This is a genomic window from Methanobrevibacter intestini, assembly GCF_047402955.1.
GTDB lineage: Archaea > Methanobacteriota > Methanobacteria > Methanobacteriales > Methanobacteriaceae > Methanocatella > Methanocatella intestini.
Genome location: NZ_CP187956.1, coordinates 1210463 through 1268133 on the forward strand (window position 1 = coordinate 1210463; position 57671 = coordinate 1268133).

Sequence of the window (57671 nt, forward strand, 5' to 3'; positions counted from 1 at the left end):
TCAGCAGCATCTGCTCAAAGTTCTGCATCTGCAAGTGAATCTAGTGCTAGTGACAGTGCTTCTGCTTCCACATCTGCAAGTTCATCTCAGTCTGTTGCAAAAGTTATAGATATTGATGAAGAAGTCGTAAAGATTGCAGGAATAGGTATTTTAATATTACTGATAATAGCTGTCATTGCGTTGTATTATAGAAATGATATAAAATCAATGATTGAAAAGAAAAATGGCAAATAATCATTTTTCTTCTTTTTACTTTTTTTAAAAAACTTAACGATATGTTTATATATTCAGGTAGTAAATATTATTACTCATAATAAAGAGTTAATGAGCTGTTGAAATGTTAAGTTTGTTTGAGGGATATTTATTAATATTTGTTGCATTATTTGCAGTGAATATGGGTCTTTTTTTAGGAAATTTTAAAATTAATAATTCAAAGGCAATTCTTATTTCACTTTTATCAGGAATTTTAGTGATTGGTGTTAACAGTATTTCAGGCTATTTTAAAGATAGTTTATCTTTTTTAGCAGGTAATTTCGGATATCTGTTTGTGGTAATGGCTGCTGTTTTATTTGTTTTAACATGGATTTATTTAAAAAAGGAGAATAATCTAAAAGAAGTTACTTTGATAACTGCTGTGTTATTTTACATATCTATATTATGTATCGATGCTCATATTGATGGATTTTCAATGTTTAATAGCTTATTATTAACTTTATTTTTAGTTATAATAATGTTTGTAGTTTATCAGCTTTCTAAATTATTGTTTTATGCAAAAAGAGAGTATTCCCTTATTGTTGGGGAGTTTATGATTTTAGAATCAATTTTAATTTTTATTTTAGGATTAACTTACTGGTCTGTCAAAGGATTGGACTATAATATGTTTAGTGCTTATCTGATTTTGACTCCTACTTATCAGCTGGTATATGTTATTATTTTAATGATTTTTATTTTGATTGTGGGATTGTATTATAATGATAAACAATTGAAAAAAAGATAGTGAGGTAATTTATGATAATTCAAGGAACTGAAACATTATCTTCATTTATTCATATAGTGTCTGAAAGCTTACTGACTCCGGTAATGATTTTGATTGTGGTCTTTTTAGTTGTTGTTATATTATGTATTGGCGGGCTTATTAATGAACGTATTTCAAGAAAACCAATCAGCTCTGAAGAATTGGAATGTTTAATAAGGAATGTTTCATTTTCACAGTCTCATAGCGAAATTGAAAAACATATAGAAGAAAGCAATTTATTCGATTTTCAAAAAAATGTACTTATTAAAATAGCTAATAATCATGATATCGGATGTGAAGCCAGAAAAGCATTAGCTAGTGAATTGATTTCAGCAGAAGAAACTAAATTAATTAAAAGTACTAATAAGACAGATGTTCTTGTAAGAGTAGGTCCTATTTTAGGTCTTTTAGGTACTTTAATTCCGTTAGGTCCTGGTTTGGCAGCATTAGGTTCCGGTGATATTGTTACATTAGCTGAAGCATTAACTGTTGCATTTGATACTACTGTTACTGGTCTGGTTATTGGAGCACTTGCTTATTTAGTATCTAAATTTAAAAAACAATGGTATGAATCAGATTTAATAGTTCTTGAAACTATTGCTGAAGCAGAATTGGAAACTTTAAATAAAAAGTGAGTATTATGCTTAGAAAAAGACGTAGAATTAGTGAATCTTTAGATGACGATCCGATGAGTGGTTTATCTAACTTGTCTGATGCAATGCTGGTTCTGGCACTTGGATTTTTAATTTTTGCTATTATGGCATTGTCTGCAAATCCGGAATTAATATCTCAAACACCTGCTACTCAGGATGTTTCCAGTGCTGATACTTTTGAACAGAATTACACTGATTCCGGGGGTATGGAAGATAGCGGATACAGTGAAGTGGGTAAAGTGTATGAAGATCCAACTACTGGTAAGTTAGTATTAGTATCGGGTTAAAATCACCTTTTTTTAATTTTTCTTTTTTATATTTGTTTTTTATTGTCGTAGTTTGATAAATATTTTTTATTTTTGTTTTCTTTTAATTTATTTTTTCTAAAGATTTATTTGATGTTTATCATATGATTTTAGGCTTTACAAAAATTGTTAGATATAACGAAGTTTATTTTTTTAGAATATTTTTATGAATCTTATGATATATTTTGTATAAATACTAAAAAGGATGTATTTTTCATTATTTTTAATAAATAACTTTTATAAAATTTAATGTAATGTTTATAAGTATTTTAATGTATAATTTTGTAAAAAAAGAGATTTTTCACGATGTGAAATTAGTTTATCATGATTTATCATTATATATACATTTTGTCGGTAGATATATTTAAAGATTACTTTTTAAGCTAGATAACAAATCCTTTTTATATTAATTTACATACTTATAGTCATAATACTATGAATTAGAATTTAAGGGAGATTTTCATATGTATTATAAATTTTTTCCCCTTTGGAAAAATTAAATATGAGGTTGATATTGATGAGTTCTTTTAAAAGTCCTGTAGATACAGCAAAAACTGTGTCTTCAATAGGTGGAACAAAAAGTTCCGCAAATGTTCTTAATGTAATATTGTTATCCTTCTTAGCAGGTGCATATATTGCATTTGGTGGATTGTTAGCTGAAGTTGCAAATGCAGGAATGCTTGCAGCAGGTTGTCCTCTCGGATTATCTAAATTTGTCTTTGGTGCAGTGTTCCCTGTTGGTTTGATGCTTGTTGTACTTGCAGGATCTGAATTGTTCACCGGTAATGTAATGTACATGGTTATGGGTGTTTTAGATGGTAAAGCATCTGTTGGTGGTCTTTGTAAAAACTGGGTTATCAGTTGGATTTTCAACTTTGTTGGTGCTTTATTTGTTGCTTATGTATTAGCATATATGAGCGGTATTGCTACTGATCCGGTAATTGCTGCAGGAGCTACTAAAGTTGCCGTTACAAAAGTCGGATTATCATGGGATGTAGCACTCATTAGAGGTATCGGTTGTAACTGGCTTGTTTGTTTAGCTGTATACTTGGCATTAGCATCTGATGATATCATCGGTAAAATCTTTGGTATATGGTTCCCAATTATGGCGTTCGTAACCATTGGATTCGAGCACAGTGTTGCAAACATGTTCTTTATTCCATTAGGTATGTTCTTAGGTGCTGAAGGTGTAAACTGGGCAACTATCTTTGGAAATCTTATTCCAGTAACTATTGGAAACATAATTGGTGCAGCAATATTTGTAGGTTGTATTTATTATATAACTTACCTTAAAGATGCAAGTTAGAGGTAGAACTTAAAATAAATAAGAAGCTTCATGCTTCTTATTATTTATATTATTTAAATAAATTATTTGGAGATTATAAAATGGTTGAGATAAAATATGTCCCAACAATTTGTCCATACTGTGGTACTGGATGTGGACTTAACTTCGTTGTAAAGGATGATAAAATTGTAGGTGTTGAACCATATAAAAGACACCCAGTAAATGAAGGAAAAGTATGTCCAAAAGGTAACTTCGGGTATGAATTTATTAATAGGGAAGATAGGTTAACAACTCCATTAATCAAAGAGAATGGAGAATTTAGGGAAGCTTCTTGGGATGAAGCTTTAGATTTAGTTGCTAATAAACTTAAAGAAGTATCTGATGAAGATCCAAATAAAGTTGGATTCTATGCATGTGCTCGTTCACCAAACGAAAACATTTACATTACTCAAAAATTAGCTAGGGTAGCTTGTGGTACTCAAAACGTTGATCACTGTGCACGTATTTGTCACGGACCTACTGTAGCTGGGCTTGCTACTACCTTTGGTTCAGGTGCTATGACCAACGGATTTGACAGTATTAAAGAAGCAGACTACATATTCTGTATTGGTTCAAACAACATGGAAGCACACCCATTGTTTGGCCGTAAATTGATTCAAGCTCAAAAAAATGGTGCTAAATTGGTTGTTTTAGATCCAAGATACACTCCAACTGCTAAAATAGCTGATGAATATGTACAATTCAAAACAGGTACTGACGTAGCATTAATGAATGCTATGATTAAAGTTATTATTGATAATGACTTGCAGGATGACGAATTTATTAAAAACAGAACAAAAGGTTTCGATGAACTTAAAGAAACAGTACAAAAATACGACCTTGAAACTGTATCTGAAATCACTCATATTTCACCTGAAACCATTGAAGAATTAGCTATTGAATATGCTAAAGCTGATAAAGCAGCTATTGTTTACTCATTAGGTATTACTGAACACTCTCACGGTGCAGATAATGTAATGTCTACTGCTAACTTGGCTATGTTAACCGGTAATATTGGAAGACAAGGTACTGGTGTAAACCCATTAAGGGGACAAAACAACGTACAAGGTGCTTGTGATATGGGTGCATTGCCTTCTGATTATGTAGGTTACAGAAAAGTAGCAGATCAAGAAACTACTGACTGGTTCAACGAATACTATGGAACAAACCTTCCTGCAAAACCAGGTTTAACATTAGTTGAAATGATGAATGCAGCTCACTCCGGTGACTTAAAAGTATTATACATCCATGGTGAAGATCCGGTACTTTCTGATGCAGATATTAAACATACTAAAGAAGCATTAGCTAATTTAGATATGTTAATTGTTCAGGAATTATTCATGACTGATACTGCACAATGTGCTGATGTTGTTTTACCTGCAGCAGGTTGGGGTGAACAGGAAGGAACATTTACCAATGGTGAAAGAAGAGTACAATGTTTACACAAAGCTCAAGAACCACCTGAAGGTGCAATGTTAGATTGGAAAATTATGGAGGAAATTGCAGTTAGAATGGGAGTTCCAAGAGAAAAATTCCATTACGAATCTGCTGAAGAAATCTTTGAAGAAATCAGAGAATGTGCTCCAATCTTCGCTGGTATGAACCGTGAAAGATTAGACACTCCTGAAGCTCTTCACTGGCCATGCCCATCTGTTGACGACCCATGTCAACCATTAATGCACAAAGATAAATTTGCACATCCTGACGGATTAGGTATTTTCCAAGCATTAGAACACAGAGGTCCTGTAGAAGTTCCTGATGAAGAGTATCCATTGTTATTAACTACTACTAGGGTTTTATTCCACTATCACGCAGCTATGACTAGAAGATGTAAAACTTTAGACAACGAAGTTAAAACAGGATTTATAGAAATCAACACAGAAGATGCTAAAGAATTAGGAATTATCAATAATGAGATAGTTAAAGCTAGCTCCAGAAGAGGAGAAATTGAAATTCCTGCAAGAGTAACTGATGACATTAAGAAAGGTATTGTAAACATACCTATGCACTTTACTGAATGTGCAGCTAACATGTTAACCAACTCTGATTCTTTCGATCCAAAATGTAAAATGGTAGAGTTAAAAGCTTGTGCTATTAAAGTAGAAAAAATTGAGGAGTAGATTTAAATGGCTGTAAAAAATAGCGACATGTATTATGCATACTCTAACAATGAAGGTATTAAAGAAAAAGGTGAATACGGAGGAGTAGTTACAACTATCATGAAACATCTTTTAGAAAATAATGTTGTTGATGGTATTGTAGCTGTAAAAGAAGGATTTGACTTATATGATGCGATTCCATGTCTTATAACTGATCCGGAAGAAGTTATTAAAACTGCAGGTTCAATTCACTGTGGTACTGTAAACTTAGCTAGTTTCATATACAAATACCTAGACGGTTGCAGAGATATGAAAATAGCAGTTACATGTAAACCTTGTGACGCAATGTCTATAAGAGAATTAATGAAAAAGGGCAAAATCATTGAAGACAACGTCATAATGATTGGAGTAAACTGTGGTGGAACATTACCTCCTGTACCAACTATGCAAATGATTAGAGATGTTTATGAGTTAGACCCTAGTGATGTAATTAAAGAAGAAATCGCAAAAGGTAAACTCATTATGGAAACTGCAGAAGGGGAAAAAGGATTCGGTATTGAAGATTTAGAAGAAGACGGTATGGGTAGAAGAGAAAACTGTCAAAGATGTGATTTAAAAATACCAAGTAATGCAGACTTAGCATTAGGTAACTGGGGAGTAATTGGTCCTTTAGCAGGAAAAGCTACTTTCGTTGAAGTATTCTCAGATAAAGGTGCAGATGTTCTTAATCAAGTGGTTGAAGCTGAATTAATTACAGTTGAAGAACCAATTGAAAAAGGAATTGCAATAAGGGACAAAATTAATAATTTCATGCTTTCAGCATCTGCAAAGAAAAAAGAAGAAGATTATGCAGGTACTTCCGGAGATATTATCGAAGTATTCAAAGAATATGAAGATGAGTTTTCTAAATGTATGAAATGTTATGGTTGTCGTGAAGCATGTCCATTATGTTTCTGTGAAGACTGCTGTCTTGAAGCTGAAGGTCCTGAATGGGTACCTGGTGGATACACTCCTGCAGCACCATTCTTCCATTTAACCCGTATGGTGCATATGGTAGATTCATGTACTAACTGTGGTCAATGTACTGAAGTTTGTCCTTGTGAAATACCTGTAGCTAAAGTATGGAGTACAGTAAACAACAAAATCCGTGACGTATATGGATACATCCCTGGATTTGACAACGGGGAACCAATTCCACTTACTGAACACAAACCAAAAAATAACTGGAAAAAATAGAGTTTTTACTCTATTTACCTCTTTTTTTTTAAAAAATAAATTTGAAGACAATAGTCTTCTGTTAAAAATAGTTTTTAACTGTTATAAGGTTCTCTTTTATTAATGCCTTTAATGAAAACTTCTTTTAATTCAGAATCTGTTTCATTATTTCGTATATGTGATATTAATTCTACCAGATTATCATTTCTAAGCAGGCAGGGTTTTATTTTTCCGTCTGGAGTTATTCTTAATCTGGTACAGTTTGCACAAAAGTCACTGTTTTCAATTGGTTTTACTACTTCAATTTCTCCGCCGTCTATGAAGTATTTTTTACGGTTTTGCATAAATTCACGTGTTTTGACTTCATCACATATGGAAAGCAGTTTTTCATTAACGGGATCTAAATTATAATGATATTCCCGGCTGAATTTTTCATCATCACAGTTTTCACTGTCCATCAGTTCAATAAGCTGAAGTATAATTCCATGTTTTTTACAAAATTCAAACATTTCATCTATTTCATTTTCATTTATTCCTTTCATTAAAACCATATTGATTTTAACTGGATAAAGACCGACTTCAACAGCTTTCAGAATTCCATTTTTAGCAGATTCAAGTAAGTTTTTAGCAGTGACTTTTTTATAGGTTTTGGGATTTAATGTGTCTAAACTGATATTTACTCTATTTAATCCTGCATCTTTTAAATCCTTAGCATACTTTCCAAGCAGTGTTCCATTTGAAGTAATAGATATGTCCTCAAAATCAAGACTGGCTATTTTACTTACAATTTCGACTATATCTTTTCTTATTAAAGGTTCTCCACCTGAAAGCCTTATTTTTCTGACACCAATATTTTTAGCTATTTTACAGATTCTGTAGATTTCATCTGCATTCATTTCATCGTGAGAATCGTTCATCCCGTCATGATGGCAGTATAAACAGTTTTCATTACATTTGTTTGTTATTGTAATTCTTAATGAAAGTATTGGCCGTTCATATTTGTCTTTGATAGCTTCTGTACTCATAAAATCATTTTTTAACAGTTATATTAATAGTTTCGATTTCACTGATGTTTATTTCTCCAAGTTTCAGTGATTTAATCATACCATATATTGTTTCTTTTAGGATGCCTTTTACAAATGCATTAATATTAACTTCTTTATTGTTTACTGTAAGGCTGGCTTCACTTTCTTCAAGATTTTCCTGATTTATTTCAGAAATATCGACCTGTGCAATTCTTGCATCTTCATCAGTGTTAAGTGAACTGATCATTCCAAATACTGAGTTTGCAACGAAGTTATTGGTATGATGATTTAAGCTAATTTCCTTATTGTTTATTAGAACATTAGCTTCCACTTTTGGGTTCAAGTCAATGTTATCTTCATTGTTTATTATTAGTTCGACTTTATTAATATCCTTTACCCCATATTCCTCGATATGCAAGGTTTTTATTATTCCAAGGACTGTTTTTTTAATAAAATCGCTAACAAATTCATTTAAACCAATAACTTTGTTGTCAATTGACATAAATGTGTCAACTTTATCCAGGTCTTCGGTTTTTATATTCCCTTTTATGATTTCTTTAGCTATTGCATCTCCATCATTAAATCCGCATTCATCTAAAAAGAGAGTATCTACAATGTCATGACCTTTTTCTTCAACAGTGTCTACTAACTCAGATACACCTTCAGAAGTTATTGAAAAGGAATCTACTTCAGCTATTGTATATTCATCAACTACATCAAGAGATGTTACTATTTTCGGATAATTGTAGCTTTTAAATCCCTCAATAACTACAAAATCAACATTATCCATAAATTTAATTAAAAACAACAATCTGTTTAATTCTAAAATATCTCTTACATTAAAAAATGATGTAGATCCGATTCCAACAACAACATTTGATCCTGCTAGCTTATGTCTCCAGGTATCAGTATGTTCCCTGTCCATTTCCATTTCATGGTGGGAATGTTTTATGGAAGCTACATTATATCCTCTTTTGGTAAGTTCTTCAATAATCTTTACAGTTAAAGAAGTTTTTCCAGTATTTTTTCTACCTACTACAGATACAATTTTCATAGTAAAACCTCACTTATTTATTATTATGTATAATCTAGTTATTATAATAGATGTGTAGTTACTCCACATTTTCCCAAATTTTAGTTTTTCCTTAATTTTTTATAGATTTTGTAATATATTTTATTATTTTTTTATTACTTTTTTAAGAAAAATAGTCGATATTACTTTTTTTCAAATCGTATTTTAAACATTATATGTTTAATTAAATTATTTTAATAATTTTTATAGCTATATAACTATTTTAATCGATTCTTTTTTAAATTAAAGTATTTTAATCTTTTTAACTAATTTTTTTGTTGTTGTATTAGCACAGTTATATATATTACTTTCGACTTGTTTCTAGTAGACAAGTATATATTAATAATAAACAAAAGTTTATATCATTACACATGGTGGTTGATATGCCAAAACATATTGCATCTGGTTTGAAATATTTAGCTGCAGTAAAGCTAAAGGAGCAAGGTGAAAGCCAACAAGCAATAGCTAATGAGTTAGGTATTGATAGGTCTACAGTATCCCATTATTTAAATGGCAGTAATTTATCCTGGAATTCTATAGACGTAGCTAAAACTATCACAGACTTAACTCCTAGAGATTTCTTAAGAATGACTAATGCAATATTTAATGAACCTGAACAAAGCCGTAAAATTGTTTCTATATGTAATGATAGGGAATTTGAAGCAGTTGTTGCAGATTCATGTATCGGTTGTGGCTTATGTGTAAGCATGTGTTCTATGAAAGCTATTAAATTAGAATCGTTAAAAGCACATGTAGACTCCATACAATGTTGCGGTTGTCAGCTATGTAAAGATGAGTGCCCAACGAATTCTATTAAAATTTTGGAGATTTAATAATGATTAAAAATAAAAAAGAAGCTATAGACAATAACTTTGCTATTACAAGGGCAGCTGAAGAAGTAAGAAAGTTGTCTTTTAATGACCAGATTTGTCTTGGATGTGGAGTTTGTGAATCTACTTGTCCTGTTGAAGCAATTACTTTAAATCCAATTGCTGTCGATGCTCGTCACAGACGTTCCAATGATATTTACTTCAGTGGTCATGAAAAAATAGCACAAAATTTCCATGCTGAATTTGATGTTCAAAAAATCAGCATTGATGAAAACAAATGTGTTTTATGTGGTATGTGTAGTGGATTATGTCCAATAGATGCATTAGTTTTAACTATTGATGATGTTCCAATTAGTGAAATTGAAGCATATCCTCATTACAACTCTTATTCTAAAATCGATGATGATAAATGTATTTACTGTAAAAGATGTGAAACTGCATGTCCTCAGGATGCAATTACTGTCATGAGAAAATTACCAGAACGTCAAAACCTTGTATCTGGTGAAATTAGTGTAAGTGATGATGATTGTGTTTACTGTGGAGTTTGTCAGGAATTATGTCCTGCAGAAGCAATTGTAGTAGATAACACTACCGGTCAAGAATCTATTGTAATTGACAAAGACAAATGTGTATACTGTCTTGTATGTAAAAGATCATGTCCTGTTGATGCTATTTCTGCAGTATGTAGAGCATGTTCCTATGGTGAATATGATTTCAAAGCTGAAAATGAAGTTACTACTGGTAGTTCAGTTATTGATGATGAACTTTGTGTATACTGTGGATGGTGTGAAGGAGTATGTCCAACTGACGCTATTGAAACCAACAAACCATTCAAAGGTACTTTAGACATTGATCAAGAAGCATGTCAAACATGTGGTGCTTGTGTAGATACCTGTCCATGTAATGCTTTAGCATTCCCTGTTTCTACTGCACCAGGTCAAAGATTAGACCACATTACCAAACATGATCAATATTGTATCCGCTGTAAAGCTTGTGCTAAAGCATGTCCAAATGGAGCTATAACTGTTACAAGAACTGAAATAGACCACACTCCTATAAAATCTGTAACATGGCTCGATGCATTCGATGCAATTAAAAATTAGGTGATTTAATGGAACTTAAAGTTAATCAAGATAATTGTTTAGGATGTGGAATTTGTGTAATTGCATGTCCTGTTAACGCATCTATCAGTCCTGAAAATGCAGGTGGTAACGGTGCAAAAACTGATGAAGTAGTTACTATGGTCGAAAATGGATTCATTAAAATTTTCTCACCAGATAAATGTGAATTATGCGGAACTTGTCAAATGTTCTGCCCTGTAAATGCTATATGGATTGAATAGGAGGAAGAATTATGCATTATGCTAATACTTATTTATCAAAACCTGTTGTTCCTGATGTAGAAATTGTTGGTGATGGAAAGACCAAAGTACTTAAATGTATGTTAAATACTGGTTCTGACATTTATCAAGGAGCTTGTAAAAAAAGAGGTTCTACATTAAAAGAAGAATATAAAAATGCTTCTGGAACTTGTTATATGGACCCAAGAGATATGGGTAAATTAGGTGTAAAAAACTGGGATACTGTCCTTGTTAAAACTGACTGGGGAGAAGTTGTAGTAAATGCTGCAGTATCCAGAGATGCACCTCACGAAGGAACTGTTTTCATTTGTAAAGGTCCTTGGGCAAATACTGTTGTAAGTCCTGATACTTACTGCTGTTCTGACCCAACTTACAAAGGTATTCACTGTACTGTTGAAAAAACAGACAGAGAAGTATTACTCATGGCTGATTTAATGAGATGGGTTTACAAAAAATATGTTGATTCCGACGACGATGATGTTGTTGAACACATGGAATCATTAGGAGAAAGGCCAGTATATAAAGGCCGTAAATGGGAGGAGTTGATTGATCATGACATATGAGCCACCTGTAACTGATTATGATTACATCGTAGAAAACTGTACTTGTGCATTTTGTGGATGTAACTGTGATGATTTAGATTACTTAGTTAAAGATAACCATGTTGTTGCTGTAAGGCATGCTTGCAGATTAGGTGCAAGTAAAGTTATGGAAGATATGGACCAAAGATTATTAGTTCCTATGATTAGGGATGAAGACGGAGAACTTATGGAAGTAGATTGGGATACTGCTTTAGATAAAGCTGCAGGATATATTGCTAACTCTATCAGGCCAGTATTCTACGGTTGGTCTGAAACTTCCACAGAATGTATGAAAGAAGGATTGGAATTAGGTGAATACATAGGAGCAGTTTTAGATAACCAAGCTACTATCTGTCACGGTCCAAGTTTACAAGCTGTGCAAAATGCAGGTTACCCTATTCAAACTTTAGGGGAAGTTCAAAATAGGGCAGATGTGGTTGTTTACTCTGGAAGTAACGCAATGAACTCTCACCCAAGACATGCAGCTCGTTATGCTATTTTCTGTAGAGGATACTTCAGACAAAGAGGTAGATTCGACAGAACTGTCGTAACTATGGATCCAAAATTCTCTGATACTGCAAAAATTTCTGATAAATGGATAGGATTCGAACAAAATGGAGATTATGGTTTTTATAATGCTATCAGAGCAGTATTAAGAGGAAAAGAAATATATCAAGATACTATTTCCGGAATTCCTAAAGAAGATATCTATGAATTAGTGGAAGAAATGAAAAATGCTGAATTTGGTGTTTTATTCTTCGGTTTAGGATTAACTCACACATTATCCAAACAAAGAAACATTGATATAGCTATTAAAATGATTCAAGACTTAAACAAATACAGTAAATGGGGTCTTACTCCAATGAGGGGTCACTTTAACGTAAATGGTTTCAACATTTTCATGGCTTTCGAAACCGGATTTGCATTTGGTGTTGACTTTGCTAGAGGTTATACCAGATACATGTTAGGAGAAACCAACACTATCGATTTATTAACAAGGGAAGAGCCTGACTGTTTCATGGTTATTGCAGCAGACCCTGGTGCTCACTTCCCTAATGGTGCTAACCAACATTTAGCTAACATTCCTGTTATTCAAGTGGATATTCACTGGGGACCATCTACTGAACTTGCTGATGTAGTATTACCTGGTTCATTTATTGCAGTAGAATGTGCTGGTACCAGTTATCGTATGGACGGAGTTCCTATTTACATGAAAAAAGCAATTGATAAACCTGAAACATGTCGTGACGACGAATGGATTATCAGAGAACTTAAAGAAAGAGTCATGAAACTCAGAGAGGAGCCAAACGTAGCTCCAAAATATGTGCCTAATCCAAACGCATTATAAGGTGATATGATGGAATTTATACTTAAAAATGGTATTGTTTATGACCCAGCTAATGGAATAAATGGTGAGAAAAAAGATATCATGGTTAAAGATGATATCATTGTTGAAGAAGTCTCAGCTGATGCAAAAGTCATAGATGTTACTAATAAAATCGTTATGCCTGCTGGGGTAGATCCTCACGCTCACGTTGCAGGTCCAAAATTAGTTGTAGGTAGATTATACAGACCTGAAGATTCAAGAAGGGGAGTTACTCAAAAAACAAAAGTTACAAGGGCGGAATCTGGTTTTTCCATTCCAAGTTGTCCATCAACTGGTTACAGATACTCCAGATTAGGTTATGGTACTGTTGTAGAAGCAGCTATGCCTCCTCTTGAAGCAAAACACACTCACGAAGAAATTGCAACTATTCCAAACATAGACATTCCAGCTTTAGCATTATTTGGTAACAACTGGTTTGTAATGGAATATGCAAGAGAAAACAATATTGAAGACTTATCTGCATTTGTATCTGCATGGTTAAAAGTCTCCAAAGGTTATGGTGTTAAAATCGTAAACCCATGTGGTAGTGAAGCATGGGGTTGGGGTATGAACGTACACGGATACAATGATAAAGCACCTTACTTTGATGTAACTTCTAGAGAAGTTGTAACTTCTTTAGCAAAAGCTAACGAAAAATTAGGTCTTCCTCACTCTATTCACATTCACCCAAATGATTTAGGACACCCTGGTAACGTACCAACTACTCTTGAAACATTAGATTCTCTTAAAAATATTAAGAAAAGTCCTAAAGCAGATATTAGGGATCAAGTTGTACATATCTGTCACCTTCAATTCCATTCATACGATGGAACCAACTGGAGAGATGCAAGTTCCGGTGCAGAAGAAGTTGCTAAATACATAAACGGTCATGACCATGTAACATGTGATATCGGACAAGTAACTTTAGATGAAACAACCACCATGACAGCAGATGCACCAATGGAATATGACTTGTTCAAATTATCCGGATTAAAATGGGCTAACAAAGATATTGAATGTGAAACTGCAGCAGGTATTATTCCATGTATCTACTCTGGTAGAAGTCCGGTTGGAGCACTTCAATGGGCTATTGGTTTAGAATTGTTCTTACATCTTAAAAACCCATGGCAAGTATGTTTAACTACTGACCACCCTAACGCAGGTCCATTCATAAGATATCCAAGAATTATCTCCTGGTTAATGAGTAACCAAAGAAGAATGGAAATGATTGAAAACGGTGAAGTTCACAAATGGGTACAAAAAAGAACTACTCTTCCAACTCTTGACAGGGAATACGACTTCAATGATATTGCAATTATTACAAGGGCAGCACCTGCAAAAATCTACGGTTTCAGAGACAGAGGTGCTCTTACTCCGGGATACAAAGCAGATATTGCTGTATATGACATAAATCCTAATGAAATTGATCCATCCAGACAATATGCAGAAATTGAAAAAGGTTTCTCTCTTGCTGATTACACAATTAAAGATGGTCAAATCTTAGTAAAAGATAAAGAAATTGTAAAAGTTAAAGAAAGTCAAAACATATGGGTTAATGTACAAGGATATGAGCATGAAGAACAAAATGTTATTAATAAAATCATGCCGTTCTTTACTCAATATTACTCCGTAAAATGGGAAAACTATCCAGTACATGATCATTATGTATCAAATCCTATAAGGGTAGATGTTAAAAGATAAAAAGGGTGTTTAATTTGAAAACAATAACATTTGATCAATTAAAAACTTCTTCAATCGCTTTAGAATTTGATGAATTAATTCCTGATGAAATTTACGGATGGAGCGAAGAAGATTTTGCAAAATATGAAGTACCTATTGGAAACTCAAGATTCCCAATTACTGATTTCTTTGATATTACTGTAGAAGGTGATGCAGAAGGACCTAATGATGTTAAAATGATCCTTAACGGTGACTTAAACAGGGTCAAATACATTGGTTGTAATATGAGTGGAGGAGAAATTATCTGTAATGGTAATGTTGACCTTCATGTAGGTGCAGAAATGAGTGGCGGATCCATCTATGTTCATGGTAATGCTGCAGCTCATGCAGGAAGAGAAATGTCTGGAGGATACCTTGAAATCGACGGCGACACTAAAGAATTTACCGGAGCTTCTTACATTGGTGAATGGAGAGGTATGACTGGCGGTAAAATCGTTGTTAAAGGTAATGCTGGTAAACAATGTGGTGAATGTTTAACTGGTGGAAGAATTCACGTTTTAGGTAACTGTGATATTTTAGCTGGTATTCACATGACTAAAGGTATTATTGAAATTGATGGTGATGTAAACCGTTGGCCTGGAGGTCAAATGAAAAACGGTAACATTGTCATTCACGGATTCCTTGGAAGATTACTTGAAGGATTCGTTCTTGAAGGTGTTGTCGACGACCCTGAAATTGACGGTGAAGTATTTGAAGGAAAATACATCCAATACAAAGGGGACATTGGTCTCAATGGTAAAGGTGCTTTATACTTAGATGCTGAAGCTAACAGGGAAAAATTAGCTCATTATAACGAGCTTGACGACGAATATACTTCAATTAGGGAATACAGGAATTTATAATTCCTCTTTTTTCTTTTTTTTAAAAAAGGATTTAATCAATAATTATTTGATTTAATCAATATGTTTAAATATTGTTTTATTATAAATTATTATTAATAGTAATAATTTTAAACCTTGTAAACTGATTTATAATTATTGTATGGTTTTATGTGTGATAATATGGTTAAAGAAATTAAGATGTCTGCTGATGAAGCTATCGAATATGTAAGAAACAATGTTCAAATAAGGGATATTTTAGAAATATCATACAATCGTATTTTTGCTCCAGGTGAAGTGTTAAATATAATTTCAGAAGATGAAGAAACTGGTGAAGGTCTTAGAGTTAGTTTACAATTAAATGGTGAAATTTTAAATCAGGCTGTTGATGTTGATTTTAATGAGATTAAAGATGATCTTTTGGAATTGCGTCATATTAAAGATGGTAAAATAACAATCGTAGAAGTTTACGAATAGATTTTCTATCTCTTTTTTTATACTTTTTATTTTTTATACAGCTGTCCTTTTTTGAAAAATTATTTTGTTTTATACATTACAAACAAAGTTTTATATTATAAGAGATATAACTAATATTTAATAATATAAAATGAGGTGTTTTCCATGAAACAATTAAGTTTATCTCCAGACGATGCTGTTGAATATTTAAAAAACAATGTGAAAATCCATGATAATTTAGAAATTTCCTATAATAGAATTTTTGGAAGTGGTGAGGTTTTAAACATGGACTTTTCTGAATATTTTGGAAAACCAGGTTTTAAAATGCTGCTTTCATTAGATGGAGATTCAATTAATCCAACTATTGAAATTGATGTTTATGAAATTAAAGACGATTTAATTGAATTTATTCATCATCCTGTTGAAGGAGATGAAGTGGAAGTTACTGTAGTTTAAAATAGCTACAGCCTATCCATTTTTTCAAATTTCATTAATTTTGCAATAGCTTTAACTTCAACATCTATGTCCTTTTCTTTAAGAGCACCAATCAGGTTAAGACCGCTGCCTGCAACAACACCAAAATTATAATTATCTACTTTAGCATTATAGGTTAATTCTCTTGGTTTGCCTATTTTATAAATTGAGAATCCAATATTCTTTAAGATGTTTAATAAATGTACTGCATAGTCTCTTGAAATGTAGGGGATTTCTTTTAAACTGGCTAATATTTTATTGGATCCTATATTTCTTGTTATTGAAGTCATGTTTTTAGCTATGAATATTTTGTGGGGATCAACAGAAGATCCGTTATATGAAATCAGGTCAATAAATAACGGAGATTCGTTTAATTCCAGTAATCCGCCATATTTCGGATTGCTCATTATTCCATTGCTTATTAAAAGTCCATCAATACTTAAACTGCATATAGTAGCTATTCCTACTTTATTATAATCTGTAGGATGTTCTACAAGCTGGTAGTAAGGATTAATGTATTTAGGATTTGATTCATAGGTTTCTTTCATAATGTCTAGTGCTTCTTCCAGATTGTCTTTTTTAATATATGAAACATTTACTATGATGTTTCCTTTTCTGGTTTCTACATTGAAATTAACTTTCTGAATCAGATTCCATGATTTTGAAAGTAAAAAGGGAGTTTTAGCATGAACCTTGTTATCAGCATGTTTTAATATTTTTTTAACATCAGCTATTGGGGACAATGTTTCAAATTCTTCAATTTCTTCAGCTATTTTTATGTCAATATCATATCCAAGTTCCTGAGCTGCGCAAAATGGAGTTACTCCTCCACTAATAGCTATTCCAACCATTCCTTCAGGTACCGGAATTCCCAGTGTGTTTTTTCCTTCTTCAGAAACAGCCATTACTCCTCCAATTCCAAATTTTTCTAATTTGTTTATTATGTTTATGGTGCGTTCCCGCCCTACACTTGGGATAAGGCGAAAATTAGCAGGTATTGTTCCGTTTCCAGTGTTTATTACATCCAATACAGAAGTCATTCCCGGAGCTACAAATGCATCAAGAGGAGTTACAGATGTTTTTTTATAGGAAATCAGTTCTGTAAATTTTGTTGGAATGTAATCTTTGATTTTAACTAATCCTCCATATAATGGAATTGTAGGTATTCCTTCATTCAATAGGATTCCATCAATTGTAGTTCCGCAAATTGTTTTTATCTGAATTTCTTCTTTATTGGTATCTGCTTTTAAATTTATGTAAGGACTAACACAAAGACCACTTTTGAAAACATCTTTGATTATATTAAATGCTTCTTCATCATAAATGGTTGAAGTGTTTACTACGACATTTCCTGTCTGGTTTATGTAGTTGAAGTTAGTTAAATAAATCATTTCTTCAAATTTTGAATAAATGAAATCAACCTGATCATAGATTAAACCTTTTTCAAGTTTTTTTCTACCTAATTCTGTAATTTGTCTGCCGGAATATCCCATTCTTTCAGTATATCCTTTTTCATCAAGAATTTGCATATGGTAACGAACAGCACGTTCACCTAAGTTAAAGCCCTTATTTTTTAGTTCCTGTGCTATTAATTTAGAACCAGTAGGTTTATTTTGTTCATTCAATATTCTTAAAATTTCAATTATTTTGTGTTCTGATTCTGACATAAAAAGCTCCCTTTTCTTAAATATAATCATGCCTAATTTTACTTAAGAATCATTATATTTAAAAAAAATAAAAAAAGTATATTTAGATTTAAATATCTAAATATTTGTTTTGTTCGTATCCGAATACTTGTACACGATATTCGTCCCATTCTTGATATTTGAGCTCTAAGAATTTTTCACTGATATGGTCTCCTAAAGCAGATAATATTAATGGGTCTTCTTCAAGTGCATGGTAAGCTTCCCATAAACTGGATGGTAAAACTTTAATTCCCATAGCTTCCCTTTCTTCTTCAGTTAATGAGTAGATGTTGATTTCAGTAGGTTCTCCAGGATCAATTTTATTTTGAATACCGTCAATACCTGCTTCTAACATTACTGCAAATGCTAAATATGGGTTACATGCTGGGTCCGGTGCTCTGTATTCAATACGTGTTGCTTTACCACGAGCTGCTGGTACTCTGATTAATGCAGATCTGTTTTTAAGACCGTATGCTCTGTATACTGGAGCTTCATAACCTGGTACTAAACGTTTGTATGAGTTTACAATCGGGTTGGTAATTGCAGTCAATGCTGGAGCGTGAGCAAGTAATCCTCCCATAAAGTGAAGTGCATCTTTGGATAATCCGGTTTCACTGTTTGGGTCAGAGAATAAGTTCCTGTCTCCTTTAAATACGGATTGGTGACAGTGCATACCACTACCGTTTACACCAAAGAATGGTTTTGGCATAAAGGTTACTCTGTAATCCATTTGGTCAAAGGTAGCCATGTTGTCTACAATAGCTTTAATAGCTTGTTTGAATGTAATTACAGCATCTGCAGTTTTTAAAGCATCTTTAAATTTAAATGCAATTTCGTTTTGACCAGGTCCTACTTCGTGGTGAGAAGCTTCTACTTCGAAATCTAATTCTTCTAAGTTTAAGGTTAATTCTCTTCTGAAATCAGGTCCTTTGTCTAAAGGTTCAACATCAAAGTATCCTGCTTCATCGTAAGGCATTGGATAACCTTCATCATCAATATCTACAATAAAGAATTCTGGTTCTGGACCAATGTTATATTGTAATCCCATTTTTCCAATTTTAGCTAAGGATTTTTTCAAGATACCTCTTGGATCTCCAGCAAATGGTGTTCCGTCAGGAGTCCAGACATCACAGATAAATCTACATACTGCAGATTCTTCAGGTCTCCAGGATAATCTTGAGTAAGTATTTATATCAGGTTTAAGAACAAGGTCACTTTCATTAATTCCTACGAATCCTGCAATTGAAGATCCGTCAAATAACATACCTTCAACAAATAAGTCTTCCATTTCTTCTTCTTTAAATGGAATCACGATATTTTTAGCAGTTCCATTTATATCAACAAATTGTAAACGGATAAATTTAATATTATCCTCTTTCATTTGTTTAATTACGCTTTCCATTAATTCTTCGTTAACTTTTTCAGTCATTAAATCATACTCCATAAATTTATGGATATTAGTTTCAAAAGGTTAGTCGGAAATTACCTTCCTCCCTTGGCAATACATTTCCTTCTCATCTTATATAAATGTTTTGAATAAATGTATTTATAATGATTGTCTGTATTTTTTAGTATATAATTACAGTGATTTTTATTTTTTAATGGTTAATTTAGTAGTTATTTTAAAAATTAATGGCTGTTTGTTCAATTTTCAATAAATAAAAAATAGGAAAAAGAGGGATTGTTTAAATTTCATTTATGCCAAATGAGCTTAAATCCAGCAAATCAAATGTTAGCATTTCTGGAGCTTTGGTAACTTTTCCAACTCCCGTCATTATTTTAAAGGCTTCCATAGCTTCAAGACATCCAATTAGATTTGGAGTAGGCCCAATAACTGGAGGCACACCTGATGTAACATTGGATAAATCATCAAGCACATCTTCAGTTAAATCCTTACCTTTTGACGGAAGATTAAACATTGTTTCATAGTTTGTGTCTTTGTCTGGTGAAAATACTGTAATCTGACCTAAAGTTCCGTGAATAGCTCCGTGAACAAATGAAATTCCTTTATTTTTGGCGGATCTGGAAACAATGACTCTTGTTTTGACATTATCCAGTGCATCAATAACAATGTCACACTCACCGATTATTTTATCAACATTTTCTTCAGTTACAGTTTCATTGAAGCAGTTAACTTTAACATAGGGATTAATTAATCTGACTTTTTCTTTAGCTACTTTGCTTTTGGAAATGCCTACTTCTTTAAGACTGGCTAATGTCTGTCTGTTTAAGTTAGACAGGTCAAATTCATCTTCATCAACTAAATTAAGCTGACCGACACCCATTCTAGCTAACATTTCAATAGTCTGACCGCCTATTCCGCCACAGCCAATAACTGCTATTTTAGCTTCTTTAAATTTTTCCTGTTGGCTTCTAGTTACAATACTCATTTGACGACTTATTATTTCCCAATATCCGTCACCTATATATCTTGTTGGCATTTTTTCACCTTAAAAATGATTAAATTCTCTACCGAAATATTCATCTACTTTTTCAAGTTCCTGTGGGATGTCGAGCATTTGTGGGCAAACAAATTCGCATTCTCCACAATTGATGCAGCTGTCTGCTCTGCAGTCATCATCGATTAGAGTAAAATACTGCAGTGCACTTCCTTTAGGATTATTTAGCATTTTACCAATGTTGTATTCCTTAAAACAATTGATAATGTCAACATCTTCTGGACATGGCATACAGTATCCGCAGCTGGTACAGTCATTTCCAGTTAATGTCTTATATGTTCTGGCAACTTCTCTAATCACATCATGGTCATGTTCATTAATTTCCTTAACATCTGAAGCTATCTGAATATTTTGTCTGACCTGTTCCAGTGAATTCATACCACTTAAAACACAGTCAACATCATCTCTGTTCCATAAGTATTCTAAAGCCCATTCAACAGGAGTTCTTTTAACTTCAGCACTGTCCCAAAGTTTTTGAACTTCCGGAGGAATATTTTGAACTAATCGACCTCCACGCAGTGGTTCCATAATCATACTTCCGATATTCAGCCTTTTCAATTCATCAAGACCCATTACTCCTGTCTGGTAGTATTCGTCAAGATAATTCATCTGTGTCAGGACAACTTCCCATTTTGGATAGGCATCAAGAATATCTACAAATGTATCAATTTCAGTATGTGATGAAAATCCCACATGCTTTATTTTACCACTGCTTAAACTGTCATCAAGAAAATCCAGAACTCTAAGTTTGCGAACTCTATCCCAGTCATCTTTTGTAAGAGCATGGAGTAAATAAATATCAATACTGTCTGTCTGGAGTTTTTCAAGTTGTTTGTCAAGATAATATTCAAAATCTCCTTTTTCTTCCATTAACCAGCATGGAGACTTTGTAGAGATTAAAACATCATCCCGATAGCTATTTTCCTTTAAAAATTTTCCAATGAAAACTTCGCTGTTTCCGTTACCGTCAATTCCGGCACTGTGATAGGGATAGGCTGTATCAATAATGTTAATTCCATTATCAATTCCATAGCTAAGGATTTCACTAGCCAAACTTTCATCTATATTGTCATTGGAACCTTTTGTAGGCAATCTCATAGCTCCGAAACCAAGAATTGAAACATTTTCTTTGGTTTTTCCAAGTTCTTTATATTGCATTTTAATAAATCCTCAAATCTTAACACATGATATATTTATTAATGATTTATAAAATAGTTTTGATTTGGCATTTTTAAAATCAGCGATAAAATCAGCTTGTAAAATTAAAAATTTCATGAAAAATAGTTTATAAAAAATATTCCTGGGATTGAAGATGCCGGGAGCGGGATTCGAACCCGCGGCCTCACGGTATCCCAGGAATTAGTCAGAGCACTGCTTAATTACCCTATGAGCCGTGCGCTCTAACCAGCTGAGCCACCCCGGCATCAGACATATATATATTAAATTCTTATTACATTTATACTTTTTGTTTTTCTTATTTATGATTATATTTTAATTTTATTTGTTGATAATTAGATATTGTTTAGTTTTATAATATTTGATTATGATGGTAATATATTTTATTTGGAATATTTTGTTGTATTTTATATTTTTAAAATCATTTTCAAATAATAATATTTAATAACTCCCAAACGATATATTATAATATTATTTAATTTTTATAGGGGATATTATGAGTAAAGTTAAAGATATGTCTCTTGCTAAAGAAGGTATAAGAAAAATTGAATGGGTTCAAAGACACATGCCAGTTCTTGAACACATTAAAAAAGAATATGAAGAAACTCAACCTTTCAAAGGAATCACTATCGGGTCCTGTTTACATTTAGAACCTAAAACTATTAATTTAGGATTGACTTTACAGGCAGGTGGAGCTGAAGTAGCTATGACTGGATGTAATCCGTTATCCACTCATGATGATGCAGTAGCTGGTGCTGCTGATTTAGGTTTAAATATTTATGGTTGGAGAGATCAGGACGATGAAGAATACTATCAAACTATCAACATGGTTCTTGATCATAAACCTGATATAATTATTGATGACGGTGCAGATATGATTATGGTTCTTCACAATGAAAGAACTGATGTTTTAAAACATATTAAAGGAGCATGTGAAGAAACTACTACTGGTGTTCACAGATTAGAAGCTATGCATAAAGATGGCGCTTTAAAATTCCCTGTTGTAGCTGTAAACGATGCTTACACTAAATATTTATTTGATAGCAGGTATGGTACTGGTCAATCCAGTTTTGATGCAATTATGGGAACTACTAATATGTTAATAGCTGGTAAATCTGTTGTTGTATGTGGATATGGCTGGTGCGGTCGTGGAATAGCTTTAAGAGCACAAGGTCTTGGAGCTAATGTTATTGTAACTGAAATTGATTCAATCAGAGCACTTGAAGCAAGAATGGATGGTTACAGAGTAATGAAAATTAGAGATGCTGTAAAAGAAGCTGATTTAATCATTACTGTAACCGGTAACATCAATATTATTCATGGTGATGACTTTAAATACATGAAAGATGGCTGTATGTTATGTAATTCAGGTCATTTTAATGTGGAAATCAACAGACAGGATTTGGAAGCTCAGTCAACTGATGTTCGTGAAGTAAGGGAAAGTATTGAAATGTTTACTATGAAAGACGGCAGAAAAATATACTTGCTTGCAGATGGAAGATTGGTAAACTTATCAGCAGCCAGAGGACAGGGACACCCTGCAGAAATTATGGATATGAGTTTTGCTGTTCAGGCATTGTCTGCCAAATACATTTTAAACAACGATTTGGAAGTTGGTGTAACAAAAGCTCCTGATGACATTGATTATGAGGTAGCTAATTTAAAATTAAAAGCTATGGATATTGAAATTGATACTTTATCTGAGCGCCAAAAAGAGTACATGTGCAGCTGGAAAGAAGGAACTTAAGTTTTCTTCTTATTTTTTTCTTTTTTTATAGATAATATGTCTTATTTCAGATATGTTGATAATGGTGAAGGTCCAACTAAGTTATTTATTGGTGGAGTTCACGGTAATGAAGGCAAAACTTCTTTAAAATTTCTTAAACGTTTGAATGCTGATGATTTTTCAGAAGGTCAGTTTTATTTTTATAATTTTGATAAAACTCCATATATTTCCACAATTAAAAAGGAATATTATAAATCAGAAATCGGATTGAAGATTTTGGATCTGATTGAGTATTTTGAACCTGATTTTTATACAGAACTTCACTGTTATGATTTAGCACATTTTGACAGGTTAACTTCTATGGAACGTTACACCAAAACAGGAATTCCTCCATTAATAGATTTGGGAAATCATGTGCTGGTAAGTTCTGTTTCTCCATTGATTCGAATGACCTATTTTTCAACAGACACTGTTTGTAAAACACTGGAATTTCCATGTGTTGAGAAGTTATCCTGTAAAAAAGAAGAAAAATATAATTTCAATAAAAAATTAGCTGTTGAAACCTATGAAAAGCTTCTTAATTTAATTATTAAGGCACCTGATAGGAAATATTTTGAAAAGGAAATGCTGAAAAATTACTATAATCAGGTTGCATTGGCTGTTGATTATGCCAAAAAAGTATTTGGTCCGGAGTTTCCTCCTTATTAGAACCAGTCTTCAAGGCTTTTTGTAATTTTGTTTTTTGTATTGTATTGTTTTTTTGTTGTTGCAATTTTTTAGTATTTTTTTTTGGTTATTTTATGGTTTGTTAGCTATTAGTAGCTATTAGTTGTTATTTTTAGCTATTTTTTAGTAGTTTTTAGTAATTATTAAGTATTGATAGCAATTATTAAGGTAAAAAAAGATAAAAAAGTGATAAAATATAAATAAAAAACAACAATAAACAACAATAAAAGAATAATAAATATAATTATTATATATCTTATATTATTATGTGTTATTGTTATGGATCTGTTTTGTTATAATATAAACATATATATTAATGCTGTTATTATGAATATTATTCCTATTGTGTTTATTATGCATATTATGTCTTGTTTTAGTGTTGTTTTATATTCTTTTGGTGTTTCTGTGTCTGTTGTTGTTTCTTGTGTGTCTTGTGTGGTTATGTATTTTCTGCTTCTGAATATTGTTATGTCGTTGTTTGGTTTAATGTTTAGTTCTGACTCTAAATATGAACAAATATAATAGTATTGGTTAAAATTCATATCATATATTTTATATGCTAATACATAATCGGATCCTTGTTGTTGTGCAATTTCTACTTCCTTAAAGTATTCACTATGTTTAAATTTGTGTGTTTTTAATGGGTGTAGATTGCTTTCTAATATTCTTTTTACTGTTGTCTGGTTTACTGTTTGGGGGTTTTTTATGTTGTATCCTTTAATTTTCATGGTGCGATGCCTTTTTTTATTATGTGTTTGTTAAAATAATATTTAATGTTTTGAATAGCAGGTAATATTATTTTATTATATTTAATACTTGTTTTTAATGATTTTGTTTTCATTAAACAATTTTTGCAGTCGTTATAATCATAGACACAATGTTGTCCTCTTATTAGAACCAGTCTTCAAGGCTTTTCTGATTTGAATTTAAATTTTTTAATTTGTCGCAGGCTTTTGAAACTCTGTCCTGTGAAAAACCGTGTTCTTCACATAAAAAGTCAATAATATCATTTTTAGCAGGCTTTTTCCATCTGATTTTATAGTCCTTATTTACATTATGATTTAGGAATATTTCTCTGACTTCAGATATGTCATGTGATGACTCTTCCTGAAGTTTGGCTAATTTATTTTCAAGTTCTCCTTTTTTAGCCAGTTTAAGAGCTGTTTTTGCACCTACTCCTTTTAAGCCTTCACTGAAATCAGTTCCAATCAGTATTCCCATATCAATAAGCTGTTCTCTATTTATGTCCAGTTCATCTAAAACTCTTTTTAAATTGTAATATTCCAGATCTCCCAAGTTGGAATTGATAGCCAGATTTCTTACAACTCTTTTGGCTCCGAATAACAGACAGTCATAATCCTGTGAAGCTACTGCCCATGCATCTCCATTTTCAACAAGGTATGCTGCCTGGGCTTCTCCTTCACCATATGCTTCAATGTAAGGTATTCCCATCATAGTCAGCAGCTTTTTGGAGGATTCTATAATGTAGGGAGATAATTTGGAAGATCTCATTGCATATTTTCTGGCTTCCTGTGTGTCCTGTTTAGCCAGTGCTTCCTTCCATTTTTTTTCAGATTCTTCTCTTGTCTGTCTTCTCTGGTCAATGGTTTCCTGTTTAAGGTAAGATGGGGTTCCGTCAAACACATAAATCGGTTTTATGTCTTTTTCAATCATTGAAGAGTTTCTATATAAAATTCCGCTTAAATGGGAAGTTATATTTCCATTGCTGTCACTTAAGGGTCTTCCGTCTCTTTGTCTGATTGTAGACAGGAACTGGTAAAGGGTATTAAATGCATCTATAGAGATTGCTCTTCCTTTCAAATCTTTAAAATTAATCGGTTCTGGCTGGATTATGTCTTTTAATTTAACACCCATTTTATCACCCGTTTAAATGTTTGTAAATTTGCTGACTGGGAATACTTCTTTAATCCACATCAATACATTGTTTTTATGGATAATTACATATTCTCTGGCAAGCATATCTTCTTTTGTGTTAAATAAATCTTTTAACCTTTCATTAGGTTTTTCAATATAGATTTTATTTACTTCTCTTCTTGATTCAATCCGGTAATTTTTTAAAATTCTGCCTATCGGTATATCTGCTCTAACCAAATCACAACAGATTTCATCAGTAAGGCGTTCCAATGGGATGTATGACAGTGCATAAATCAGGTTTTCATCGTCTTTATGCATTATAACTTCCCTGTAATTGATTTGTGCCCCTTCATTAACATTGATTAATTTGCTGATTTCACAGTCTGCCTTGTCAAAGTGCTGTTCTAAGGTACTTAATGTAATTTTACCGTACAGCACATCTAAAATAGCTGTAATTGAGCCGTCTGTTGTCAGCAGAATTTTTTGAGTATTTGAAAAGTTTTTTGTATAATTTTCTTCTACTTTGTTTATTTTTTCAATTAGGCGTTTATTTGCCTCATTTTTTTCGATAGTCATTTTTTCACTATAAATCTTTAGGATTTGTAATAACTCCTTCAATAGCTGAAGCAGCAACAACCTTTGAATTAGCCAGATATACTGAAGATTTAGGATCTCCCATTCTTCCTTTGAAATTTCTGTTTGTTGTAGATACGCAGGTTTCACCTTCAGATAAAACTCCCATATGTCCCCCAAGACAAGGTCCGCATCCTGGATTGCAGATAATGGCTCCAGCATCTATAAATGTATCAATGTATCCTTTATGTATTGCCTGTTTGTAAATTTCAGCTGATGCTGGAAGAATCAGTAATCTGGTATCATTATTAATTTCATTATCTTTTAAGATTTCATAAGCATCTTTCAAATCAGATAATCTGCCGTTTGTACAGGAACCTATTAAACATTGGTCAACAGCTGTCCCTTCAACTTTGGAGATGTCTTTAACATTATCTACATCATTAGGGCAGGCTATTTGAGGTTCCATATCATTTATATCAAAGTGCATTTCTTTTGAATACTGTGCATCTTTATCAGATTTAACAATGTTCAATTCACTTTCTTTTTTTCCAGTTCTCTGGGAAACGTATTGGATAACTTCTTTATTAGGTTCCATTATTCCGTTTTTAGCTCCCATTTCAATAGCCATATTACATATTGTAGCTCTGCCTTCCACTCCCATTTTTTCGATGGTTTCTCCGCAGAATTCTGCAGTTTTATAAGTGGCTCCTGCTATTCCCACTTCTCCTATGATTTTTAAAATAATGTCTTTTGGAGCAGTATAGGAATTCAGCTCTCCGGTAACTTCCATTTTAATAGCTTCAGGAACCATAAACCATGTTTTACCTGTAGCATAGACCATAGCTAAATCAGTAGCACCCATTCCTGTGGAAAATGCTCCATATGCACCATAAGTACATGTGTGTGAGTCTGCTCCTACAATAACTTTTCCAGGTTCTACCAGTCCTTTTTCAGGAAGTACCTGATGGCATATTCCGTCACCGTGTATGTAGTTTTTAGCAATGCCCTGTTTTTTTATAAAATCTCTGCATACTTTCTGGAATTCTGCAGATCCTATGGTATTTGCAGGAACGTTATGGTCAAATACAATTGCAATTTTTTCATTGTCCCAGACTTTGGCAGCTACTTTTTCAAAGGTTTTTATAGCTGGTGGTGATGTTCCGTCATGAGACATAGCTAAATCAACTGGAATTTCAATGATTTCTCCAGGTGTAACCTCTTTTTTTGCTTTAGCTGATAATATTTTTTCTGTAATATTCAAAACTGTCACCTATTCTTTTTTATAATTACAACTTTTTACGATCTGTTTGAATACATCATCATTAATGTAGGTTCCTTCTTCTCTGCTTTTTTTAACTTTTTTAACAATTTCAATAAGTGTATCATCACTTACATCCAGGTCACATTCATTTAATTTGGCTCTAACTGCTCTGCAGCCTGAATGTTTACCTAATACCAATTGTCTTTTTTGCCCTACTAATTCTGGAATATACGGTTCATAACATAATGGTTCTTCAATAACTGCATCAACATGGATTCCTGATTCATGTCTGAATACATTATTTCCTACAACAGGCTTGTTGTAAGGAATTGGCAGTCCGCTGGCTTTTGATACAAGTTCGGATAATTCTTTAATATGTCTGGTTTTGAATCCTAAGTCTTTACCATATAATAATTTAAGAGACATAATTAGCTCTTCAAGAGATGCATTTCCGGCACGTTCTCCAATACCGTTTACTGTTGTGGAAATTCCATTAGCTCCAGCCAATACACCGGATATGGAATTTATAACCGCCAAACCAAAATCATTGTGACAGTGTAGAGCGATATCTATGTTTACATCTTTTTTAAGTTCTTTTACTAAATAGGTAATTCCTTGTGGAGTTATAGCACCAGTAGTATCTGCTATATGTACCCTATCTGCTCCGTAGCTTTCAGCTTTGTTATATATTCTTTTTAGGAAATCCAAATCAGTTCTGGTTGCATCTTCTGCAGAAAATGCCACAAATAATCCATGATCTTTAGCATATTCAATAGCATTCATACATGTGTTCAGTGCTTCCTGACGTCCGATGTGCATTTTGTGTTCTAAATGGATGTCTGAAGTCCCCATAAATGTAATAACACCATCAACATCACAGTCAAGAGCAGCATCAATGTCTTCTTTTTTGGTTCTAGCTAAAGAAAGAATCTGTGCATTAAGGCCTTCAGAAGTGATAGATTTTACTGATTCTTGTTCTTTTTTAGATACTATTGGAAAACCTGCTTCAATCTGTTTAATTTTAATTTCATCTAATTTTTTAGCAATTTCTAACTTTTCTTCAGGACTGAAACAAACTCCGGGGGTTTGCTCACCGTCCCTTAAAGTTGTATCATAAATTGTAATTTCATCCGGGAAATTTAATTCAGGTTCTTTATTATAATGACTAATATAATATTGCAAATAATCACTTCTCATTTATATTTAATTAATTATTAATTGTAGTATGTTATATTATAAATTTTCTAAAAGTTCCAGATAGGAAGTTCTTTCAAAACCATCTGTAATGCCAAGCTGTTCAAATACTTCAAAAATACTGTCTTGGGATTGTTGGTAATCATTTCCATCTTCAAGACCTATTTCAATTTCCATATATGGACTTAAACCTTCAACATCATCTAAACTTATTTCAAAGTTTTTATAAGCATAATATTCACGATTTTTACGGACAGTTCTGACTTTTTTAAATCCTATATGTTCAAATGTTTTTGCACATTTTTCACTGTCTTCAATTCCAAATTCTATTTCTTCACGTGTTTTACTTTTAGAATCAATTTTAGCTCCTTTATATGTTATGAAAATGTGTTTTTCGTTGTTTTGTTCTGTTGTTCTTATTCTTAGGGCTTCATCGGTTTTAGCAAAATCTACAATGGGGCTATTGAAATAAATATCTTCCTGAAATTCTTCTTTAGTTTTAACAGCCCCTAGATTATTTAATTTTTCCCTCATATCTTCAAAATTATCAATTTTAGCTTTTACTTCAACTTCTATCATTTCTATCAGACCTTAATAATACTTTTAAAAAATATGTTTATACTATATTTTTGATTTTAGTTTATAAATAAACATAAGTTTATATACTATTTAAATAAAATATTTAATTAGTAAAAATTTAATGATTTTAAATCTTTACTGATACTCATTTTAATAATTAATTGGAGGTTTTAAATTGACCGATGTTGATATAAAAATAGAAAACATTGTGGCTTCTGCAAGCATAGGAAAAGATATAGTTTTAACTGAAGTTTCCAAAGCTTTAGAAGGGGTTAATTTTAATCGTGAACAGTTTCCAGGATTAGTTTTTAAACTTAAAGATCCTAAAACAGCAGCATTAATTTTCAGCTCTGGTAAGCTTGTTTGTACTGGGGCAAAGTCTATAGATGACTCAAAGTTAGCTATTAAAAAGACTGTTGATTTAATGAGGACTATTGATACTGAAATTCCTCATGAATTCGAAATTAAAATTCAAAACATTGTGGCTTCTGCAAACTTAGAATCCACATTAAACTTAGAAGCAGTAGCTTTAGAGCTTGAAGATACTGAATACGAACCTGAACAATTTCCGGGTTTAGTATACAGGTTATCTGACCCTAAAGTTGTTTTATTATTATTTGGTTCTGGTAAAGTTGTTTGTACTGGAGCTAAAACACGTAGCGACGCTAAATTAGGTGTCGAAAGAGCTTACGATAGATTAAGTGAGCTAGATTTAATATAATTGGTGGTATGATTGATTAAACTTGTAGTATTTGACTTAGATAACGTTATTATTGATGGAGAAGCAATTGATGAGATAGGGAAATTAGCAAATGTTGAAGATGAAATAGCTGAAATCACTGAAAAAGCTATGCAAGGAGAAATCGACTTTGAAACTTCTATTAAAGATAGAGTTAAACTTCTTGAAGGAACTTCTGTTGAAGATATTCAAAAAGTTGCTGATGAACTTCCATTAATGAATGGTGCTGAAAATACCATCGCACGTTTAAAAGAAGAAGGATTAGATGTAGCTATTATTAGTGGTAGTTTTGATATTGTTGCACAAACCGTAAAAGACAAACTCGGTATTGAAAATGTGTACACTAATAGTTTCACTGTTGAAGACGGTAAATTGACTGGTGAAGTAACTGGACCTTTAGTATCTGGTTCTAAATTAGATATATTAAAAGAACATATTGAAGGTAATGACACTTCTTTAGAAGAAGTTGTTGCAGTTGGGGATGGAGCTAACGACATTTCCATGATCGAATCAGCAGGTATTGGAATTGCTTTCAATGCAAAGGATTCTGTTAAAGAAAAAGCTGATGTTGTAGTAGATGAAAAAGACTTAACCAAAGTCTTAGATGAAATTATTAATCAATTATCCACTGACGTTGTTGAAGATGACGAAACTGAACAAGTAGAAGAAGCAGAAGAAAAAGCTGAAGAATCTACTGAAGAAGCTGAAAAACCTAAAAAAGACGGTCTTCCTGAATCTGATTTTGTTTTAGCTGACACCATGGAAGGTGTAAGAAAACAAAAAGATGAAAAAGAAGCTGAAATAGCTAAAGTTACTGAAGAAAGAGAAGAATTCAACAGAATAGCTAAAGAACAACGTAAAATCCGTGATGAATTAAATGCATCATTAAAAGAAAACTTAAACAAAGCTATTGAATTCAGAAATGAACGTAACGAAATCAACAAACAAGTTGAAGAAGCTAAAAAAGCACGTAATGAAGCTAATAATAAAATTAGAAACTTAGAATGGTCTTCTGGTAAACGTGACAAAATTAAAATAGAAAATGAGATTAAAAAGATTGATAAAATCATTGAAACTCGTGTTTTAGATATTAAAAAAGAAAATCAGCTTGTTAAAAATGCAAATGATTTAAGAAAACAGTTAATGGAAATTCATGAAGATGAATCTGTTAAAGGTGAAGCACAAGATCTTAAAAAATTATCTGAAGAAGAACACGAAAAAGTTATTGAATTCTCTGAAAAAGCTCAAGCAGCTCATGAAGAAATGCTTAAATACTTCAGAAAAACTGATGATATCAGAACTGCAGCTGATGAAGCTCACAAAAAATTCATTGAAGCTCGTAAAAATGCTTCTGCAAAACACGAAGAATTCAAATCCATTTTAAGCGATATTCATGTTATCAATAAAAAATTAGGTTCTAACAGACCTAGAAAAAGAAGATCCAGCAGTAACAAATCTTCTTCATCTAACGGTAACAAAAATCGTGAAGAAAAAGAAAGGGCTGAAGAAATATTTGATAAATTCAAACATGGTGGAAAATTATCTACTGAAGAGCTCTTACTTTTACAAAAATACAATATTAATTAGGTAATTTGCTGGAATTACTTTAATTTTTATTTATTTTTTTTTAAGGTAATATCATGTCTGATGAAGAAAAAATTGAAACTTGTTTTTTATGCGGTAAGAAATTTGACATGAATAAGTCTGAACTTGCTTACTATCGTTATGATAAATATCCGATTTGTGATTACTGTGCTGAATTTTACAGTTTTTACAGAGAAGATTTATAATTATTTTTAATTTTCATATTTTTGCACTGATTTTATCTTATTTTTAAAACTACTTCATATAAACTGAATTCTTTTAATAGAAATATTTTTATAGGATTAATTATTTTAAATATTAAATCAGTAATTTACAAATTTTTATAATTTAAAAATTTAAAAACGGTACAGGTACAATGAATGAAGTAATAATTTGCGAAAAACCAAAATCTGCAGAAAAAATAGCTAAAGCGTTGTCTTCTAAAGCTAAAAAGAACATATATAATAAAAAAGTTAAATATTGGACATTAGAAAGAGAAGGTAAGGATATAACAGTATTGTCTGCTGTGGGACACTTATATTCTTTAACTCCCGATAATCCAAAAGAAAAAGTCTATTTTGATTTGCATTGGGCACCATTATTTGAAATTGATAAAAAAACTAAGAATTATACTAAAGATTATGTAAGAGCTATTAAAAAATATGCCAAAGGTGCTGACAGCTATATTCATGCATGCGATTATGATATTGAAGGGACTTTAATCGGATATCATGCATTGAAGTATGGATGTGGCGATGATGCTATAGCAAAATCTTCAAGAATGAAATTTTCCACTTTAACTAAAAAAGATATTGTAGAAGCATATGAAAACAGAATACCTATTGACCAGCATCAGGTAGACAGCGGTATAGCCAGACATATTTTAGACTTTTACTTTGGTGTAAACATATCAAAAGCTTTAATGAAATCTGTAAGTGCAGCTAAAAAAAGATTTTTAAAGTTATCTGCAGGAAGAGTTCAGACTCCAACTTTGTCTATTTTAGTAGACCGTGAAAAAGAGATTAAAAAATTTGTACCGGAACCTTATTGGTTAATTAAAGCTTTACTTGACGGTGAAATTGAAGCAGATCATGTAGATGGAAAAATATTTGATAAAAAAAGAGCTGAGGAAATTTTTGCAAACTGTGAAAATAAAGATGCATCTGTTGATAAAATCAAATATTCCAATTCCACTACAAAACCACCAGTTCCATTTAATTTAGGCGGTTTGCAATCTGAAGCTTATAATGTCTTTGGATTTTCTCCGAAAAAAACTCAGACTATTGCTCAAAGCCTTTATACTGCAGGATATACTTCTTATCCACGTACTTCATCTCAAAAGTTACCTGAAAGCTTGGATTTTAAAAGCATATTTTTACAATTATCTAAAAATTCTGAGTTTAGAACACATATTTCAGCTCTTCCGGCTAAGTTAAAGCCTAATGAAGGTAAAAAGGAAGATGCTGCTCACCCTGCTATTCATCCAACAGGTATTTTACCAGATAAGTTAGATAAGGATGAATTAAAAATTTATGAACTGATTGTTTACAGATTCATTTCAGTATTTTTCGAGGCAGCTACCTTTGAAACTATGAGTACCACTTTAGATATCGGTGGGGAGAAATTCAAATTCAGACGCAGAAGAGTTACTCATAAAGGATGGCTGGAACATTATCCATTTAAAAAAATAGATAATGAAAAATTCCCGGAGGTTAAAGAAGGGGACTCTATTGTTGTTAATGAGATTGTTTCAGAAGAAAAAGAAACTAAACCTCCCGCAAGATATAATCAAGCTTCTTTAATTAAGGAGCTCGAAAAAAGGGAACTTGGAACTAAAGCTACCCGTGCAGATATTATTGATAAGTTATATGACAGAAAATACATATCTGGAAATAAAATTGAGGTTAATCAGCTTGGTGAAAACATAATTGATACTTTAAGTGAGTACTGTTCTAATTTAACAAGTGAAGAGTTAACTCGTGACTTTGAAAATAAACTTGAGGGTATAGATAATGATAAAGCTACTCGTGAAAGTGTTGTAGCTGAAGGTGAAAAAGAAGTTAAGGTTATTTTAGGTGACATTGATAAAAACAAAGTTAAAATCGGTTCTCAGATTTATGATGCTTATCAGGAAAGTAATATTGTCGGCAAATGTAAATGTGGCGGAAATTTAGTTAAAAAATACTCTCCTAAAAATAAAAGTAATTTTGTAGGGTGCTCTAATTATCCTGACTGTAAAGTAACCTATTCCATTCCTAAAGGAGTAAATTTCTTAAAGAAAACTTGTAAAACATGCGGTTTGCCTATGATTTCCTTTGGTAAGCCACGTCAACATGCATGTCTTGACCCTAATTGCGGTAAAGAGAATACTAAGCCTCGTGAGATGAAAGTAGTTGGTGTGTGTCCTAGCTGTGGTAAAGAACTGATTAAAAGGTCTGGAAGGTATGGGGAATTTGTTGGTTGCAGAGGATTTCCAAAATGTCGCTTTACCTGTTCTTTAGATGAGTTAAAAGATAAAGTCCAATAGACTTTATTTTTTCTAATTTTTTTTTAAATGCATAATATTTAATAATGTTAAAAATAATAGATATAAATTAATAAAAGTATTGATGGTTTTGCCTAAAATATTTTTATTTCTTTAACATTCTTATAAATTTAAATAAGTTTTTTAAATAATAAATTCAGTTGATGTAATTGTTTTTATGTTAATTGAATAATATCGAGGATTTTGATGAATAAAAAAACAATATTAACAATAAGTAAATCAGTAATCATTATTTTGATTCTGTTAGCTGTTGTTTTTGCATTAAGAGCTCCTGCAGCGGATCTTAATATTTTGCCTACTGGTGATTTAAAGGCAGAATACGAAGATGCTTCAGGTCTTCCTTATTTTAGTGAAATGGATTCATATTATAACTTAAGGTTGACTGAAAACTTTGTTGATCATGGCGATGTGGGAGATGAAGTAGTCAATGGTTCAAGTTGGGATATGCATAGGAATTCCCCTGATGGAAATGAAATTAATTATGAGTTAGCTATTGTATGGGTAACATCGTTCTTCTACAATATAGCAAACCAATTCTTTGGTGATTATACTGTTCAGGAAGTTGCATTCTGGACAGGTGCTATTGTAGCATCTCTTGCAGTTGTTCCTGCGTTTATCTTTGCTAGACGTTTGACTAATGATTTGGGTGCAATAACAGCTACATTAATAATAGTGCTTGCACCAAACTATTTTGCACACACATTCCCTGGATTTTTTGATACAGATATGTTCTACTATATCTTTTCATTATTCTTCATACTGTTCTTTATGGAGAGTTTGAGGTCTAAGAATCTTATTGCAAAAGTTGTATTTGCAATATTGTCTATTGTATCTATAGGTCTTTTCTCCCAGTCATGGACAGGATACATCTTTTATGTAGGTCTTATGGGTATCTTTTCAGTTGTGTACTTAATATTATGTTATGTATTTAACATTGGTGATAGTGAAAGAGAATTGTACCCAAGTAAATTTGCTTGGTTTGTACATCAAAAGGATTTAATATCTATTGTTATTTTAGGTATTGTAGGATTTATAGGTCTTGCAGCATTTAAAGGTGTAGATGGTGTAATTGGAATATTTGGTAGTTTAACCAGTTTATTATCCTTGCAATCAACTTCAACAGTTGTCGGTGGATTCCCTAATGTACTTATTTCTGTTGCGGAATTGCAAATGCCAAGTATGCTTGGTGCAGGTATGGATTCATTCTTACTTGCTAATTCTAATGGTGTAATAAACGGTATTGGTGGAATTTTCGTATTCTTTGCTGGTTTAACTGTATTATTTATCTTTGCAAAAAGGATATATGATTCTAGAAATATTAAACCGGCTGGTGACACAACTAAAAAACCACCTAAATCCCAAAGATTATCATCTTCTAAAAAAATTGATAATGACCGTAAGTTTAAAATATCTTTAGGTAGTGTAAGTAAATTTGCTAAAGATAATGAAGTAACTGAAGCTAAACGTTTGAACTTAATGTTTGCTACTTTATTTATAGTATGGGTAGTAATTACAGCACTTGCAGTAAGTAGGGGTTCAAGGTTCATTACCACTATTGTATTACCGTTTGGTTTAATGGCAGGTATATTTGTAGGATATGCTTCAGATTATGTTAAAACTAAACTTGATAATGACAAAATGTTAATGGCAGTTATACTAGTAACAGGATTCTTTGCATCATACCCATTAGCAGCAGTTACAGCACCTATGTTTGGTATTATATTATTCCTATTAATTGCTATAGCTGGTGGAATAACTATTTACGGATTAAAATCCAGTAAGTCTGCATCTACTAAAGTACCTATTAAGAAGTATGTTGCTATTATAGCAATTGCTCTTGCATTGATAACACCTACTGTTTGCGGTGCTTATCAAACTGCTAATCAAGTAGTGCCTGGTACTAGTGATGCTATGTGGGATTCCATGTTATGGATTAATGAGCATACTGCTGACAATACTGTTGTTGCATCCTGGTGGGACTTCGGTTACCTCTTTGAGATTGCTGCTGATAGACAAGTAGTCTTCGATGGGGGTAGTCAAACTGGTAACAGTAGGGCATTCTGGCTAGGTCAGGCGATGACGACGGATAATATGGAGTTATCTGCAGGAATATTTAGAATGTTAGGAACTTCTGGTGAAAATGCTACTAATACATTAACAGACTATACTGGCAGTCCTGGTAAAGCAACTGATATTTTAATCAATATCCTGCCGAAAAATGCACAGGATGCTAAAAATACATTAATTAATACATATGGTTTAACTACTGAGCAGGCCAATACTATTATTCCGCTTACTCACCCAGATAATCCAAGACCGGTTATCTTTGTAGCAAGTTCAGATATGCTGCAGAAAGCTGGTTGGTGGAGTTACTTTGGAGCATGGGACTTTGATAAGCAGAATTCCACAAACTTCAATTATTATGTGCCTTCCCAACAAGTAACTGTTGAACCGGGATCTACTGGCAGATTAGCTTTAATTAATGAGTCTGGTCTTGAATATGATGCAGTTATTACAAGAGGTACTGGAAACAACACTACTACTGGTCATACTGAAGCGGTATATTCAAATAATGGTTCTTTACTTAAAGTAAACGGATCAGAATTTAATCCATTGAATGTATCCCGTATCATGGTAATTGAGAATAATCAATTAGTGAAAAATGAATCAATAGCTGGAGCTCCAAGTGACTCTAACTATACATTATTCCTGATGGGTGAAAATAATGTCTACACACCTATTATTATGCATAATAAATTAGCTGATTCAATGTTTACTAGATTATATCTGTTAGGTGGTATGGGTCAGAATGTATTCTCCATGGTTCATATGGAAAATGGAGTTTCATTATGGCAAGTAAATTATAACAACACAGCCGCTGGCGGAACTAGTACACCTGCTACATCTAATGCTACTGATGGAAATATTGCTACTACTAGTCCGGACAGGGCTTAATTTTGATTAGGATATTTTAATCCTAATCTCTTTTTTTAATTATAATATGGTGATTTAATGGGAATAGAAGAGAAAATAAAAGATATTGAAGAAGAAATTCAAAAGACACCATATAACAAGGCTACTTCTCACCATATTGGTAAACTTAAAGCTAAACTTTCTAAATTAAAAGAAGAGTCTATTCAAAGAAGTAGTTCTGGAACAAAAGGTCAGGGTTTCCATGTAAAGAAATCTGGAGATGCTACTGTTGTTCTTGTTGGATTTCCTTCTGTTGGTAAATCTACTCTTTTAAATGAACTTACTAATGCTGAAAGTAAGGTGGGAGCTTATCAATTTACTACTTTAGATATTGTTCCTGGAGTTATGGAGTATAAAAATGCTAAAATACAGGTTTTTGATATTCCTGGAATTATTACTGGAGCAAGCAGTGGTAAAGGTAGGGGAAGAGAAATTTTATCTGTAGCCAGGACAGCTGAACTGATTATAGTTGTTTTAGATGTGTTAAATCCACAGCATTTGGATGTTATTTTAAAGGAATTAAGAAATATTGGTATCAGACCAAATGAAAGACCTCCTGATGTAACTGTAAACAGGAGAAGAACTGGTGGTGTCCATGTATCTTCAACAGTTCCTCTTACACATCTTGATGAAAAAACAATCAGATCTATCATAAATGAGTACGGCATGCATAATGCAGACGTACTTTTCAGGGATGATGTAACAATGGATCAATTTATTGATGTTCTTGATAGAAATAAATCATATGTTCCAATGTTGATTCTATTAAATAAGGTGGATCTTGTAGATAAAGCATACCTTGAAGAGATGAAAAAACAGCTTCCCGAATTTATACCGATTTCTGCAGATAAAAAATTAAATATTGATAATCTTAAGGAAACAATCTTTGAAAATTTAAACCTTGTTCGTGTTTATCTTAAACCGCAAGGAAGAAAAGCAGACATGAATGATCCGTTAGTTATTAAAAAAGGTTCAACAGTCATTGATGCCTGTGATAAATTACACAAGGAATTTGTGAAAAACTTCCGTCATGCTAAAATATGGGGAACATCAGTTAAATTCCCAGGTCAGAAAGTCGGACCTGATCATGTTCTGGAAGATGAGGATGTTTTAAGGATTATTCTTAAGAAATAATTGTGAGTAATATGAATCAGGTTATTTTTATAAGTGGAACTCCATGTGTTGGAAAAACTACATTAGCTAGTGAACTTTCTAAAAGATTGGGAGCTAATTTGGTTAGGATTAATGAATTGGCTATTGGCAAAGATTTAATTTTAGGGATTGATAATAAAAAAGGTTATAAAATAATTGATGTGCCTAAATTAGATGTAGCTTTGGGAGAAATTATTGATAATCTTGATTCAGATAAATTACTTATTGTAGAAGGGCATTTGTCTCATTTATGCACAGGTGCTGATAAAGTAATAATTTTAAGAGTTCATCCAAGTATTCTGGAAAAAAGACTGGCTGACAGACAATATTCTGATTCTAAAATCCGTGAAAATCTGGAGGCAGAAGCACTTGATGTATGTGGTGTTGAAGCATATGAATCATATGGCAGTGATGTCTGTGAAATAGATGTAAGTGATTTGTCTATTGATGAGACAATTAACTATGTGGCAGATGTTATTTTTGATAAAAAAGAGTTTCCATTTGGTGAGATTGATTTCATGAATTGGTTAATAAATTGTTAATGTTTAAATTTAAACTGTTTTTTTTTGAACTGTTTATAATTTACTTATTTTTCAAATATTGTATCTATTAGGGGTAATTTATATAATGGGATACAATCTGTTTTCTATTTTTATTTTTTTGAAAATTATATCTTTTACTGTTAAATATGGGCGTTTTAAAAAATTTATGAATATTTTAATAAAGTTTTAAATATATTTTATTTAAATTTTTAATATTTTTATTTTTTAATAGGATTATTTTTAAATTTTATTTTAAAAATTAATCAAAATTAAATTTTTATGGAGTTAATGGAAGGTTAAATTTAATGTAGGTTTTTTATAGTTTATCCTATTTTTAGGCTTTAAATTATTTTATTTTTCATTTAAATTTCTATTTTTCTTTAATATTAAAATCGGGGGGGGGGGAAAATTATCCTGTTTTTAAATAAGGTGCTGTAGTTTTTTATAAAAATATTTAAATAGTACGTGGGGTTAAAAATATAATATGCCTATACATAAACAAGATATTTTAATATAATTTGGTTTATTCTATTTGAAAATAGTGTTGTATGGGATTTAGAGAAGTAGAACTCGTTGTTTAAAATTATTAATAAAATTTAAACATTAAATTACAATTAACACATCAATATATAGTTAGTATTTTTTATTCAACCTTTCTAAACTTCTCTAATTTTATTGATTTAAAACATATTTAGTTTTTTATAAATTATCAAATATTCCCAATTTATTTAGTTTTTAACTGTGATATTGTTCGATATCATATAAACATTCTAAAAAGAAGTATAAATACTTTTTGTTAATATGACTTTAATAAAATTAAATGTGAAACTGAAATTTTTATTTTTGTAAAAAATAGAATAGGATTTATAGAAATCCTTTAAAATAAATAATGTTCTTTTACTAGGCGCACAATTTCTTTTGCTTCTTCAGCTTGGTCTGAAGGTACTTTAAATGATAATGGTTCACTATAAGCTGCTCCGTCTACATTAACAACAGTGTTGTTGGTTACACCTATTTTAATATCTACATCAAAGTCTAAAGTTCCTGCTGTTTCAAATGAAATAGTTTTAATCGTGTCTTTCGGGAAAAATTTAACTTCTACTTTTTTACCGCTTAATCCTTGAACATCTACTTCATAGATTCCATAATTAGTTAAAATTATCTGATCTCTTATAAACTGATATGACTGAATTACTTCTTCATCTTCAAAAAAGAATTCTGATACATAGTCTTTTTCCATATCTGAACTTACATCGCCGTAACCTATTACTTTATCTAAAAATGCCATATTTGTGACCTCACATTTATATTATTAAAATAATACTATTTATATTATAAGGCAATATTTTTGAAATAGGTTTAAAAAGCTTAAAAATAAAAATAGTCTTTGTTACCACTTTTTAAAAAATAGAATATATCTGAAAATAATAGGCAGCCAGTAAAGACAGCCTATTATTCCGATAGCTTTTGTTGTTTAAAATTTTTATTACAATTAACACAATTTTTATTGCTATCTAATTGTTATTTAGATTTTTATCATTTATATAGTTTTGTACATTTTTTAGTTATTTCGTTATATTTTTAGTGTTTGTATATTTTTTTCTAATTTTTTTATATTATTAAGTATTACTTTCATGTTTCATAGTGTTATTTAATCATTTTTTTTGAACTGTCTTTTTTTTTAAAATTATTTTTATGGAAATTTTCATATACTTTAAAGTTAAAAATTATATTGATTTTAATAAAATTTCTTTTTTAACACAACCTTTATAAATATAGAAAAACAAATTTATTCCTAATATTCATATTAACCTAAGGTTATTTTAACTATGGTTTTTGTTTTAATATGCGCAAATCATTTTAATTCAATTTTTGAATATTATATCCTAATTTAATAGTTATTATTATAATTATGAGGAGGATATCTTTGAGTAGAGGAAAAAGACCAAAATGGATGATTGAAATAGCTATTGAACGTATGAATATTCTTTTTGAACGTGCTGAGATTGAATTCGAAAAGCACCCTGAAAGAAGTAACCGTTATGTTGTATTAGCTAAGAAGTTATCTACCAAGTATAATACTAAAATTCCCGATAAATGGGCAAGAAGGTATTGTAAAAGGTGTAATAAGTTTCTCTACCCTGGTCACAACGCTACAGTCCGGCTAGTTAACGAAGAAGTTAACATTTTATGTGGCGAGTGTGGGCATGTTATGAAAATTCCTTATTATAAGGAGAAAAAAAATAAAAGGAGAGCTAAATATGAGTCAATCAAAAAAAGAAATGATGAATAGAGCTCTTTCCGCTATGACAATGAATATTGGTAAAGCTGGTGTTAATGACAATGTCATTGAAGAAATCAAACGCCAACTTAAAGCTAATGAAATTGTTAAACTTAAATTTGCAAAAAATATCGCTAAAAATAAAGATGATTATATAGCTGACATTGTCCAGAAAACCAGATCTAAACTTATAGATGTTAGAGGAAATGTCGCTGTCATTTATAAAAAAAAGCCTTAAAAACATTGCTTAAATTTAGAGTTACAGGCCCTATTTTTATTAGGTCTTAAATTTACAGTTGATTATGAGGACAATTATTTAAAATTAAATATTGGAGAATTAATATGACTACTGTATTTGATGTACCTGCAGATTTATTAATTAAAAAAGTCGCAGAAGAATTTAAAAACAATGATAAAATCAATTCCCCTGCATGGTCCAATTTTGTAAAAACCGGTGTTCACAAAGAAAGAAAACCTGAAGATGTCGACTGGTGGTATACCAGATGTGCATCTATCATCAGAAGAGTGTACATGGACGGACCTGTGGGAGTTATGAGCTTAAGAACTTTCTACGGTGGTAAAAAAGACCGTGGAGTAACTCCTGAAGTATTTAGAAAAGGTAGTGGAGCTATCGTAAGAAATGCACTACACCAATTAGAAGATGCAGGATATGTTGAAAAAGTTGTAGGTGGAAGAGTTGTTACTCCAGCAGGAAGATCATTCTTAGATAAAATTTCTGCTGAAATCATTAAGGATATTCCTAATCTTGCAAAATATTAATTAAATTATTTGGAGAGTTTGATATGAGTGATCTTGATGAAATTCGCCGTAAAAGAATGGCAGAATTAGAAGCCAGACAAGCTGCTGCACAAGGTCAAATGCAACAACAAGCACAACAACAAATGCAACAGCAAGAAGCACAAAGACAATTTGAGGAGCAAAAGAAAGCTTTGATAGCTCAAATTTTGACTACTGAAGCACGTTCAAGATTAGCTAACCTTAAATTGACTAAACCAGAGCTTGTTAATCAAATTGAAATTCAATTAATCCAATCTGCTCAAGCTGGCAGCTTAAGAGGTAAAGTAACTGATGAACAGTTAAAAGTACTTTTAAGACAGATAGCTGGTCAGAAAAGAGAAATTAAAATTACAAGGAAATAATATTAATGAAAGCTTGTGTATTATACAGTGGAGGAAAAGACAGCTCTTTTATGGCGGTTATGCTTAAAAGACTTGGTCTTGATGTTGAATTATGTACTGCCAATTTTGGTGTTTATGATTCTTATATTCCAGCAAGCCTTTCAGCCAAATCTCTCGGGTTTAATCACAGAGTTCTTGATTTGGATTTTGAACTTTTAGATAAAACCTGTGATATGATTATGGAAGACGGATTTCCCAATGACGGAATAAAGTTCATTCATGAAAATGTTGTTGAAGAGATTTCTGAAATGTATGATATTATAGCCGATGGAACCAGAAGGGATGATAGAACTCCTAAACTTAATATAAATCAGATTAAAAGTCTTGAAGATAGAAAAGATGTTCAGTATGTTAATTTGGATAGTTTTGGCCATAAAACAATTAAATTAATTACATCTAATTTATTTGAAATATCTCATGAAAAAAGCAATAAGGACAATAGCTCTGATTATGAGGTTGAAATAAGGACTTTAATTGATGAAAAAGGAGGAAATTCATTGGATATTTTCCCTGAGCATTATCAAACTCGTGTTACTGGGTATAAAAAATAATTATTATTATTATAAGGTGAGAAAATGAGTAGAAATAAACCATTAGCTAAAAAATTAAGAATGGCAAAAGCAAATAAACAAAACAGAAGAATTCCAATCTGGGCTTATGCTAAGACTAACCGTAAACTTAGATACAGACCTAAACCTAGACATTGGAGAAGAAACAGTCTTAAATTATAAGGGGGATTTTTCATGGAAAGAGTTTATACAATTCCACTTAGAAACGTAAAAAAAGTCAAAAGGACTATCAGAGCTCCTAGAGCTATCAGAGAAGTACAAAACTTCTTATTCAAACACATGAACGCTGAAGAAGTAAAGCTCGATGAATCTATTAATCATGAAATTTGGGCAAGAGGTATTCAAAAAATACCTTCTAAAATTACTGTAAAAGCAGTTAAAGATGATGATGGCGTAGTAGAAGCTACTTTAGCAGAATAGCTATAATACTACTTCAATACTGCGTGAGGTAACAATATGTTAAGAAGAATAAACATTGTAGATAATCCTAATATAGGAGTATTTATTTTAGCAACTGATGATTTGGCTATTGTTCCTTACAATCTTCTTGATGAAAAAGTTAAGTTGATTGAGGAAACATTAGAAGTTGAGGCTGTAAAATCTTCTATTTCCGGATGTAATCTTATTGGATCTTTAGCTGTAGCTAATTCAAACGGTATTGTTGTTTCCCCACATGTATTAGATAGAGAAGTTAAACAGTTTGAGGAATTAGGTTTAAATGTAGCTACAATTCCCGGAAAGTATACTGCAGTAGGTAATATTGTTGCAGCTAATGATACCGGAGCTATTGTAAGCCCATTTTTATCTGATGGGGCAGTTAAAGTCATTGAAGATACTTTAGATGTAAATGTTGAATCAACTTCCATGGTTGGAAGCGACATTATCGGTTCACTGATTACAGTTACCAACAAAGGATTTTTAATGGATAAAAATGCCACTGAAACTGAAGTAGACTTTGCTCGTGATGTATTTGGTGTTGAAGGAGATATTGGTACTGTAGGTAGAGGTATTTCTTTAGTTGGGGCATGCTCTCTTGCGAATTCAAGCGGAGCTATTGTAGCTAAAGAAAGTACAGGTCCTGAAATGGCTAGAGTTGAAGAAGCATTAGGCTTTTTAGACGATTTATAAATAATATCCTGAGGAGTTAATATGATAACAAAAATTTACAGAGTTAAAGGTACTTTTGTAATGGGCGATTCATATCATAAATTTACTAAAGAATACAAAGCTACCAATGTGGCTGATTTAGAAGAAAAAATTTATGAACGTTTTGGAAGTAAACATGGTTTAAACAGAAACCAAATTTCTATTAAAGATATTGCTGAAATCGCACCTGAAGACGTTATAGACCCAATTTTAAAAGAAATTTTATAAGGGTGTTACTATGGAAGATCAGCAAAAATTTAATCAATTACTTAATGAAATAAATGTGTACAAACAGCAAGGAGACTTAATTCAGCAACAAATTGAATTAGTCAGAGCTTCCATTGCTGAAGTTGATGCATTAACCAACACTTTAGATGATTTGGAAGGTAAAGATTCTGTTGAAGCTTTCGTACCTGTAGGTGCTGGTTCTTTCATTAAAGGTGAACTTAAAAACACCGATGAAGTTATTGTAAGTATTGGTTCTGGAATAGCTGTTAAAAAAGATGTTGACGGAGCAAGAGAAACTATTGCAAGACAGAAAAAAGATTTGGAAGACAGTTTAGATAAAATGTTGGCTAATATGCAACAGGTGTCTGACATTATCGGATCTTTATCTGCTCAGGCAGAACAGTTAGCTGCTGTTGCTCAAGGAAACATGTCAGCTACCGGATTAAACTAAATATAACTTCCTTTTTTTTTACTTTTTTTTATTTTACTTGGATGTCCACCAAAATTAATTTTGATTTTTTGTCAAAAAATTTTTAGCTTAATTTTTTCTTATTTTTATACTATTCAATATATATTTTATTAATTTTTATTTTTAATTAATTTTAACAATTATTTTATATAAATATGTTTGTTAAATATTTATTTTTTGTTTTAAGTGATTTTCAGATAGTTAAATTTATAATGTAAAAACTGCAAAGCTTGAAACAAATGTTGTTCATCCTCACAAACATATAGAACCATCACAGAATATGAATCCGAAATGCAAAAAGCAATGACTCAAAAAATGGAAAAACAAGAATATAAAGACGAACATGCCAAAAGATAAAGTGTTGAGGAACTATTTGGAATATTCAAAGAACAATTTCAAATAGAAAAAGAAGTAGTTATCGGAATGGTCAAAACAGAAGAAAAAATCAACTTAAATGCACTAGCATATAATATAATCAGATTACACAATCTGAAACAAAAAATAAAAAATACAGCAGGAGATTTAGGGGATTTTTACGAAAGCACATCCATTAAAAATCAATTAAAACTTGATGTATCAATATTTTAAAAAATCAAAAAAATCTGTCAAAATTTAATTTTGACGGACACTCTAAATACATTTTATTACTCTTTTTTTATAGTTTCACATCTCTAATGTATCGTGCGGGAATTCCTCCAACGACGGTGTTTTTTGCAATGTCTTTTGTGACCACAGCTCCTGCAGCAATAATCGCCCCGTCACCAATAGTAACACCGGGAATTACTGTAACGCTGGAACCAATCCACACATCATTGCCTATAATGATGGGGGATGGAATTAGATTACCTCTCTTTTGAGGATTTTCATTATGATTTAAAGTAGCCAGGACAACATTATGGCCAATCAGGACATTATCTCCAATGTAAATTCCTCCTTGATCCTGAAATCTGCATCCGGAATTAATAAAAACATTTTTCCCAATGTGAATGTTTTTTCCAAAATCAGTTGTGAATGGTGGAAAAACTCTGAAATCTTCACTGACTTCCTTATCTATTAGTTTGGAAAACAGTTGTCTAATCTCATCAAAATTATGATATTCATAATTTATTTCACAGGTGATTTTTTGTGCCTCCTGGGAATAATAGTTACATGCTTCAGCCGCATCTTCATCCATTTCCAGTTCAGACCCTTCATTAAAAATCTTTAAAAGCTCCTTTAATTTCAACATATATAAATGTATATTAAAATGAGTATATTAATTGTGCTGTGGTTGGCAACATAGATATGAATAAGCCATATGCACTGAACTTGAGGCAGTGACAATTCACTCAAAAAATAGTTGAAGATTCTTCTTTTACTCTTGAACCTCACTGCCTTTGAGAAGGAGGAAGTTCAACGAGGTTTTCATTACACATGGTGTTAATTTACTTCATTGCACTCTTAAATATCTCCCCCAACATGAATGTCTTATTTTTAACTGGTCACATTCATTAAGAGAAATATTCTACTTCACTAAAAAATATTAACTCTGGGACATAGTTCCAAATGACAGAATCCCTTAAATAACATGAGATTTTCAAATTTCATCACTTGAGATTTAATATTACTGCTTTAACAGTATCAATCCATATTGATATTTGGACAAAAATAATTTTACCTATGAATATCTGCAAAAATTAATTTTGGCGGATACTCGTTTAACTTATTTCATTTCCAAAAACATTCGATATGAATATATTTATATATCATTATTTTTATAATAGTTCTAATGTATTTTGTTTAAATATTATTTTTTAATTTAAACAATCTGCAGTTTTAAACTATTTATGTGGTGTATTAGTTATGAATTTTAAAATAAGTAATATGCTTCCATTATTTTTTGCTGTGGCTTTGATATTTTTGTTATTGCCTTTAGCATCAGCAAATGATACTTTGGAAGCGGAAACTGATTCTAATTTTATGTCTTCCAATATTGGAGAAGATATAAAAACAGACGGACAGTATGATTATGAAACAATTCCGTCTCCCAGTAATGTAAATTATACTAAAGGAGAAAGTGAGGTCATTTCTGTAGAAGCAAAATATTCTCCAGCTTCAAAAGAAGCAATTTCAGGATATTCTATGTATGTATACATAAATGGCGAAGATATTGGTAATCGTGTAAAAATTGATGGTGTTGACTCAAGTGCTACTAATTTTGATTTTAATTTAAATTTAATTTCTGATAAATTGGTAGATGGGCAAAATACTTTAACATTCCATCCAAATAAAGGATTGCTTCAGGGTTTAGGTTACATGGACACACTTAACTTCAATCCTTTAACTGTAAATGTAGGAAACTTTACTCCTGCAGATAATTCTATTTATGTTTCTACAAGTGGTGATAATGACAATCCCGGAACAAAAGAAAAACCACTAAGGGATATTACCAATGCTATAAAACTGGCTAATAGTACAAATGTTACTCAGATTTATATTATGGCAGGTAATTATAAAGAATGTGATATTGAGATTTTAAGCGGCATATCTATTTCCGGTATAGGCAAGGTTGTTATTGATGCTGAAAAGTTAGGCAAGATATTTAAAATTACAACTTCAGCTAATGTATTTTTATCAAACCTTACTTTAGCTAACGGTTTGGCTCCAAAAGATATTAAAGATTCTTATTCAGGGAATTTCTATTCTTTAGGCGGGGCGATTTATATAAAAAATGCAAAAGTAGTCATGGACAATATGGTTTTTGTCAATAACACAGCTACAAATTACGGTGGTGCTGTTGACTGGGAAGGAAATAATGGTGTAATTACTAATTCCCGTTTTATCAATAATTCTGCTACAAATGTCGGCGGTGCTATTGACTGGGAAGGATCCAATGGTAGAGTAATCGATTGTTATTTTGAAAATAACAGGGCTAACAGAGGCGGTGCTATTGACTGGGAAGGAGATACTGCAACTGTTGTAAATTCCACTTTCCTTAGAAATTATGCGAATCAGGGTGCCGGAATTTTCATGTTAAACACTTTAAAATCTAAGGGCAACAATATCTCAAACAATATCTTTGCTAAAAATATTGCTCCCCAAAGAGGAGGGGCTATAGATATTGAAAATGAGAATCAGAATACCTATTCAAAAGTAACTGTCATTGAAAATAATGAATTTATCAGCAATGAAGCGGAATATGGTGGTGCTATAGTGTCTTATTATGGTGCGGCTGATGTAATAAACAATAAATTCAGCGGTAATTTGGCAAATTGGGGTAGTGCTATTTTCAATAACGGTATTTCTTCTTTAAAAAACAATACTATTATAAATAAAAAAGATCTGGCAATTTATAATTTGGGTAAAATTAAATGTGACTTTGTTTTAACATTTATGGAAGGTAAAACCATTGCTGTTAATGACGGAAAAGGTGTAACATTAAATGTAAGTGTTGTTGATGATGTAGGTAATCCAATCAGCGGAGGATATGTAACTTTTAAGGTAGACGGTACAGCTACATTAAATACTGCCTATGAACTGGTTGACGGATTTACATCTGTCAGATTTGTTCCAAGAGTTAACGGTACTTTAACTGTTTCAGGTGTTTATGAAAATTCCCAATTAAAAAATTCAGATACTAAAATCAACGGAACTCTTGAAGTAAGTAATGCAATAGCTGATTATAATGGAATTATTTATGTTTCCGATAAAAATGGAGATGATGACAACACAGGTAGTAAAGACAGTCCAGTTAAAACATTTGATCAGGCTTATTTATTAGCTACACGTGCTGGAGGATTACATACTATTGTTTTAGAATCTGGCCATTATTATGCATCAGGATATACTTTAGAAGATTCAATTACAATTATTGGTAGTGAAAATACTATTCTTGACGGTGAAAACAAAGCTACAATATTTTCACTTTATGGTTTGGAAGATACAGTTTTCAAATTTATAAATATCACATTCATTAACGGTTATGCAAGCAAAAGTTTGTACGGCGGCAGTTATACTGGAGGAGCTATTTTCTTTAAAGGAGGACATCTGTATCTTGAAAATGATGTATTTATAAATAACACTGCTGATGATTATGGCGGAGCTATTTATGTAAATAAAGGATTGGATTTGATTACCTACAAAACATATTTGGCCAATGCTACTATTGTAAACTGTACTTTTAAAAATAACACAGTTCCTACTAATCAGGGAACTTATTTTTCAGGAGGGGCAATTAGTAATTATGGAGGTAATATTACTATAATCGACTCCACTTTTGATGAAAATAAAGCAAGTGCTGGTGGAGCTATTGCTATAGTTCAGTCTAGTGGAAATATGACAGTTATTAATTCTGTATTCAATAATAACTTTGCAGGTAAAATTGCAGGTGCAGCTTATGTAAATGCAATTAAAACAGGCGGGGTAAATTATACAGTTTCATTTACTGACTGTATTTTTAAAAACAACTCTGCTTTAGATGCAGCTGCAGTTGATATTTCCAATGGGGTTATAAACGGCTGTACTTTCATTGAAAATAATGCAACAAGAAATGCGGGAGCTGTAATGACTGTTGGTAATGTTGTAATTAAAAATAACAGATTTATCAATAATACTGCTGAAGAATTTGCCGGAGCAATACTTATAACTCAATCTACAAGTTCCTGGAATCCTGTAACTTATGAAATCACATTAAAAAATAATACAATTAGTGGATGTCATGCAAAAATAGCTGATGAAATATATACATATTCTAATGTTAATATTCATGGTTTAACTCTTGTATTTTTATCTAATGAAACTTTAAAGTATATTCTTGACAGTGATGTAACTTTAGTGGCTAATGTATTTGATGATGTGGGTAATTTAGTATCGGGTAATGATTTTACATTTGAGATTGGTGATGAAAATTACACAACCTATGTAAATAATGGAATAGCTACTCTAAACTTGCAATTAGCTGAAAAATATAATAATACTGTTGTTACAGGCAGTTTTAAAGCTGGTGCTGATGATGATGTTATTAAAACTGGAAAATTAATTGTTGTTCCTTATTATATTGTTATTGAAATGAATAATGTAAGTGGGGAAGTTGGAGAGAAGGTTAATGTTAATATAACTGTAACCAATTCAATTGGTGAGTATATTGCTGGAGGAAATGTATCAGTAAGCTTCAACAATGAAAAATTCTCAGTTCCGATTATCAATGGAACAGCTAAGTTCAACATTACTTTGCCGAATATTCCTGGAAAATATAATTTAACAGTCAGTTATGAAAATGCTAGTGTAACTAAAATTGTAACTGTTAACTCCAACAGGGAAGTTAATTTAACTGTTGGGGATGTGGAAAAATACTTTGGCGGATTTGAAAAATTAATAGCTACTTTAAGGGATAGTTACGGCAATCCGATAGCTAATGCTACTGTATACTTTACTGTTAACGGTCAAACTTATGCTAAATCTACTGATACTAACGGTACTGCTTCAATTGGACTTAACTTGGTATCTAATGTATATGATGTTTCTGTTTCCTATAATGGTTCTGATAAATATGATGCAGTTTCTAAAAACGTTACTGTAACTATTAATCCGACTATTGTAGCTGATAATTTAGTTAAAATGTATCAGAACGCTACCAGATTCTATGCCAAGTTTACTGACAGCACAGGAAAAGCACTAGCTAACACTACTGTCAGATTTAACATTCATGGAGTGTTCTACAATAAAACCACTGATAAAGATGGTGTAGCTGATTTAGGTATTATGTTAAGACCTGGAAATTACATTTTAACTGCTTACAACACTGTAACCGGTGAGGAAAAAGGAGTTAACATAACTGTAAAATCATTAATCGTGCAAAGCGACTTAACCAAATACTACTTAAATGCTTCCAGATTCATGGCAACTGTCTACAACAAAGACGGATCTTTAGCAGTAGGTAAAAATGTAACATTCAACATCAACGGCGTATTCTATCACAAAAAAACAGATGAAAACGGTGTTGCAAGCCTGGGAATTGCTTTAAGACCTGGAAACTATACCATTACAACAATGTTTGACGGATTGGACATTGGAAACAAAGTCAGTGTTTTGCCAACTTTGCTAACTAAAGATTTGGATATGAAATACTTGGACGGCAGCAATTTTACTGTACAAACATTAGACGGTCAGGGTAAGCCATTAGCTAACCAAAACTTGTCATTTAATATTCATGGAGTATTTTATTACAGAACTACTGATGATAATGGTATGGCTAGTTTAAATATGCGTTTAAATCCGGGTAAATACATAATTACATCTATTTGGGATGAATATCAAATAGGAAACAATGTTACAATTGTTTAAGGGATTTTAATCAATCTCTTAACTTTTACTTTTTTTTAGCTGGTGCAGTTTAAATATTTTTATTTTAGGTATGAATAATTGCTTAGTTTTTAAATAATATCTATTCAAATAATTTATCAAGTATTTTTTGAAAAACTCTTGTACTTTTTTGATTTATGGTCTGTTCAATTTTTGTATTGCTTTGCTAAATAATCATGCTGCAGTTTTCAGTATGCAGTTGATTTTTATAATCATTATGTTTTTTTAGATAATTTATTTCAGGCTTTCTTTTAAGAAAATACTTTTATAAAATACAGCAATGCTTTGTAGTAGGCATTATATAAATTATCAAGCGAAACAATAATAAATATTAAGTTTTATTTTAATTTAACATTTTTAAAACAATATTTTTTTACTTTTTATTTATAAATATTATAAAAAACATATTATTTTCTAATTAAACCATAAGGTTGTGTAAAATTTGTTTGAATCTTTGAAAAAGAAGTTTTCACGAACTAGTGATAAATTAGAAGAAGAGCTTATTGAAGAAGCACAGGAAGAAAACAATCTTGAAGAGGAATCAGGTAAAAAATTCTCCTTTTTTTCATTTGGTAAGAAAGATAAGAAAGAAGAAGAGGATTCTAAAAGTGATATAGCTGAAATTCCTCAGGAAGTTGAAAGTATTTCCGATGAAGCTGACACTTCAGATGATGAAGACTCTGAAGATAAGAAGGAAAAATCCGGTTTTTGGAGTTTTGGTAAAAAATCAGGTGATGATAAAAAAGAAGAGCCTCCGGAAGAATCCGCTGAAGAACCTAAAAAATCTCACTTCTGGAGTAAAAATAAAGAGGAAGATTCTTCTGAAGTGGAGGATGATGATTCTGATGATGAAACACAAGAGAAAAAATCTCATTTCTGGAGCAGAAGTAATGATAAAGACTCTGAAGAAGATGAAGAGGATGAACCAGGCGGAATGTTTTCATTTATTACTGCCAAAACAATTTCAGAAAAACATCTTGAAGATATTTTATGGGAACTTGAAATGGGTCTTCTGGAAGGGGATGTAGCTATGGAAGTAGCTAGCGCAGTAGTGGATTCTGTTAAAGATGATCTTGTTGGCCGTAAAATCAAAAGAAGCAATGATATTACTGAATACACATACAATGCACTAAGAAATGCTGTAGCTGAAATTATTGATATTCCGGGCAAGTCAATGACTGAAATGATTGAAGCCAAAAAAGCACAGGGTGAACCTCTTGTTGTAATGTTTGTCGGTATTAACGGTACAGGTAAAACAACAACTATCGGTAAATTAGCTAATTACTATCTTAAAAAAGGTTATACTCCTGTAATAGCTGCTGCAGATACTTTCAGAGCAGGTGCTATTGAACAGGTTAATTATCATGCAGATAATGTTGGAGTTAAACTTATCAAACACCAGAAAGGTTCAGATCCTGCAGCTGTTGCATTTGATGCAGTTGAACATGCAAAAGCTCAGGGTAAAGAGCTGGTTTTAATTGATACTGCAGGCAGGATGCAGACCAATACCAATCTTATGGATGAAATGAAAAAGATTAAGAGAGTTGCAAAACCTGATTTGGTTGTATTTGTAGGAGATGCATTAACTGGTAATGATGCAACTCAGCAGGCTTCCAAATTTAATGAAGCTATTGATATTGACGGTGTTATTTTAACCAAAGCAGATGCTGACAGTAAAGGGGGAGCATCCTTATCTATCGGTTATGTTATTAAAAAACCTATTCTCTTTTTGGGAATGGGTCAGGGATATGATGACATCAGGGAATATGATGCTGACTGGATGCTGAATCAGCTCTTTTCTGAAAGTGGGGAAGAGGGAACTGTTGATGAGGTTTAAAAAATCAACTTTGGTTTTAATTGATGTTTTGGCAGTATTGTCTGCAATTGCGGCTGTAGCTACATTCACATTAAATAATTCAATAATGGAAGTGCCTAAAGGTAATGCTTCTGTTGTTGTAACTGGTGATGTGATGTTTGCACGTAATATGGCTGGAGTATTAAGTTTGGATGAAAGTCCTTTCAGACATGTGGAAAATGTAACTGGAAGTGCAGATTTATTATTAATCAATTTTGAAAATGCTGCAACAACTTCAGGGTATGCTGTAAAAGGGGATGTTCCGCTTAAATGCGATCCTTCCTATGTTCCATTAGCTAAGGCTAACAACAATACAGTTGCAGCACTGGCTAACAACCATTTATTTGATTACGGCACTGACGGTATGAAAGATACCTTAAAGTCTTTGGATGATGCAGGCATCACTCATATCGGTGCAGGAAATAATGAATCTCAGGCTCGCCAAACTGCAAGCAGTGATATAAACGGAAGAAATATTACTATAATCAATTATATGGATTCAAACAACTTTAAAGAATATAGTACTGATGTAATGCCTCAGGCTAACGGTTCTAATCCCGGTTATTCTGCATATGACAGTGATGTTGCAAAACATCAAATTCAGGATGCAAAGGCAAATGGTTCAGATGTTGTAATTGTTTATTTTCACTTTGGAAATGAATACTCCCGTTCACCAAATCCTGATCAGGAAAAGATGGCTCATGAAGTAATAGATTATGGTGCAGATGCTGTTTTAGGTTCACATCCTCATGTAACACAGGGAATTGAAATGTATAAAGGCAAGCCTATATTCTACAGTCTGGGAAACTTCATATTTGACATGTCAAATTCAGCAACTCACATTGCATATATAGTCAAAATGGACTTTGTCAATGATACCGGAGAGTGTACAGTTTATCCTGTGATTATTTCAGGATACCTGCCTTACTTTATGGGACCTGATGAGGGAACCAGTTTACTTAATTCATTGTCTCCTCAATGTGATGATTTGGAAATAACACCGGAAGGTACCGGTAAATTGTATTTTAATTTAACTGATGATAATTATGAATCAAAACAATAAAAGCCAGTGGAACTCTTCTCTTGCATTTTTAATGTCAATGATAGGTGCTGCTGTTGGATTAGGTAATATATGGCGTTTCAGCTATGTACTGTACTCCAATGGTGGAGGATCCTTTTTTATTCCCTATTTTGTAGCTATCGGGCTTCTGGGAATTCCATTTCTTATTTTGGAATATGGTTTGGGGTTCAAATTCAAAACATCCTTTTCAAATCTGCTCCACAAAATAAGACCGAGGTTTGAAGTAATAGGGTGGATTTTAGGTCTTCTTGCATTTGGTGTTGTAACATATTATATGGTTATTCTTGCATGGGATATAGTTTATCTTGGAGCAAGTCCGTTTTTAGGCTGGGGAGCTGATCCTGCAGGATTTTTCTCAAATTATGTTGGTGGAGACTCTACAATTTCCAGCTGGTCACATCTGATTCTTCCGACAGTAGCGGGACTGGTTATTGTATGGGTAATGATATGGTTTATTTCAAAAAAAGAGCTGAACTCCGGAATAGGCAAAGTATCCAAAGTGCTGATTCCATTACTCTTTGTTATAATGGCAGCTATTGTAATATTTTCCCTGACATTGCCGGGTCATAATCTGGGAATTGAAACACTGCTGACTCCTGACTGGTCAGTGCTTTTTGATGTAAACATATGGCTTGCTGCATTTTCACAGATTATATTTTCCTTAAGTTTGGGAATGGCTATTGCACTTACATATGCAAGTTATCTGCCTGAAGATTCAAAATTAATCAACAATGTGCTGATTGTAGTTAGTTCAAACTCAGGTTTTGAGATATTCACTGCATTTGGAGTGTTTTCAATATTGGGATTCATGTCAGTAACATCAGGTGTTCCGATTGAAAGCCTAATCAGACAGGGTACAGGTCTTGTATTTATTGTATTTCCGACAATCTTCAATACAATGGGTATAGCAGGTAAGATATTGGGACCTCTGTTTTTCCTGGCTATATTATTTGCAGGAATAACTTCTGCTCTGGGATTTTTGGAGCCGTTACTTAATTCTGTATGTGACAAGTTCGCATTTACCCGTAAAAAATCAGCCAGCATATTATGCGGTATAGGCTTTTTGATTTCAATGTTTTTCACATGCGGAATCTCCAGCTATCTTGTTGAAATAGTGGACGGATTTTTGAACCAGTTTGGAATATTGTTTTTAATCGCATTGCAGTGCATTATATTTGGATGGATTTTAGGAATTGATGATTTAATTGAAGTTGTAAACAAGGATTCTGTAGTGCATGTTGGAAAGTTATGGGTTGCAATTATTAAATATATACTGCCATGTGTAATTTTCATAGTTTGGACATTCGGAATTATTGATCTGATTAAAACAGGCGGATTTCTGGAACTGACTGTTGATGTAATCATTACTCTCAGTATTTTAATAGCTAGTGTTATGCTGACAAAATTCGAAGATTATAAATAAGTGTTAATAACAAATAGTAAGGTGTAATATGGTTTTTTTTAAATCATATTGTAATATATCAACAAAAAAATTTATTTTTTTGATTCGTTTAAAACCTTCTCACGTGTTTAAGGGAGTGTTATGCTCCTTAAAACACACTTTTAATAAAGTTTCTTTCTTTTGGAATAGGCTTTCTGTTTCTTTTTTTCCAGACTTTTATAATCTCTGGACTTGTAGGTGTTCTGCTGTCTGTTTGTAGTGGCATTGGGCATTACCGTTACCAAATTTATTGTGTTGTTGTCACAGGCAAAAACAACCTTGATTTCAGAGTATTTCTTAGTTTTCGGAGCCGGAAAAATAACTTCATACTGGTGATTTCCGCTAGGTTCATATCTTAAAGGCTCTTCATTTAATATGGTGTCTACAATATACTCTCTTGAGATTCCGTTGTCATCAAGCCTTTGAACAAAATGAGTGTTTTCAAAGCACCAGTTAATGTTGCTGAGGTTTCCGACAATATATTCGTCAAAAATGTCCATACTTTTAATTTCATATTTAGTTGCTTTTATAGGTTGTGTTTTTAATTTATTTAGAATATTTTTAAAATCATTTTATTTTGTTTAGAAGAATATAGGTAATTATATTAATTTCATTTTATAAACTAATACCTATTGGAGGTTTTTCATGGTTTCTAGAAAAATTTTGATTTTGACAATGATTGCTGTTTTAGCTATTGGAATCGGTTCAGTATGTGCTGTGCAGAATATTGAAGTTGACGGAATAAAGTTCACCATTCCTGACGGGTATACGGAAGACACATCTTTAGCTACTGAAGGTGTAACAAATGCAGACGGCTTTAAAATATATAATCATACATATTTCGACAGTTCCAATAAGATGATACACATATCTGTTTTCCATGGTAAGGATACTGATAAGTTAAGTTTAGATGATTTAAAAGAACCTACTGATGTTAAAAAAACCATAAAAGGTTATGATGGTTTATTGGATCATGATAAAGATGCAGGATTATACTTTTTTACATATATTAAAGATGGAAAAGTCAGTATAGTTACTGTTGAAGATGAAAGTTTACTTGAGAAAGTTATTGTTTAAGTGAGAAGAGATTTTCTCGCTTATTATTTTATTTTTGTAGTTGTTTGGTGATTTTACAATTAAAAAAGTTTAAATTTAATTGTGATTAATTAAATAATTTATCATGTGTTTATTTAGTGAACATATTCTGTTCATTTTTAAATTTAAAGTAATTTTATTCTTTTATTTTGTTTTATTCACTTTACATTGGTTTTATTTTTATTTTGTGTAGTTGTTAATTAATATTTTCTTTTTTTATAGGATTAATTTAGTAATCTTTAAATATAATATGATTTAAATTATTATTTAAAAATGAAAACAATTTTTCATAATGGAGACAATTTTTAAATTTAAGTAGGATATAAATCAAGAAATTTTTTGAAGCTTGGTTTTTTAATGGAAAAAATTAATAACGATTTTAATTTCAGTTAAAAGAAGGGTTATTTAATGCTTTAAATGAATTTGAAAATCAAACATGGTTAATATGGTGAAAACATGGAAAATACAGTATCGTTTCAGGAATATCTTTTAAGCAAAGGATATTTATTTGATCCGAAAATAATTGAAAATTATTTATTATCTATAAAAGTAAAACCGTTTGTAATATTTACGGGAAATTCAGGAACGGGTAAAACAAAACTTTCTCAATTGTTTGCAGAATATATTTCTGATTCCACCCAAAATTCTGGAAATAATAGTTCTTTAATTAAGGATAATGAATTTTTGTCTGTTAAAGTGCCTGTTAATAAATCATCCTTTGAAAACACTGGATGGACACTTAGTAATAAATATCTTTATGATGTTTTGCCAATTAAAGAATCACAATGTGATTGTGATATATTGGTAGACAATATTCCTGCAAAAGCATATGTTCGTGTGCAA

Annotated in this window: 56 protein-coding genes, 1 tRNA gene and 1 pseudogene (2 of these 58 running past the window's edge); 42 read left to right on the top strand and 16 right to left on the bottom strand. The window is 31.9% G+C overall.

Annotated features, from left to right (window positions below):
• The 7 genes from ACMC9J_RS05475 to ACMC9J_RS05505 all read left to right on the top strand — a co-directional run.
• Positions 1 to 234 carry the 3' portion of a right-handed parallel beta-helix repeat-containing protein gene (locus tag ACMC9J_RS05475; RefSeq protein WP_019264623.1) on the top strand. It extends 1707 nt beyond the left edge of the window, so only the last 234 of its 1941 coding nucleotides appear in the window; its start codon lies beyond the left edge, outside the window; its stop codon occupies positions 232 to 234.
• Positions 235 to 337: 103 nt separating this feature from the next.
• Positions 338 to 997 carry a peptide ABC transporter permease gene (locus tag ACMC9J_RS05480; RefSeq protein ID WP_427003017.1) on the top strand — a complete coding sequence of 220 codons (660 nt, stop codon included), beginning with the start codon at positions 338 to 340 and terminating at the stop codon, positions 995 to 997.
• An 11-nt stretch (positions 998 to 1008) separates the two neighbouring features.
• Positions 1009 to 1650 carry a MotA/TolQ/ExbB proton channel family protein gene (locus tag ACMC9J_RS05485; protein WP_019264621.1) on the top strand — a complete coding sequence of 214 codons (642 nt, stop codon included), beginning with the start codon at positions 1009 to 1011 and terminating at the stop codon, positions 1648 to 1650.
• A gap of 5 nt (positions 1651 to 1655) precedes the next feature.
• The gene (locus tag ACMC9J_RS05490) at positions 1656 to 1955 is read left to right on the top strand and encodes a DUF2149 domain-containing protein (RefSeq protein ID WP_019264620.1); all 300 of its coding nucleotides are present in this window, start codon (positions 1656 to 1658) and stop codon (positions 1953 to 1955) included.
• Positions 1956 to 2490: 535 nt separating this feature from the next.
• Positions 2491 to 3279, top strand: coding sequence for a formate/nitrite transporter family protein (locus ACMC9J_RS05495; protein WP_301178397.1), 789 nt, complete (start codon positions 2491 to 2493; stop codon positions 3277 to 3279).
• 80 nt (positions 3280 to 3359) lie between these two features.
• Complete coding sequence (gene fdhF, locus ACMC9J_RS05500) at positions 3360 to 5417, top strand: formate dehydrogenase subunit alpha (protein ID WP_019266527.1); 2058 nt, start codon at positions 3360 to 3362, stop codon at positions 5415 to 5417.
• Positions 5418 to 5423: 6 nt separating this feature from the next.
• The gene (locus ACMC9J_RS05505) at positions 5424 to 6632 is read left to right on the top strand and encodes a Coenzyme F420 hydrogenase/dehydrogenase, beta subunit C-terminal domain (RefSeq protein ID WP_019266526.1); all 1209 of its coding nucleotides are present in this window, start codon (positions 5424 to 5426) and stop codon (positions 6630 to 6632) included.
• Positions 6633 to 6706: 74 nt separating this feature from the next.
• On the opposite strand, the gene moaA is transcribed toward ACMC9J_RS05505, so the two are convergent.
• Together moaA and mobB are read right to left on the bottom strand one after the other, a co-directional pair.
• Positions 6707 to 7636: a GTP 3',8-cyclase MoaA gene (gene moaA, locus ACMC9J_RS05510; RefSeq protein ID WP_427003018.1), complete on the bottom strand. Its 930-nt coding sequence runs from the start codon at positions 7634 to 7636 to the stop codon at positions 6707 to 6709.
• A gap of 4 nt (positions 7637 to 7640) precedes the next feature.
• A complete protein-coding gene (gene mobB / locus ACMC9J_RS05515) occupies positions 7641 to 8690 on the bottom strand; it encodes a molybdopterin-guanine dinucleotide biosynthesis protein B (protein WP_019268081.1) in 1050 nt (349 codons plus the stop codon).
• A gap of 389 nt (positions 8691 to 9079) precedes the next feature.
• On the opposite strand from mobB, the gene ACMC9J_RS05520 reads away from it, so the two are divergent.
• From ACMC9J_RS05520 to ACMC9J_RS05560, 9 genes are all read left to right on the top strand, one after another.
• Positions 9080 to 9541 (top strand): indolepyruvate ferredoxin oxidoreductase subunit alpha, encoded by a 462-nt coding sequence (locus ACMC9J_RS05520; protein ID WP_019266523.1) that lies wholly within the window; start codon positions 9080 to 9082, stop codon positions 9539 to 9541.
• Positions 9542 to 9543: 2 nt separating this feature from the next.
• Complete coding sequence (gene fwdF, locus ACMC9J_RS05525; protein ID WP_427003019.1) at positions 9544 to 10641, top strand: tungsten-dependent formylmethanofuran dehydrogenase subunit FwdF; 1098 nt, start codon at positions 9544 to 9546, stop codon at positions 10639 to 10641.
• Positions 10642 to 10649: 8 nt separating this feature from the next.
• Positions 10650 to 10880, top strand: coding sequence for a 4Fe-4S binding protein (locus ACMC9J_RS05530; RefSeq protein WP_019266521.1), 231 nt, complete (start codon positions 10650 to 10652; stop codon positions 10878 to 10880).
• Between the two features lie 11 nt (positions 10881 to 10891).
• Complete coding sequence (locus ACMC9J_RS05535) at positions 10892 to 11461, top strand: molybdopterin dinucleotide binding domain-containing protein (RefSeq protein WP_019268082.1); 570 nt, start codon at positions 10892 to 10894, stop codon at positions 11459 to 11461.
• On the top strand, positions 11451 to 12827 hold the full coding sequence (locus ACMC9J_RS05540) for a formylmethanofuran dehydrogenase subunit B (protein WP_019266520.1): 1377 nt from the start codon (positions 11451 to 11453) through the stop codon (positions 12825 to 12827). The genes ACMC9J_RS05535 and ACMC9J_RS05540 overlap by 11 nt, the downstream gene beginning before the upstream one ends.
• Positions 12828 to 12833: 6 nt before the next feature.
• Positions 12834 to 14546 (top strand): formylmethanofuran dehydrogenase subunit A, encoded by a 1713-nt coding sequence (locus tag ACMC9J_RS05545; RefSeq protein WP_019266519.1) that lies wholly within the window; start codon positions 12834 to 12836, stop codon positions 14544 to 14546.
• Between the two features lie 5 nt (positions 14547 to 14551).
• Positions 14552 to 15427 carry a formylmethanofuran dehydrogenase subunit C gene (locus tag ACMC9J_RS05550; protein ID WP_019266518.1) on the top strand — a complete coding sequence of 292 codons (876 nt, stop codon included), beginning with the start codon at positions 14552 to 14554 and terminating at the stop codon, positions 15425 to 15427.
• 159 nt (positions 15428 to 15586) lie between these two features.
• The gene (locus tag ACMC9J_RS05555; protein ID WP_019266517.1) at positions 15587 to 15880 is read left to right on the top strand and encodes a DUF2097 domain-containing protein; all 294 of its coding nucleotides are present in this window, start codon (positions 15587 to 15589) and stop codon (positions 15878 to 15880) included.
• Positions 15881 to 16024: 144 nt separating this feature from the next.
• Entirely contained in the window at positions 16025 to 16315 is a 291-nt protein-coding gene (locus ACMC9J_RS05560; RefSeq protein ID WP_019266516.1) for a DUF2097 domain-containing protein, read from the top strand.
• Positions 16316 to 16320: 5 nt separating this feature from the next.
• Here the strand turns inward: ACMC9J_RS05560 and ACMC9J_RS05565 are convergent, their stop codons facing one another.
• From ACMC9J_RS05565 to ACMC9J_RS05585, 5 genes are all read right to left on the bottom strand, one after another.
• Positions 16321 to 18000, bottom strand: a complete 1680-nt coding sequence (locus ACMC9J_RS05565; protein ID WP_427003020.1) for an NrpR regulatory domain-containing protein — start codon at positions 17998 to 18000, stop codon at positions 16321 to 16323.
• Between the two features lie 88 nt (positions 18001 to 18088).
• Positions 18089 to 19447, bottom strand: coding sequence for a type I glutamate--ammonia ligase (glnA, locus tag ACMC9J_RS05570; protein WP_049780222.1), 1359 nt, complete (start codon positions 19445 to 19447; stop codon positions 18089 to 18091).
• Between the two features lie 256 nt (positions 19448 to 19703).
• Entirely contained in the window at positions 19704 to 20459 is a 756-nt protein-coding gene (locus ACMC9J_RS05575) for a HesA/MoeB/ThiF family protein (protein WP_427003021.1), read from the bottom strand.
• Between the two features lie 9 nt (positions 20460 to 20468).
• Positions 20469 to 21635 carry an aldo/keto reductase gene (locus tag ACMC9J_RS05580; protein WP_427003022.1) on the bottom strand — a complete coding sequence of 389 codons (1167 nt, stop codon included), beginning with the start codon at positions 21633 to 21635 and terminating at the stop codon, positions 20469 to 20471.
• A gap of 155 nt (positions 21636 to 21790) precedes the next feature.
• Positions 21791 to 21900, bottom strand: a tRNA-Met gene (locus ACMC9J_RS05585).
• A 249-nt stretch (positions 21901 to 22149) separates the two neighbouring features.
• Here ACMC9J_RS05585 and ACMC9J_RS05590 point away from each other — a divergent pair.
• Both ACMC9J_RS05590 and ACMC9J_RS05595 read left to right on the top strand, forming a co-directional pair.
• Positions 22150 to 23400, top strand: a complete 1251-nt coding sequence (locus tag ACMC9J_RS05590; RefSeq protein ID WP_427003023.1) for an adenosylhomocysteinase — start codon at positions 22150 to 22152, stop codon at positions 23398 to 23400.
• 36 nt (positions 23401 to 23436) lie between these two features.
• Complete coding sequence (locus ACMC9J_RS05595) at positions 23437 to 24087, top strand: DUF2119 domain-containing protein (RefSeq protein ID WP_250416866.1); 651 nt, start codon at positions 23437 to 23439, stop codon at positions 24085 to 24087.
• A 311-nt stretch (positions 24088 to 24398) separates the two neighbouring features.
• Here the strand turns inward: ACMC9J_RS05595 and ACMC9J_RS05600 are convergent, their stop codons facing one another.
• From ACMC9J_RS05600 to cyaB, 6 genes are all read right to left on the bottom strand, one after another.
• A complete protein-coding gene (locus ACMC9J_RS05600) occupies positions 24399 to 24833 on the bottom strand; it encodes a hypothetical protein (protein WP_427003024.1) in 435 nt (144 codons plus the stop codon).
• A 163-nt stretch (positions 24834 to 24996) separates the two neighbouring features.
• The gene (gene fen, locus ACMC9J_RS05605; protein WP_427003025.1) at positions 24997 to 25980 is read right to left on the bottom strand and encodes a flap endonuclease-1; all 984 of its coding nucleotides are present in this window, start codon (positions 25978 to 25980) and stop codon (positions 24997 to 24999) included.
• 12 nt (positions 25981 to 25992) lie between these two features.
• Positions 25993 to 26556, bottom strand: a complete 564-nt coding sequence (locus tag ACMC9J_RS05610; protein ID WP_427003026.1) for a chorismate--pyruvate lyase family protein — start codon at positions 26554 to 26556, stop codon at positions 25993 to 25995.
• A gap of 7 nt (positions 26557 to 26563) precedes the next feature.
• Entirely contained in the window at positions 26564 to 27817 is a 1254-nt protein-coding gene (gene hacA, locus ACMC9J_RS05615) for a homoaconitase large subunit (RefSeq protein ID WP_019266507.1), read from the bottom strand.
• Between the two features lie 9 nt (positions 27818 to 27826).
• On the bottom strand, positions 27827 to 28999 hold the full coding sequence (locus tag ACMC9J_RS05620; RefSeq protein ID WP_427003027.1) for a homocitrate synthase family protein: 1173 nt from the start codon (positions 28997 to 28999) through the stop codon (positions 27827 to 27829).
• A 51-nt stretch (positions 29000 to 29050) separates the two neighbouring features.
• On the bottom strand, positions 29051 to 29590 hold the full coding sequence (gene cyaB, locus ACMC9J_RS05625; protein ID WP_427003028.1) for a class IV adenylate cyclase: 540 nt from the start codon (positions 29588 to 29590) through the stop codon (positions 29051 to 29053).
• A 175-nt stretch (positions 29591 to 29765) separates the two neighbouring features.
• Here cyaB and ACMC9J_RS05630 point away from each other — a divergent pair, with 175 nt between their 5' ends.
• The 7 genes from ACMC9J_RS05630 to ACMC9J_RS05660 all read left to right on the top strand — a co-directional run bounded on the left by ACMC9J_RS05630 (position 29766) and on the right by ACMC9J_RS05660 (position 39125).
• Positions 29766 to 30311 (top strand): TATA-box-binding protein, encoded by a 546-nt coding sequence (locus tag ACMC9J_RS05630; protein ID WP_019264604.1) that lies wholly within the window; start codon positions 29766 to 29768, stop codon positions 30309 to 30311.
• Between the two features lie 12 nt (positions 30312 to 30323).
• Complete coding sequence (gene serB, locus ACMC9J_RS05635) at positions 30324 to 31916, top strand: phosphoserine phosphatase SerB (protein ID WP_427003029.1); 1593 nt, start codon at positions 30324 to 30326, stop codon at positions 31914 to 31916.
• A gap of 53 nt (positions 31917 to 31969) precedes the next feature.
• Positions 31970 to 32119: a hypothetical protein gene (locus ACMC9J_RS05640; RefSeq protein ID WP_019264602.1), complete on the top strand. Its 150-nt coding sequence runs from the start codon at positions 31970 to 31972 to the stop codon at positions 32117 to 32119.
• Positions 32120 to 32289: 170 nt separating this feature from the next.
• Positions 32290 to 34440, top strand: a complete 2151-nt coding sequence (topA, locus tag ACMC9J_RS05645; RefSeq protein ID WP_019264601.1) for a DNA topoisomerase I — start codon at positions 32290 to 32292, stop codon at positions 34438 to 34440.
• 204 nt (positions 34441 to 34644) lie between these two features.
• A complete protein-coding gene (locus ACMC9J_RS05650; RefSeq protein ID WP_019264600.1) occupies positions 34645 to 37413 on the top strand; it encodes an STT3 domain-containing protein in 2769 nt (922 codons plus the stop codon).
• Positions 37414 to 37470: 57 nt separating this feature from the next.
• Positions 37471 to 38565: an OBG GTPase family GTP-binding protein gene (locus tag ACMC9J_RS05655; protein WP_019264599.1), complete on the top strand. Its 1095-nt coding sequence runs from the start codon at positions 37471 to 37473 to the stop codon at positions 38563 to 38565.
• Between the two features lie 11 nt (positions 38566 to 38576).
• On the top strand, positions 38577 to 39125 hold the full coding sequence (locus ACMC9J_RS05660) for an adenylate kinase family protein (protein WP_019264598.1): 549 nt from the start codon (positions 38577 to 38579) through the stop codon (positions 39123 to 39125).
• A gap of 877 nt (positions 39126 to 40002) precedes the next feature.
• On the opposite strand, the gene ACMC9J_RS05665 is transcribed toward ACMC9J_RS05660, so the two are convergent.
• Positions 40003 to 40413, bottom strand: coding sequence for a PH domain-containing protein (locus tag ACMC9J_RS05665; RefSeq protein ID WP_019264597.1), 411 nt, complete (start codon positions 40411 to 40413; stop codon positions 40003 to 40005).
• A gap of 639 nt (positions 40414 to 41052) precedes the next feature.
• Between ACMC9J_RS05665 and ACMC9J_RS05670 the strand changes: the two genes are divergently transcribed.
• The 11 genes and pseudogenes from ACMC9J_RS05670 to ACMC9J_RS05720 form a co-directional block, all read left to right on the top strand.
• Positions 41053 to 41418, top strand: coding sequence for a ribonuclease P protein component 4 (locus ACMC9J_RS05670; RefSeq protein ID WP_427003030.1), 366 nt, complete (start codon positions 41053 to 41055; stop codon positions 41416 to 41418).
• Positions 41387 to 41644, top strand: coding sequence for a YhbY family RNA-binding protein (locus tag ACMC9J_RS05675; protein ID WP_004032467.1), 258 nt, complete (start codon positions 41387 to 41389; stop codon positions 41642 to 41644). Before ACMC9J_RS05670 ends, ACMC9J_RS05675 begins: the two co-directional genes overlap by 32 nt.
• Positions 41645 to 41748: 104 nt before the next feature.
• On the top strand, positions 41749 to 42186 hold the full coding sequence (locus ACMC9J_RS05680) for a 30S ribosomal protein S19e (RefSeq protein ID WP_004032466.1): 438 nt from the start codon (positions 41749 to 41751) through the stop codon (positions 42184 to 42186).
• Between the two features lie 23 nt (positions 42187 to 42209).
• Positions 42210 to 42566 carry a DNA-binding protein gene (locus ACMC9J_RS05685; protein ID WP_004032465.1) on the top strand — a complete coding sequence of 119 codons (357 nt, stop codon included), beginning with the start codon at positions 42210 to 42212 and terminating at the stop codon, positions 42564 to 42566.
• Positions 42567 to 42571: 5 nt separating this feature from the next.
• Positions 42572 to 43156: a DUF7411 family protein gene (locus ACMC9J_RS05690; protein ID WP_019264596.1), complete on the top strand. Its 585-nt coding sequence runs from the start codon at positions 42572 to 42574 to the stop codon at positions 43154 to 43156.
• A 24-nt stretch (positions 43157 to 43180) separates the two neighbouring features.
• Positions 43181 to 43336 (top strand): 50S ribosomal protein L39e, encoded by a 156-nt coding sequence (locus tag ACMC9J_RS05695; RefSeq protein ID WP_004032463.1) that lies wholly within the window; start codon positions 43181 to 43183, stop codon positions 43334 to 43336.
• Between the two features lie 12 nt (positions 43337 to 43348).
• A complete protein-coding gene (locus tag ACMC9J_RS05700) occupies positions 43349 to 43594 on the top strand; it encodes a 50S ribosomal protein L31e (RefSeq protein ID WP_427003031.1) in 246 nt (81 codons plus the stop codon).
• A 36-nt stretch (positions 43595 to 43630) separates the two neighbouring features.
• A complete protein-coding gene (locus ACMC9J_RS05705; RefSeq protein WP_295870407.1) occupies positions 43631 to 44302 on the top strand; it encodes a translation initiation factor IF-6 in 672 nt (223 codons plus the stop codon).
• Positions 44303 to 44323: 21 nt separating this feature from the next.
• Positions 44324 to 44548: a 50S ribosomal protein L18Ae gene (rpl18a, locus tag ACMC9J_RS05710; RefSeq protein ID WP_019264593.1), complete on the top strand. Its 225-nt coding sequence runs from the start codon at positions 44324 to 44326 to the stop codon at positions 44546 to 44548.
• 10 nt (positions 44549 to 44558) lie between these two features.
• Positions 44559 to 44999 (top strand): prefoldin subunit alpha, encoded by a 441-nt coding sequence (gene pfdA, locus ACMC9J_RS05715; RefSeq protein WP_004032459.1) that lies wholly within the window; start codon positions 44559 to 44561, stop codon positions 44997 to 44999.
• Positions 45000 to 45230: 231 nt separating this feature from the next.
• A pseudogene (locus tag ACMC9J_RS05720) lies at positions 45231 to 45605 on the top strand (transposase); the annotation flags it as partial.
• 67 nt (positions 45606 to 45672) lie between these two features.
• Here ACMC9J_RS05720 and ACMC9J_RS05725 read toward each other — a convergent pair.
• Positions 45673 to 46245: a DapH/DapD/GlmU-related protein gene (locus ACMC9J_RS05725; RefSeq protein ID WP_427003032.1), complete on the bottom strand. Its 573-nt coding sequence runs from the start codon at positions 46243 to 46245 to the stop codon at positions 45673 to 45675.
• Between the two features lie 614 nt (positions 46246 to 46859).
• On the opposite strand from ACMC9J_RS05725, the gene ACMC9J_RS05730 reads away from it, so the two are divergent.
• The 4 genes from ACMC9J_RS05730 to ACMC9J_RS05745 all read left to right on the top strand — a co-directional run bounded on the left by ACMC9J_RS05730 (position 46860) and on the right by ACMC9J_RS05745 (position 55715).
• Positions 46860 to 51338, top strand: a complete 4479-nt coding sequence (locus ACMC9J_RS05730; protein WP_427003033.1) for a hypothetical protein — start codon at positions 46860 to 46862, stop codon at positions 51336 to 51338.
• Positions 51339 to 51798: 460 nt separating this feature from the next.
• On the top strand, positions 51799 to 53193 hold the full coding sequence (ftsY, locus tag ACMC9J_RS05735) for a signal recognition particle-docking protein FtsY (RefSeq protein WP_427003034.1): 1395 nt from the start codon (positions 51799 to 51801) through the stop codon (positions 53191 to 53193).
• The gene (locus ACMC9J_RS05740; protein WP_427003035.1) at positions 53183 to 54274 is read left to right on the top strand and encodes a CapA family protein; all 1092 of its coding nucleotides are present in this window, start codon (positions 53183 to 53185) and stop codon (positions 54272 to 54274) included. The genes ftsY and ACMC9J_RS05740 overlap by 11 nt, the downstream gene beginning before the upstream one ends.
• Entirely contained in the window at positions 54258 to 55715 is a 1458-nt protein-coding gene (locus tag ACMC9J_RS05745; protein ID WP_427003036.1) for a sodium-dependent transporter, read from the top strand. The genes ACMC9J_RS05740 and ACMC9J_RS05745 overlap by 17 nt, the downstream gene beginning before the upstream one ends.
• Positions 55716 to 55855: 140 nt before the next feature.
• Here the strand turns inward: ACMC9J_RS05745 and ACMC9J_RS05750 are convergent, their stop codons facing one another.
• Complete coding sequence (locus ACMC9J_RS05750; RefSeq protein ID WP_019266501.1) at positions 55856 to 56233, bottom strand: DUF4258 domain-containing protein; 378 nt, start codon at positions 56231 to 56233, stop codon at positions 55856 to 55858.
• Positions 56234 to 56378: 145 nt separating this feature from the next.
• On the opposite strand from ACMC9J_RS05750, the gene ACMC9J_RS05755 reads away from it, so the two are divergent.
• Positions 56379 to 56810 (top strand): hypothetical protein, encoded by a 432-nt coding sequence (locus ACMC9J_RS05755; protein ID WP_019266500.1) that lies wholly within the window; start codon positions 56379 to 56381, stop codon positions 56808 to 56810.
• 474 nt (positions 56811 to 57284) lie between these two features.
• Positions 57285 to 57671, top strand: the start of a protein-coding gene (locus tag ACMC9J_RS05760) for an McrB family protein (protein WP_019266499.1). Its footprint extends 1395 nt past the window's final position; 387 of the gene's 1782 nt are visible here — the first part of the coding sequence; the start codon lies at positions 57285 to 57287; its stop codon lies off the right edge, out of view.

What these genes read in the sequence shown, in the direction of transcription:
- ACMC9J_RS05640 (WP_019264602.1), top strand. Translation starts at nt 31,970, where the DNA reads ATGTCTGATGAAGAAAAAATTGAAACTTGTTTTTTATGCGGTAAGAAA.
- ACMC9J_RS05505 (WP_019266526.1), top strand. Translation starts at nt 5,424, where the DNA reads ATGGCTGTAAAAAATAGCGACATGTATTATGCATACTCTAACAATGAA.
- fwdF (WP_427003019.1), top strand. Translation starts at nt 9,544, where the DNA reads ATGATTAAAAATAAAAAAGAAGCTATAGACAATAACTTTGCTATTACA.
- pfdA (WP_004032459.1), top strand. Translation starts at nt 44,559, where the DNA reads ATGGAAGATCAGCAAAAATTTAATCAATTACTTAATGAAATAAATGTG.
- ACMC9J_RS05695 (WP_004032463.1), top strand. Translation starts at nt 43,181, where the DNA reads ATGAGTAGAAATAAACCATTAGCTAAAAAATTAAGAATGGCAAAAGCA.
- ACMC9J_RS05680 (WP_004032466.1), top strand. Translation starts at nt 41,749, where the DNA reads ATGACTACTGTATTTGATGTACCTGCAGATTTATTAATTAAAAAAGTC.
- ACMC9J_RS05485 (WP_019264621.1), top strand. Translation starts at nt 1,009, where the DNA reads ATGATAATTCAAGGAACTGAAACATTATCTTCATTTATTCATATAGTG.
- ACMC9J_RS05740 (WP_427003035.1), top strand. Translation starts at nt 53,183, where the DNA reads ATGAGGTTTAAAAAATCAACTTTGGTTTTAATTGATGTTTTGGCAGTA.
- mobB (WP_019268081.1), bottom strand. Translation starts at nt 8,690, where the DNA reads ATGAAAATTGTATCTGTAGTAGGTAGAAAAAATACTGGAAAAACTTCT.
- ACMC9J_RS05610 (WP_427003026.1), bottom strand. Translation starts at nt 26,556, where the DNA reads ATGACTATCGAAAAAAATGAGGCAAATAAACGCCTAATTGAAAAAATA.
- ACMC9J_RS05520 (WP_019266523.1), top strand. Translation starts at nt 9,080, where the DNA reads ATGGTGGTTGATATGCCAAAACATATTGCATCTGGTTTGAAATATTTA.
- ACMC9J_RS05745 (WP_427003036.1), top strand. Translation starts at nt 54,258, where the DNA reads ATGAATCAAAACAATAAAAGCCAGTGGAACTCTTCTCTTGCATTTTTA.
- ACMC9J_RS05725 (WP_427003032.1), bottom strand. Translation starts at nt 46,245, where the DNA reads ATGTTGAAATTAAAGGAGCTTTTAAAGATTTTTAATGAAGGGTCTGAA.
- ACMC9J_RS05480 (WP_427003017.1), top strand. Translation starts at nt 338, where the DNA reads ATGTTAAGTTTGTTTGAGGGATATTTATTAATATTTGTTGCATTATTT.
- ACMC9J_RS05555 (WP_019266517.1), top strand. Translation starts at nt 15,587, where the DNA reads ATGGTTAAAGAAATTAAGATGTCTGCTGATGAAGCTATCGAATATGTA.
- topA (WP_019264601.1), top strand. Translation starts at nt 32,290, where the DNA reads ATGAATGAAGTAATAATTTGCGAAAAACCAAAATCTGCAGAAAAAATA.
- moaA (WP_427003018.1), bottom strand. Translation starts at nt 7,636, where the DNA reads ATGAGTACAGAAGCTATCAAAGACAAATATGAACGGCCAATACTTTCA.
- ACMC9J_RS05560 (WP_019266516.1), top strand. Translation starts at nt 16,025, where the DNA reads ATGAAACAATTAAGTTTATCTCCAGACGATGCTGTTGAATATTTAAAA.
- ACMC9J_RS05650 (WP_019264600.1), top strand. Translation starts at nt 34,645, where the DNA reads ATGAATAAAAAAACAATATTAACAATAAGTAAATCAGTAATCATTATT.
- ACMC9J_RS05655 (WP_019264599.1), top strand. Translation starts at nt 37,471, where the DNA reads ATGGGAATAGAAGAGAAAATAAAAGATATTGAAGAAGAAATTCAAAAG.
- ACMC9J_RS05685 (WP_004032465.1), top strand. Translation starts at nt 42,210, where the DNA reads ATGAGTGATCTTGATGAAATTCGCCGTAAAAGAATGGCAGAATTAGAA.
- fen (WP_427003025.1), bottom strand. Translation starts at nt 25,980, where the DNA reads ATGGGTGTTAAATTAAAAGACATAATCCAGCCAGAACCGATTAATTTT.
- ACMC9J_RS05730 (WP_427003033.1), top strand. Translation starts at nt 46,860, where the DNA reads ATGAATTTTAAAATAAGTAATATGCTTCCATTATTTTTTGCTGTGGCT.
- ACMC9J_RS05535 (WP_019268082.1), top strand. Translation starts at nt 10,892, where the DNA reads ATGCATTATGCTAATACTTATTTATCAAAACCTGTTGTTCCTGATGTA.
- ACMC9J_RS05590 (WP_427003023.1), top strand. Translation starts at nt 22,150, where the DNA reads ATGAGTAAAGTTAAAGATATGTCTCTTGCTAAAGAAGGTATAAGAAAA.
- ACMC9J_RS05490 (WP_019264620.1), top strand. Translation starts at nt 1,656, where the DNA reads ATGCTTAGAAAAAGACGTAGAATTAGTGAATCTTTAGATGACGATCCG.
- ACMC9J_RS05565 (WP_427003020.1), bottom strand. Translation starts at nt 18,000, where the DNA reads ATGTCAGAATCAGAACACAAAATAATTGAAATTTTAAGAATATTGAAT.
- ACMC9J_RS05575 (WP_427003021.1), bottom strand. Translation starts at nt 20,459, where the DNA reads ATGCCAACAAGATATATAGGTGACGGATATTGGGAAATAATAAGTCGT.
- ACMC9J_RS05545 (WP_019266519.1), top strand. Translation starts at nt 12,834, where the DNA reads ATGATGGAATTTATACTTAAAAATGGTATTGTTTATGACCCAGCTAAT.
- ACMC9J_RS05705 (WP_295870407.1), top strand. Translation starts at nt 43,631, where the DNA reads ATGTTAAGAAGAATAAACATTGTAGATAATCCTAATATAGGAGTATTT.
- ACMC9J_RS05700 (WP_427003031.1), top strand. Translation starts at nt 43,349, where the DNA reads ATGGAAAGAGTTTATACAATTCCACTTAGAAACGTAAAAAAAGTCAAA.
- ACMC9J_RS05600 (WP_427003024.1), bottom strand. Translation starts at nt 24,833, where the DNA reads ATGAAAATTAAAGGATACAACATAAAAAACCCCCAAACAGTAAACCAG.
- ACMC9J_RS05580 (WP_427003022.1), bottom strand. Translation starts at nt 21,635, where the DNA reads ATGCAATATAAAGAACTTGGAAAAACCAAAGAAAATGTTTCAATTCTT.
- ACMC9J_RS05540 (WP_019266520.1), top strand. Translation starts at nt 11,451, where the DNA reads ATGACATATGAGCCACCTGTAACTGATTATGATTACATCGTAGAAAAC.
- ACMC9J_RS05750 (WP_019266501.1), bottom strand. Translation starts at nt 56,233, where the DNA reads ATGGACATTTTTGACGAATATATTGTCGGAAACCTCAGCAACATTAAC.
- cyaB (WP_427003028.1), bottom strand. Translation starts at nt 29,590, where the DNA reads ATGATAGAAGTTGAAGTAAAAGCTAAAATTGATAATTTTGAAGATATG.
- ACMC9J_RS05690 (WP_019264596.1), top strand. Translation starts at nt 42,572, where the DNA reads ATGAAAGCTTGTGTATTATACAGTGGAGGAAAAGACAGCTCTTTTATG.
- ACMC9J_RS05530 (WP_019266521.1), top strand. Translation starts at nt 10,650, where the DNA reads ATGGAACTTAAAGTTAATCAAGATAATTGTTTAGGATGTGGAATTTGT.
- ACMC9J_RS05755 (WP_019266500.1), top strand. Translation starts at nt 56,379, where the DNA reads ATGGTTTCTAGAAAAATTTTGATTTTGACAATGATTGCTGTTTTAGCT.
- ACMC9J_RS05595 (WP_250416866.1), top strand. Translation starts at nt 23,437, where the DNA reads ATGTCTTATTTCAGATATGTTGATAATGGTGAAGGTCCAACTAAGTTA.
- ACMC9J_RS05665 (WP_019264597.1), bottom strand. Translation starts at nt 40,413, where the DNA reads ATGGCATTTTTAGATAAAGTAATAGGTTACGGCGATGTAAGTTCAGAT.
- ACMC9J_RS05660 (WP_019264598.1), top strand. Translation starts at nt 38,577, where the DNA reads ATGAATCAGGTTATTTTTATAAGTGGAACTCCATGTGTTGGAAAAACT.
- ACMC9J_RS05675 (WP_004032467.1), top strand. Translation starts at nt 41,387, where the DNA reads ATGAGTCAATCAAAAAAAGAAATGATGAATAGAGCTCTTTCCGCTATG.
- rpl18a (WP_019264593.1), top strand. Translation starts at nt 44,324, where the DNA reads ATGATAACAAAAATTTACAGAGTTAAAGGTACTTTTGTAATGGGCGAT.
- ACMC9J_RS05495 (WP_301178397.1), top strand. Translation starts at nt 2,491, where the DNA reads ATGAGTTCTTTTAAAAGTCCTGTAGATACAGCAAAAACTGTGTCTTCA.
- fdhF (WP_019266527.1), top strand. Translation starts at nt 3,360, where the DNA reads ATGGTTGAGATAAAATATGTCCCAACAATTTGTCCATACTGTGGTACT.
- glnA (WP_049780222.1), bottom strand. Translation starts at nt 19,447, where the DNA reads ATGACTGAAAAAGTTAACGAAGAATTAATGGAAAGCGTAATTAAACAA.